The organism is Parafrankia elaeagni (assembly GCF_000374165.1).
GTDB lineage: Bacteria > Actinomycetota > Actinomycetes > Frankiales > Frankiaceae > Parafrankia > Parafrankia elaeagni.
The window spans coordinates 173,015-230,685 of record NZ_KB893671.1 but is presented as its reverse complement, the minus strand read 5'-3'; the positions used below and the strand labels follow the sequence as shown (position 1 = coordinate 230,685).

The window sequence follows — 57,671 nt, the reverse complement described above, 5'->3', positions numbered from 1 at the left end:
CTCCGACATGAAGCCCAGCGTGCGCATGTTGTGCAGCCGGTCAGCGATCTTGATGACGAGCACCCGGTAGTCGCGGGCCAGCGCGACGATCAGCTTGCGCAGGGTCTCGGCCTCGGCGGCCTCGCCGAACCGCATCTTGTCGAGCTTGGTCACCCCGTCGACGAGGTTCGCGACCTCGCCGTTGAACTCCTCCGCCACGGCGGCCAGCGAGTAGCCGGTGTCCTCGACCGTGTCGTGCAACAGCGCCGCGATGAGCGTGGTGGTGTCGACGCCGAGCTCGGCGAGCACCTCGGCGACGGCGAGCGGATGGCTGATGTACGGATCGCCGCTGCGCCGGATCTGGCCGGCGTGCAGGTCGTCCGCCACCGTGTAGGCGCGGATCACCGCCGCGATGTCCGCCTTAGGGTGGAAGTCCCGGTGCGCCTCGACCAGGTCCCGCAGCTCCGGGGGCACCTGCGGGGTGCGCGGCGCTGCCATCCGGCGGGCCAGATGCGCCAGGCGCATGCTCGCCTGGCGGGCGGCGGCCACCGTCCGGGAGTCGGCGTCGCCGTCCGCCCGTGCCAGCGCGGGCGAGAAGCCGCCCGCCGGAAGACCCGCTCCCGCGGCCTCAGCATTCACGGCGTGCCCCCTCGCCCTCGCGGTCAGCTCTGTATGTCCGAGGTGACCCGGAAACAGTCGTACACGCCGTCGGTGGATCTGACGGCGTCGAGAATGTGGCCGAGATGCTTGGCGTCACCCATCTCGAAGGTGAACCGGCTCACCGCGACCTGCTCCCGCGTCGTGGTGACCGACGCGGAGAGGATGTTGACGTGATGGTCCGACAGGACCCGGGTCACGTCGGAGAGCAGCCTGGTCCGGTCCAGCGCCTCGACCTGGATGACGACGAGGAACACGGAACCCGATGACGGCGCCCACTCGACGGTGACCGTCCGGTCGTGCGGGCCGCCGCGCAGGCTGTCGAGGTTGACGCAGTCGGAACGGTGCACCGACACGCCCTTCCCCCTGGTGACGAAGCCCGCGATGTCGTCGCCGGGCATCGGGGTGCAGCAGCGGGCGAGCTTCACCCAGACGTCCGAGGCGCCCGTGACCAGCACACCCGGATCGCCACCGGCACGGCGCAGGGCCCGGATCGGCAGCTCGGTCTCGGCCGCGTCCTCCTCGGCGCTCTCGGCGCCGCCCAGGCTCTGCAACAGCCGGTTCACCACCGCCTGCGCGCTGACGTTGTTCTCCCCGACCGCCGCGTACAGGGCCGTGACGTCCGCGTAGCGCATGTCCTTCGCCAGGGTCAGCAGCGCGTCGCCGGTCATCAGCCGGGCCAGCGGCAGGCCGTGGCGCCGCATCGCCCGGCCGATCGCGTCCCGACCGGCCACGATCGCGTCCTCGCGGCGCTCACGCGCATGCCACTGACGGATCTTGGTCCGGGCCCGCGAGGAGCGGACGAACATCAGCCAGTCCTCGCTGGGACCGGCGGAGTGCGCTCGGGAGGTGAACACCTCCACCACGTCGCCGTTCTCCAGCTCGGTGTCCAGCGCGGCGAGCCGGCCGTTGACCCGGGCACCGACGCACTGGTTGCCGATGTCGGTGTGCACCGCGTAGGCGAAGTCGACCGGGGTCGAGCCCAGCGGCAGCGGGATCACGTCGCCCTTCGGCGTGAAGACGAAGACCTCGTCCGCGGCACCGTCGAAGCGCAGGCTGTCGAGGAACTCCCCCGGGTCGGCCGTCTCCCGCTGCCAGTCGAGGATCTGGCGCAGCCAGTTCCTCAGGTCCGGGGCGGTGCCACCGGCCGGGCCGCCGGACTTCGCGGCAGCGCGGCGCGAGGAGCCGGACGTCCGCGCGCCCGACCCGTCCTCCTTGTACTTCCAGTGCGCCGCGATGCCGTACTCGGCCCGGTTGTGCATCGAGTGCGTCCGGATCTGCAGCTCGACCGGCTTGCCCTCGGGCCCGATGACCGTCGTGTGCAGCGACTGGTACATGTTGTACTTGGGCATCGCGATGTAGTCCTTGAACCGGCCCGGAATCGGCTTCCAGTTCGCGTGGACGGTGCCCAGCGCCGCGTAGCAGTCCCGGACCGAGTCGACCAGGACCCGGATTCCCACCAGGTCGTAGATGTCCTCGAAGGACCGGCCGCGAACCACCATCTTCTGGTAGATCGAGTAGTAGTGCTTCGGCCGGCCCGTCACCACAGCCTTGATCCGCGCGTCGGCGAGCTGCGCCTGCACCTGCGCGGACGTCTCGGTCAGGTAGACGTCCCGGCTGGGCGCGCGGTCGGCGACGAGCCGGACGATCTCGTCGTAGCGCTTGGGGAACAGCGCGGCGAACGCCAGGTCCTCCAGCTCCCACTTCAGCGAGTTCATGCCGAGCCGGTGAGCCAGCGGCGCGTAGATCTCCAGCGTCTCGCGCGCCTTGCGCTCCTGCTTGTGCTCGGGCAGGAACCGCAGCGTCCGCATGTTGTGCAACCGGTCGGCCAGTTTCACCACCAGCGCGCGGGGGTCGCGGGCCATCGCGACGACCATCCGCCGGATGGTCTCCGTCTGTGCGGCCTCGCCGACCTTGACCCGGTTCAGCTTGCTGACCGCGTCGACGATCTGCAGCACCTGCGAACCGAACTCGGCCTCGATCGTCTCGGGCGGGAGGTCCGTCTCCTCCAGCGTGTCGTGCAGCAGGGCCGCGCACAGGGTCGGAATGTCCATGCCGAGGTCGGCGAGAATGCTCGCCACCGCGATCGGATGGGTGATGTACGGGTGCCCGGAGAAGCGGACCTGGCCGGCGTGCGCCGCGTCGGCCACCTCGAACGCCCGCTGGACCTGGCCGATCTCCGCCCGCGGATGGTTCGCCAGCAGCCCGCGGAGCACCGGGTCCAGCGAGGACGGCGGCGTCGCCCGGTGTGTGCCGAGCCGGGCGAACCGCCCGCGCACCCGCCGCGGCAGGGGCGGGGACTCGTGCCCGAGCCGGGGCACCACCGGTGACCCGCTCGCGGGATCGGTGTCGTCCGCCTCGGGCGGAACGGGACCACCGTCAGCCGCGGCAGACCCGCCTGCCGGCCCACCAGCCGCGATGTTGATGGCCGTGGCACCGCCGGCAGCGCCGACACCGCCCGGTCCGGAAGCCGGAAGCCCGGCCGCCGGCTGATCGGCGGCCTCGCCCGCGGTGGACCGCCCACCGACCGCGCCACCCGCCCCGGCGGCGGGCGGCCTGCCCCCGCCTGGGGCAGGCTGCGCCGGCCGCGTCTCCCCGGCGGATGACGCGGCCGTCGGCACAGCTCCGGTGGTCACCGGCGGCGCCTCGGGCACGGGCCGCTCCTGCTCAGCACATGAGCCACGGCACGGATGTGCGAAGGGCTCCTGACGTTGAGGTTAACGCTGTTGCCGCCTGTTGCCTTCCGCAGCCCCGCCGAGTCCACCCCGCGGCCACCTGCCGGTCACCGAAGCCGACCTGGAGCCCGACCCTGGACTCGACCTGGGACCACCGTGCGTGAACGGCATAAGCCATAACCCGGACGAAGGGTCAGAGTTTCATGATCGACGTGACGTCGAGAACACCCGTACGGTCCCGCCCCGACAGGAAGGTCAGCTCCATCAGGACGGCGAGCCCGACCACATCCGCCCCGCAGCCACGCAGCAGGTTGTGGGCGGCGACCGCGGTACCGCCGGTGGCGAGCACGTCGTCGATGATCAGGACCCGCTCTCCGGCGGGCACGGCGTCCTCGTGAATCTCCAGAGTGGCCGTGCCGTACTCCAGCGCGTACGACTCGCTCCGGGTCACCCCGGGCAGCTTGCCCTGCTTGCGCACCGGCACCAGGCCCGCCCCGATCCGGTCGGCCACCGGCGCGGCCAGCAGGAACCCACGTGCCTCGACGCCCGCGATGGTGGTGGCCCCCCGCTGCCGGGCCAGGTCCGCGAGGGCACCGATGATCACCCCGAACGCCGCCGGGGTGGACAGCAGCGGGGTGATGTCCTTGAAGACGACTCCGGGCTTCGGGAAGTCCGGGACGTCACGGACGTGGGCGGCGAGCACATCTGCGGCCGTGCCGAACTCCAGCCCGCTGTCGACGCTCGTCATCGTGGTGACCTCTCCGATCCTCGTTGTCGCCGCCCGTCAGGGCGGCCCTGTCCGCGTCGCTGTGATGCCGGCTTCGATCTGCTTTACGCCGCCGGGCCCGCCCACCCACAGCGGATCCGGGCCTGATTTCCAGCCCGGTGGCACCGCCACCGGGTTCTGGCGAGCCACGCGCGGAACCGGGCCGCGGGGTGGTGCTAGCGCGAGCGCTTCTTACCACCGGGACGTCGCCCTGCGCCGGGTCTGGGCTTCGCGCCACGCTGCCGAGCCGACGAACCGCCGAGCGATCCCGCTCCCCGGCCCGCTCCACCCGCGCTTCCGGCACCGGCCGCCGCGGGGAGCAACCCGCCCCCGCCCCCGACCCCGACCGCGTCGCCGGGGCCCCGCGCCTCCGGCTGGTCCGGATCGTCCGACTGCAGGGCGGCTGCCGCGCCCTCCTCCGGCCGGGCCTGCGCCGAGCGGCCGGTCCGGCCGGCTTCCGAACGGGCCCGGCTCGCCCGTGCCCGGGCCACCCGGGCATCGAGCGCACGCACGTCCGCCTCGTTCCGCTTGAGGTCGACGAGCAGCGGGGTTGCGAAGAAGAGCGAGGAGTACGTGCCGGACGCGATACCGACGAACTGGGCGAGCGCGAGGTCCTTCAGCGTGCCCGCACCCAGCAGGCCGGCGCCGACGAACAGCAGCGAGGCGACGGGGATCAGCGCGATCAGCGAGGTGTTCAGCGAACGGACCAGTGTTTCGTTCAGCGCGTCGTTCGTCGCCTCCGCGTAGGTCCGCCGGGTCGACGTCGCCATTCCGGCGGTGTTCTCCCGAACCCGGTCGAACACGACCACCGTGTCGTAGAGCGAGAAACCGAGGATGGTCAGGACCGCGATGATCGTGGACGGCGTGACCTCGAACCCGACGAGCGAGTAGATGCCCATGGTGACCACCAGGTCATGGACGAGGGCGGCCATCGCCGCCGCGGCCATCTTCCACTCGAACCGGATGGACAGATAGATCATCACGAGTACCAGGAAGACGATCAGGCCCTGGATCGCCTTGTTCGTGATGGTCGATCCCCAGGACGATCCGACCGTGGACACGGCGATGTTCTCGTCCGGGTTCTCGACGTTGAAGGTCTCCGCCAGGGCGTTCTGCACCTGCTCGGTCTGCTGGTCGGACAGCGTCGGTGTCTGCACCCGGAACTGCCCGGACGTCTCCAGCCGCTGGACGACGCTGTCCGCGGGATCGACCCCGTTGTCAGCCAGGACCTGTTCGACCTGCTCGACGGAGCCGCCGTTGGTCGGAAGCTGGAACACCGCCCCGCCGGAGAACTCGATACCGAGCGTGAAGCCCCGGACAATCATGCTCAGCACACAGATCGCGATCAGTACGCCGGACACGGCGTACCAGACGCGCCGGCGGCCGACGAAGTCGACGTGGAACTCGCTGCGGTAGAGACGACCCAGCATCGACATGTCAGTGCTCCCGCCTCTGCCCGGCGGTACGCCGGCCCGATCCCGGCCGCGCCGCCGGCTTCCTCAGCTGGGGCACCGAGCCCGGCGGACCGGAATCCCCCTCGCCCGGAAGGTCGTCGCCCCCGCCGCCCGCCGCGGTGCCGGCCTCCCCGAGGGCAGTCGCCGGCCCCCGTTTCACCAGGCGCGCGGAACGCGCCCCGGTACCGCCGGTCGAAGATCCAGACAGCCCGGAGAACCGACTGGTGCTGAACAGCGGCCGGCGCACCAGCACCGTGACGAGCGGGCGGGTGAAGATGAACATGATCAGGACGTCGACGAGGGTCGACAGGCCGAGCGTGAACGCGAAGCCCCGGACGGAGCCCACCGACAGGATGTAGAGCACCGCGGCGGCGAGGAACGACACGGTGTCGGCGGACAGCATGGTGCGGCGGGACGCCGGCCAGGCCCGGTCGACAGCGGTGCGGATGCTGCGGCCGGCCTTGACCTCGTCCTTGATCCGTTCGAAGTAGACGACGAACGAGTCCGCCGTGACACCGATCGAGACGATGAGGCCGGCGATCCCGGCGAGGGTCAGCGTGAAGCCGATCGCGTCGCCGAGGAGCACGACCGCCGCGTAGTTCAGCGCGGCGCTGGCCGCCAGCGATGTGATCACGACGACGCCGAGCGCCCGGTAGTAGAGGAACGAGTAGATGACCACCAGGCCGAGACCGATGGCGCCGGCCAGCAGGCCGCCCTGCAGCGACTCCCGGCCCAGCGTCGGGGAGATCGACTCCGCCTGCGAGCGCTCGAAGGCCAGCGGCAGCGCGCCGAAGCGCAGCACGTCGGCGAGGTCCTCGGCCTCCGACTGGGAGAAGTCACCCGAGATCTCGGCCGAGCCGGCGATGCGCTCGTTCGTCTGCGGAGCGGACTGGACGACCCCGTCGAGCACGATCGCGACCTGGGTGCCGACCGTCTCTTCGGTGAGCCTGGTGAACTTGCCCTGACCGGCGCCGGTGAACTCGACGTTGACAGCCCACTCGTTGGTCGTGACGCCCGTCGGACCGCCGCCGCCACGCAGGCCGGCCGAGGCGGAGGAGACATCCGTCCCGACCAGGGCGGCGGGCTTCAGCAGGTACTTCGTCGTGCCGTCGCGGTCGCAGGCCGCGATCCAGTCCTCCGGGCGGTCCAGGCTGGCGGTGGAGCTGCGCACCCCGGTGGCCGAGCATGTCAGGTTCGCGAACCGCTCGGCGACGTCGGCGGGCGGGCTGTCCGTGCCCGTGGACGGCGCGGCGGGCGCCGCTGGTGCCGGAGACACCGGCGCCGCGGGAGCCGTCGCGGCGGCGCTCGGGACCGCGCCCGGCGCCAGAGCGGTACCCGGGGTTGGAGCGGTACCCGGTGCCGCGGTGCCGGACGAGCCGGTTGCCGCCGCGAGCTGGATCCGGGGCCCGGCGTCCGACCCGGCTGTGAAGGATGCGGGCTGGGCCGCGAAGCCGGAACCGCTGCCGGGCACACCGAGTGCGGCCGGCTGCTGGCTCGTGGGTGCTCCGGTCGCCGCCGGAGTCGGTGCTCCGGTCGCCGCCGGAGTCGGAGCCTCACCGGTCGGTGCGGTGCCGCCTGGAGCGGTCGTCGCCCCCGGGGCCGGGGCCCCGGACGGGGCGGGGGTGGCGCCCGGCGCCGGTGTCGCCGGCGCGACGGACTGTGCGATGTCCGACCCGGCCACCTCGCGGAAGCGCAGCTCGGCGGTCTGGCCGACAAGGGACACGACGTCGTTGCGCCCGCGGCCCGGGACGGCGATCTCGATGGTGTCGCCCGCACGGCGCACCTCGGCCTCGGCCACCCCGAGGCCGTCGACCCGCTCGCGGATGACGTCCACGGCCTTGTCGAGGGCGGAGTCGTCGACCGAGCCGCCGGTCACCGACCGGGGCGTCAGAATGACGCTCGTTCCGCCCTGGAGGTCGAGGCCGAGTTTCGGCGTCCAGGTGCTGGTGAGGGCCATGAGGCCGTAGAGGACGGCGAGCAGAGCACCAAGTGCCCCGAGCCGAGCGCCGACGGAGATACCTCCGGAGGCTCGTGCCGAGCGACGTGCCAACGCCAAGTCCTTCCTCACACACCGTCACCGATTCCGGCGGCGCCTACCGATTCCGAACGAGTGTCACCGAGGGTACGTTCCAACAGGCCCGCCGTGACACCACCAGCCGTCGACGGGCGCGTGACGGTCGGCGATGGCAGGCACCACGCCCGCACCACAGCATCCGCCGAGCCTCCGAATGACATTGCACCGACCGGTGTCCACCCGACCCGGGGCCCGACTGCCGGCGTTCCGGGAACGGTGGAGAGATGGCCCGACGCCCGCCGGATGCTCGACGCCGGACTTCGATCCGGACCACAGAGAGTTACGAGCACGGCGGGCAACCAGCGCCCGGAGGGCGGTCTAGAGCTCCTTGCGCGGCGGGTTCGAATTCCCGCCCGTGCCCTCGGTGTCACCATCGGGACGCGGATCGTCACCAGTGGACCCGGCAGTACCGGCAGTACCGGCAGTACCGCTGTCACTCGCCGGACCCGTCGAGCCCGCTGTGCCCGTCGTCCCGGTCTCGTCAGTGGCGTCAGACCCGTCCGCCGCCCTGCTCGCGTCGCCGTGGGTGGTTCCGGCCGGCGCGGCATGGTCGCCGTCCGCGGTGTCGCTCTCGGAATCCGGAGTACTGATCACCCGGGCGATGGCGTTGCGGCCGAACCGGCAGACCACATCCGGCGCGATCTCCAGGAGGACATCGGAGCCGTCCTGCTCGACCACGGTCGCGTACAGACCGGCAGTGGTCACGACAAGCGTGCCGGGCACGATCTGGGAGAGCTGCTGCTGCTGCGCCTTCGCGCGGCGGCGCTGCGTCGAGAAGAAGTAAACGATCAACAGCACAATGAGGAGCGGAAAGATCAGTCCACTGATGGAGCTGCCGCCGTCGTTGTCCGCCGCGCTCGTCAAGATCGCGAGTTCCTGCACGTCCTGCCCTCCTGGGTGTCGCGGCTGATCGTACGTATCCGCGTCACGGCCACCGCGGGCAGCCTGCCGGTGTGTTCCCGTGCTGGATGGGTTCGGGGCGCGCCGGCCCGTACGCCAGCGCGTCGACGGGCCGGCTTCACACCGGCGGCGGCTCCTCGGCGAACAGCACGACCTGAGCCTGTGACCTGCCGAGCGCGTCCGACACCGGCTCCATTCCCAGATGGGTGAACGCCGCCGGGGTGGCCACCCGCCCACGGGCGGTGCGCACCAGCAGCCCCGCGCGCAGCAGGAACGGCTCGGACACGTCCTCGACCGTCTCCACCTCCTCGCCGACCGCCACGGCCAGGGTGCCGAGACCGACCGGACCACCGCCGAACCGGCGCACGAGCGCGTCGAGCACCGCGCGGTCGAGCCGGTCCAGGCCGAGCGCATCGACGTCGTAGACGCGCAGCGCGGCCTGGGCGACGTCCCGCGACACGACGCCGTCGGCCCGCACCTCGGCGTAGTCGCGGACCCTGCGCAGGAGACGGTTGGCGATCCGGGGCGTGCCGCGCGAACGGCCCGCCACCTCGACGGCGCCGTCGTCGGTGAGCCGCACGCCGAGCAGCCGCGCCGAGCGCGCCAGCACCAGGGCCAGCTCGTCGGCGTCGTAGAAGTCCATGTGCCCGGTGAAGCCGAAACGGTCCCGCAGCGGGCCGGTGAGAAGGCCCGACCGGGTGGTGGCACCGACCAGCGTGAACGGGGCGAGGTCCAGCGGGATCGCCGTCGCGCCCGGGCCCTTGCCGAGGACGACGTCCACCCGGAAGTCCTCCATCGCCGCGTAGAGGAGCTCCTCTGCCGGCCGCGCGATGCGGTGGATCTCGTCGAGGAAGAGCACCTCCCCGGGCGTCAGCGCGGTCAGGATCGCGACCAGGTCACCCGCCCGCTCGATCGCCGGGCCGCTGGTCATCCGCAGGGGGACGCCGAGCTCCTCCGCCACGATCATGGCCAGGCTCGTCTTGCCGAGCCCCGGCGGACCGGACAGCAGGACGTGGTCCGGCGGCCGGCCGCGGCCCTGCGCACCCTCCAGCATGATCGAGAGCTGTTCGCGCACCTTGCGCTGGCCGACGAACTCGTCCAGCGTCCGCGGGCGCAGGCCCGCTTCGAAGGCGCGTTCCTCCGGCGCGGCCGTGGCCGAGATCAGGCCGTCCTCGCTCACGCCACCTCCCGCGACACCGTGCTCGTCCTCCTGCCGTCGCTCCCGCTGCCGTCGCTCCCGCTGCCGTCGCTCCCGCTGCCGGCCGCCGCGCTCCCGGCGCTGACCGCGCTCATCGCGGCCGCAGGATCGCCAGGCTCGCGCGCAGCAGTGCGGCCGGGTCGTCAACCGCCGCGCCCGCACCAGTGGCGGTTCCGGCGGAGCCGGTCGCCTCGTCGGCGGCAGCCGCCCGCCCACCGCCCGCGGAGTCGCCATCGGACTCACCGGCCACGGCGAGGCCGGCCCGGGCGGCGATGACCGCCTCCTGCGCCTCCCGGGCGGTGTAACCGAGGCTGACCAGCGCATCACGCACCTGCTCACCGCCCGGGCCCCCGAGCCGGGCGTCGGGCGCCGGCGCCTGGCCGCCCCCGGGCGGCACCGTGCCACGCGCCGACGGAACCGGAGACGACGGGGGGCCGAGCCGGTCCCGCAGGTCGAGCACGATGCGCTGGGCGCCCTTGCGGCCGATCCCGGGGACCTTGGTCAGCGTGGCCAGGTCCTCCTCGGCGACGGCCCGGCGCACCGTGTCCGGACTGTGCACGCCCAGCACGGCCTGCGCGAGCCGCGGCCCGACGCCCGCCGCGCCCTGCAGGATCTCGAAGACGTCCCGCTCGTCCGCGTCGGCGAAACCGTAGAGCGTCAGCTCCGTCTCGCGCACGACGAGGGTCGTCGCCAGCCGTGCCCGCTCCCCGACCCGCAGCCGGCCCAGCGTCGACGGCGTGCACCAGACCAGCACACCGATCCCGCCGACCTCGACGACGGCGGACGCCGGCGACAGCGCCTGCACCGTCCCGCTGACCGAGGCGATCATGACTCTGTCATGCCCGGACGCCTCGCGGAGTCCGGACGCTTCGCGGAGTCATGCCCGTGCCCGCCGTGGATCCGCGGAGCGCAGCCGGGCGAGCGCCGGCCCGCGCCACAGGTGGCACAGGGCGAGCGCGAGCGCATCCGCGGCGTCGGCCGGGCGCGGCGCCTCCGGAAGATCAAGAAGCCTTGTCACCATGAACCCCACCTGTGCCTTGTCCGCCCGCCCGCTGCCGGTGACGGCGGCCTTCACCTCGCTGGGCGTGTACAGGCCGATCGGCAGCCCGCGACGGGCCGCCGCCACGATCGCCACGGCACCGGCCTGGGCCGTACCCATCACCGTGCGGACGTTCGCCTGGCTGAACACCTTCTCCACCGCCACGGCATCCGGGCGCAGCCGGTCCAGCCACTCCTCCACGCCCTCGGAGACGGCACGCAACCGCTGCGCCACCTCGTCGGAGGCCGGAGTGCGCACAACACCGACATCAACCAGATCAGCCCGACGACCCGGGCCACCGTCAACCACGCCGATACCGCAGCGGGTCAGGCCCGGGTCCACCCCGAGAACACGCAACGATGCCTCCCGGCCACGGTCACGAACATTCGTTCGATTCTAGTGGCCGGGGCAACACCGACATCCACGACACGCCGACCAGAGGCCCGCGGCCGCGACACGGACTCAGCTCGAGACGAGCTCCATGACGTCGTCGGAGATGTCGGCGTTGAACCAGACGTTCTGGACGTCGTCCAGATCCTCCAGCGCCTCGACGAGCTTGAGCACCTTGCGGGCCGGCTCCGCGTCGAGCGGGACGCTCACCGATGGCAGCCACGACAGGTCGGCGGAGGTGACGGCAAGCCCGGCGTCACCCGCGGCCACCCGGACCGCGTGCAGGTCCGTGGCCTCGGAGACCACCTCGAAGGCCTCACCGACGTCGTTCACCTCCTCGGCACCGGCGTCGAGGACGGCCAGCAGCACGTCGTCCTCACCCAGCTCGGGCGTCTTGTCGATCAGGATGACGCCCTTCCGGTTGAACAGGTACGACACCGAGCCCGGGTCGGCGGGGGTGCCCCCGTTGCGGGTGATCGCCACCCGGACGTCGGACGCGGCCCGGTTGCGGTTGTCGGTGAGGCACTCGACGAGGACCGCGACACCGTTCGGCCCGTACGCCTCGTAGGTGACCTCCTCGTAGTTCACTCCGCCGGCGAGCTCGCCGGAACCCCGCTTGATCGCCCGGTCGATGTTGTCGTTCGGCACCGACTGGGACTTGGCCTTGGCGATGGCGTCGGCCAGCGTCGGGTTGCCGGCCGGGTCACCGCCGCCGGTCTTCGCCGCCACCTCGACGGTCTTGACCAGCTTGGCGAACAGCTTGCCGCGGCGGGCGTCGACGACCGCCTTCTTGTGCTTGGTGGTCGCCCACTTGGAGTGACCGCTCATGACCTGCCCCTCTTGAGCCCGAGCTCGGATCGCACGATCTGGACGAACAGCCGGTGCACCCGGATGTCTCCCGTCAGTTCAGGATGGAACGACGTGGCGAGCAGCGGACCCTGCCGGATCGCGACCGGACGGTCGCCGACCCGGGCCAGCACATCCACTCCGTCACCCGCCTTTTCTACCCAGGGCGCCCGGATGAAGACAGCGTGCACCGCCGGCCCCTCGACGCCAGCCACCGCCAGGTCCGTCTCGAAGGACTCGACCTGGCGGCCGAACGCGTTGCGGCGAACGACCACATCGAGCCCACCGATCAGCGGCTGGTCGGGACGACCGTCGATCACGTCCCGCGCGAGCAGGATCATGCCGGCGCAGGAACCGAACACCGGCAGACCACCCGCGACCGCCGCCCGCAGCGGATCCAGCAGGTCGAACACACGCAGCAGGCGACCGATCGTAGTGGACTCGCCGCCGGGCAGAACCAGGCCGTCCAATGATCCCAGCTCCGCCGCCCGGCGGACCTCGCAGGCCTCGGCGCCGGACCCGGTGAGCGCGCGCGCGTGCTCACGCACATCGCCCTGCAGCGCCAGGACGCCGATCCGAGGAGAGCTCACCAGCCGCGGTCGGCGAAGCGCGCCTGCGGCGGGAGCTCACCGACGTTGATGCCGACCATCGCCTCCCCCAGGCCGCGGGAGACCTTGGCCAGTACCGCCGGGTCGTTGTACATCGTCGTGGCTTCGACGATGGCCCGGGCCCGCCGCGCCGGATCCCCCGACTTGAAGATGCCCGAGCCGACGAAGACGCCGTCCGCGCCGAGCTGCATCATCAGCGCCGCGTCCGCCGGAGTGGCGATGCCGCCGGCGGTGAACAGCACGACCGGCAGCCGGCCCAGCCGTGCGACCTCGGTGACCAGCTCCACCGGTGCGCGCAGCTCCTTGGCCGCCGCGTACAGCTCCTCGGACGGCAGCGCCGACAGCCGCGCGATCTCCGCCCGGATGGTGCGCATGTGCACCACGGCGTTGGAGACCTCGCCGGTGCCCGCCTCACCCTTCGACCGGATCATCGCCGCACCCTCGGAGAGGCGCCGCAACGCCTCACCGAGGTTGGTGGCACCGCAGACGAAGGGCACCGTGAAGGCCCACTTGTCGATGTGGTGGTGCGGATCCGCCGGGGTGAGCACCTCGGACTCGTCGATGTAGTCGACACCGAGCTCCTGGATGATCTGGGCCTCGACGAAATGCCCAATCCTGGCCTTGGCCATGACCGGGATCGAGACCGCCTCGATGATCCCGGCGATCATCTCCGGATCGCTCATCCGCGACACGCCGCCCTGCGCGCGGATGTCGGCGGGCACCCGCTCCAGCGCCATGACGGCGACGGCGCCCGCGTCCTCGGCGATGCGCGCCTGCTCGGCGGTGACGACGTCCATGATCACGCCGCCCTTGAGCATCTCCGCCATGCCGCGCTTCACCCTGCCGGTGCCGGCCTGCCGTTCCGCCCCGCCGCCCGGCGCGACGGGGCCGGATGGCGAAGCGCCCGTGGCAGGGGCGGGAGCGGTCGGGCCGTCGGACATCATGTGGTGTCTCTTTCGGGTAGTACGGACAGGTTCTCCGGACAAGGTCCGCGATGGTGCCGGCCGGCCTTCCGACGGACCACCGAGGATGTCGGCCCGTACCCGGAACCGGACCCGCGCGCGGTGGCGGCGGGACCCTGTGGCCGGGGGTCGACCGGGTGGCCGGGGATCGACCGGTCTGGCGCCGGGCCGCGCGGGGAGCAGGCTCTCCGGCGGTCGTTCCGGGCCGGACGGACCCGGACGGACATGGATGCCGGTCCATGGTACGGCCGGAACGGGCCTGTCCTACCCCATCATCAGCATCACTGCGATCGCTGCCGACAGTGGCAATCCGCACACCCGCAGGGCAGAGCGGGAATACCGGACATCTGTGTGCGTCCTGGAGACCAGGTAACCAGCGGCCGGCGCAGTATCCTGCCGTGCCGCGACCCGGAGCACTCCAGGAGAATGATGACAAGCCCCTACGGCCCACCGCCGCCCGGAGCCCAGCCCGGTCCAGGTCACGCGCCATGGGACGGCGGTGCGCCAGGTCCCACCGAGGCGGGTGCCGGCGGGGCGGCGGGCGGGGCCGGTGGCCCGGGTCGCTTCGGCCCCCCACCCGGCGGAAGCGGCGGGCCCGGCTGGCCCGCACCCCCGCCGGGCGCCAGGCAGCCGGCAGGACCGCCCCCCGGCCCGATGCCGGGCTGGCCGCCGCCGGGGCCTCCACCACCGCCCAGCGGCCCCGGCGGGTGGCCGGGGAACGGTGGCTGGCCCGGGCACGTCGGCAGTCCCGGGCACGTCGGCAGTCCCGGGCACGTCGGCAGTCCCGGGCACGTCGGCAGTCCCGGCCCTCCTGGCTGGCCCGCTCCCTCCACCGGATCGCCACACCCCGGCAGCTGGGCTGGCGGGGGCGGGGGGCCGGCTCCGGGCGGGTGGGCACCCCCCTGCCGCGTCTGTGGCGCCGGCCCGGCGGCTCAGGTCACGATCCGCGGCCACCAGTCCTTCGTCGTCTTCATGCGGTTCCTGGCAGAGCGCGGCCCGTTCTGCCGCACCTGCGGCACGGCACTGCTGCGTGCCATGACCGCGCGGACGCTCTGGCAGGGCTGGTGGGGCATCGGCTCCCTGCTCATCACACCGGTGGTCCTCTGCCTGAACCTCACCTCGCGGTCGAAGATCGCCAAGCTGCCGCCACCCGGTCCGCCCCGGGCCCCGCGGCCGCCGGAGCAGCGCCCGCTGACGCATCGGCCGGAAATACTCGGCCTGCTCGTCCCGCTTGCCGTCGTGGGGGCCCTCATCGCGGCGGTCGCGGTGAGCCAGCCGGGCGCCGGCCAGGCCGGATCCGGAGACTGCGTCCGGCGGGACGGAGACGACATCGTGGTCGTCGAGTGTGCGTCACCGGACGCCCAGTACGTCGTCCTGACCCGGATCGACGGCAGATCCGACGCTCTGTGCGGCCTCTGGGCACAGACCACCGCCAGTTACACGCAGACCGGGCGCGGAACGGACTTCGTCCTGTGCCTCGGCCCGGTGCCGGGCACCCGTGGGGAGGTGCCTGCGGGCCCCGGCCCGGACGGACCGCCCGGCGACGACGGAGGCCAGCCCGTTGGCGGCGTCACCCGCAACGCCAGCGTCACCGCCGGAAGCTGACCGGAAGCGCGCGTGCGGCGGTCAGGCCCCGGGGACCTCGGCGGAGCTCCCGGGCCGGGGCGGGCCGTCCTCGCGCACCGGCGGCGCGTCGTCGATCTCGAAGTAGGCCGGCAGCGGACGCCGCCCCGACAGGTGCATCAGCCGCACCAGGCGCCGCCCGGCCAGCGAGCGGACGTCGCCCACGGCGTCGTTGTGGAACTGGCGGGCCAGCGCCACCCGGGCCGCCGCCGCGTCCACGGCGTGGACGTCACCCGGGGCCGCCCCTCCCACTGCCCGGGCGACAGCCGGCGAGCGCAGCGCCCGGCTCAGCGCGTTCTCGGCATCCTCGGCGGTGGCGTCCAGCGCCCCCTCGGCGAGCAGCGTGGCGTGGCCGGCCCTGGCCCGCTCCGCGGCGATGGCGAGATCATCCAGCCCACAGTTGCGGGCAAGGGCCCGTGCGGCGTCTGCCCGGGCCGTGAGCTGCGCGACCAGCCCGGCCCGCGTCGCGTCGACCCGGTTCGCCAACCGGTCCAGCCGGCCGGCGAGCCAGGTCAGATAGGTCGCTGTCGCCACAACGAGGACGACCACGGCCACGACGACTGTCATCTCGCGCAGCGTAGTCAACCCCGGTGGACGGATCGTCTCCGGGACCTACCACGCGAAGGACACGGTGGCACGGTCAGGTGTCGTCCGCTGCGACCGATACCGGGGAGTCACCGGAGACCATCTCGTACACGCCCACAATGCGCTGCGCGACGACCCGCCAGTCGTACCGCGCCACCACCGCGCGGCCGCGCTCGACCAGCCGCGCCCGCTCCGCCGGGTCGCGGAGCAGCTCGGCCAGCCTCGCCGCCAGCTCCGCCGGCTCACCGACCCCGAACAGCCGCCCGGCGCGGCCGTCGTCCAGCACCCGCCGGAAGGCGTCGATGTCGCTGGCGACCACGGGGGTGCCCGCCGCCATCGCCTCCAGCAGCACGATGCCGAAACTCTCCTGGCCCGTGTTCGGCGCGCAGTACACGCTGCCGGAGGCGAACACCGCCGCCTTGTCCGCCTCGGGGACGAGGCCGATCAGGTCGACCCGCCCGAGCAGGGACGGATCGATCCTCGACCGCACCGCCTCGGTGTCCCCGGGGCCCGCGACCAGCAGTCGCGCGTCCGGCACCTGCTCGACCAGCAGTGGGAAGGCGGCCATCAGCACGTCAAGGCCCTTGCGGGGTTCGTCGATCCGGCCGAGGAACACGACCACGGGGCCGTCCCCTCGCGGGGAGTCCCCGTCCTCGGAGCCGCGGCCCTCGGAGCCGCGGCCCTCGCCGCCGCTGTCACCGACGCCAGCCCTGGCCCGGTAGCGGGGCAGCGGGCGGGCGCCCTCGAACGCGCGTACCGCCACCCCGTTCGGGATCAGGATCGCGCCGGCGCCCAGATGTTCCACCAGCGTGCGGCGGGCGGCCTCGGACACCGCGATCCGCGCGCGCAGCTTCTCCAGCGAGGGCTGCAGCGCACTCTGGGCGGCGGTGAGGAACCGGGAGCGGGGGTTCGCGGTGTGGAAGGTGGCGACCAGCGGGCCGTCAGCGAGCATGCAGGCCAGCAGGCTGACGCTGGGAGCTGTCGGCTCGTGGGCGTGGAGCACGTCGAAGTCGTGCTCGCGCAGCCAGCGCCGGACCCGCGCGGCCGACACCGGGCCCATGAGCAGGCGTGCGACCGAACCGTTGTACGGCACCGGCACTGCGCGCCCGGCGTCCACCGCGTAGGGCGGCAGGGTGGACTCGTCGTCCACCGGAGTGATCACCGAGACGTCGTGCCCGGTGTCCAGCAACGTCTCCGCGAGGTCGCGCACGTGCGCCTGGACCCCGCCGGGGACGTCCCAGGTGTAGGGGCAGGCGAGTCCGATCTTCACGGCCGGCTCTCCTCCGTTGTCCCGGAGTCGCGCGTCCCGGAGTCGCGCCAGATGCGCTGGAGCATGTGCCAGTCGGCCGGATGCGCCGCGATACCCGCGGCGAACTCGTCGGCGAGCGCCTGGGTCATCGTCCGGATGTCGGTGTGCAGCACCTCGGGATGGATCCGCGCGCTCCAGCCGTCGTCGTCGAACCACAGTGTCACCGGCAGCAGGGTCGCGCCGGTGCGCAGCGCGAGGGCGGCCGGGCCGGGCGGCATGGTCGCCGGTGCGCCGAAGAAGGAGACGGCGACACCGTCGGCGGACAGGTCGCGGTCGGCCAACAGGCAGAGCGCCCCACCGGCACGCAGCCGCTCGGCCAGCAGGCCGGACGGAGGCCGTTCTCCACCGGTCAGCGGGATGACCTCCATGCCGAGCGCGGTGCGGAACCGGACGAACCGCTCGAACAGCTGCTCGGGCCGCAGCCGCTCGGCGACGGTGGTGAACGGAATGCCCGTCGCCACCAGCCAGGCACCGGCCTGCTCCCAGTTCCCCATGTGGGGCAGCGCGAGGACGGTGCCGCGGCCGGTCGCGTGCGCGGCTCGCAGCCGGGCCTCGTCCAGGACGCGCATGCGGCCGACGATGCGGCTGACCGGCAGGTCCTGAAGGCGGAACACCTCCAGCCAGTACCGGGCGTAGGAACGCAGCGCGGAGCGGGTCAGCGCGTCGAGATCGGTGCCGGGTGGGACGACCCGGGCCAGGTTGGCACGCAGCCGGACCGCCCCACGGCCCTGGCGGCGCCAGGCGAGGTCCGCGGCGCGCCGGAAGCACCAGGCCGCCAGCCGCTCCGGCAGCAGCCGGACCAGCCGCCACCCCAGCGTGTACGCGACCGGCGTCACCCGGTCAGCAAGCGCCATCGGCGGCCGGTCCCCTCGCTCGCTCAGCGGCCGGGCGCGACCCGTGGCACCGGCGACACCAGCGGCGGCGCGGCCGGCGTGGGCGGCGTGGGCGGCGTGGGCGGCGTGGACGGCGTGGGCGCCACGGGCGGCTGGTCGAGGTGAGCGCCGTCGACACCGGTCGACGCCATGACGGACGAGGCTCCGGACGGGTCGGTACCGGCCGGCGCGGTACCGGCCGGCCCCGCGTCGGCCTCGGTGCTCGGTGCCTCGGCCGGCGGCGCGAAGGTCGGCCGGCCCGACCGGACGAACTGGCGGTGCACGTGCACGACCCGCTGGGCCACGGTGAGCACCGTGGCGCCGACCAGGAACCACAGTGCCGCCGGCAGGAGATAGGGCACTCCGAGGCCGTAGAGGCCGGCCGCCACAAGCAGGATCAGCAGCCGCTCCCCGCGCTCGGCGAAGCCGACGTCGCAGCTGAAGCCCAGCCCCTCCGCGCGGGCCTTGACGTACGAGGTCACCGAGCCGGCGACGAGGCACAGCAGCGCGGCTCCGGTCAGTGGCAGCGAGTCGCCGTCGCCCGCGTACCAGATCACCAGCGACCCGAAGATCGCGCCGTCGCCGACCCGGTCGGAGGTCGAGTCCAGGAACGCGCCCCACTTGGACGAGATCCCGCGAGCCCGGGCGATCACACCGTCCATCAGGTCCGAGAAGACGAACAGGGTGATGACCACGGTGCCGAGGAAGAAGACGCCGCGGGTGAAGAACCCGAGCGCGGCCCCGGCGACGCCGATCGTGCCGATCACCGTGACCAGGTCGGGCGACACCGACGATCGCGCGGCCCACCGGCTCAACGGATCGAGCACCTTCTGGAGCTGGGGTCGCGCCTTGCTTGCGAGCATGTCCGTCCCGTCGTCTGTGGCGTACCGCCCGGGTTGGGCGGTCTCACAGTACCGCCGTCACGATCCGCTCATTTTTCGTCACGATCGAGGCAGGAGTTGTGCCCCCCGTCACATCGGGGGACTCTTCCTGGTACGTGCCAGCGCCTCGGCCGGCACCCACGCCCCTGGGCTACGGGTGCCGGCCGGCGACGGTGCTGGCCGCCAGGCGGACCCGCGCCGGCCGGAACGGAGCCGGAATGCACACGGGCGCCGCCGAGCCCTTGCCTGGGAGGCGGTATGTCAGCAACGTCACGCGATGTGCGCAACGTGGTCCTCGTCGGTCACACCGGTGCCGGCAAGACGACTCTGATGCAGCACCTGCTCCGGACAGCGGACGGTCTCGACCCGTTGCCCACCCCGGAACCCCGGCCGGTGGACCACACGAAGGGCACCAGTCACACGAAAGGCGGCGGCCAGGCGAAGGGCGGCGGCGGCCGGCCGCACGCGGACACCTCGTCCGTCGGCGGGGCCTGGCCCGGGGTCGGTGCCGCCGGAGGCGGCGCGGGCAGCGCCTCCGGCGGAGAAACCGTCGAGCGAAGCGTCTCCCTGGTCCTCGCGTCGCTACAGCACCGTGGCGTGACCGTGAACCTGCTGGACACGCCGGGCTATCCCGACTTCGTCGGTGAACTGCGCGCCGGCCTGCGGGCGGCCGACGCAGCCCTGTTCGTCATCAGCGCGCTGGAAGGGATCGACGGCTCGACCCGGATGCTGTGGGACGAGTGCGCCTCGGTGGGCATGCCTCGGGCCATCGCCGTCACCCGACTGGACCATCCCCGCGCCGACTTCGACGCGATGGTGCTGGCGTGCCAGGAGGCGTTCGGGACCGGCGTCCTGCCCGTCTACCTCCTGGCCGCGGGCGAGGCGCCCGGCGCGGGCCACCGGCTCGTCGGCCTGGTGACCGGCCGTCTGATCGACTACTCGGCCGACGGCCGCCACGAGCACGACCGCCCGGTCGAGCTCACCGGACCGGCCGCGGCGGCGCGCGGCGCGCTGCTGGAGACGGTGATCGCCGAAAGTGAGGACGAGGACCTGCTGGAACGCTACGTCGACGGCGCGGAACTCGACCCCAAGGTTCTCCTGGACGACCTGGAGACGGCCGTCGCGGGCGGATCGTTCTTCCCGGTGCTCCCCCTCATCACGCCGCCGGGGCCCGAGCGGGGTACCCGCCCCACGGCTCCCGGGCTGGGCACCGCGGAGTTGCTCGACCTGTTCGTCCACGGGTTCCCGTCGCCGAGCGAGCACCCGCTGCCCCGTCTCACCCGCCCGGACGGATCCCCCTGCCCACCCGCGGTCGGTGATCCGTCCGGCCCGCTCGTCGCCGAGATCGTGCGCACCACCACCGACCCGTACATCGGCCGGATGTCCCTGGTCCGCGTCTTCTCCGGGACCCTGCGCCCCGACGCGGCCGTCCATGTCAGCGGGCACGGCCGGAGCGCCGCGGGCCATCCCGACCATGATGACGACGAGCGGGTCGGCGCCCTCTCCCAGGCGGTCGGGATCTCGCTGCACTCGGTCGACGAGTGCCCTGCGGGCGGCATCTGTGTGATCACTCGACTGTCGACCGCCGAGACCGGCGACACCCTCTCCGACCCGGCCGATCCCCGGTACCTGCCCGCCTGGACGATGCCCGAGCCGCTGCTCCCGATCGCCGTGCACACCCAGGCCCGGTCGGACGAGAGCAAGCTCTCCGCCGCGCTCGGGCGCCTCGCCGCGGAGGACCCGACGCTGACCGTCGTCCAGGACCCCGACACCGGCCAGGTCGTCCTGTGGTGCATGGGCGAGGCCCACGGCGACGTCGTCCTCGAGCGCCTGCGCGACCGGTTCGGCGTCACCCTGGAGAAGATTCCGCTGCGGCTGCCGATGCGCGAGACACTGCGCGGCCCCGCGGAGGGCCTGGGGCGGCTGGTGAAACAGTCCGGGGGACACGGGCAGTACGCGGTCTGCCGGATCGTGGTGGAACCACTGCCCGCCGGGAGCGGCATCGAGTTCGTCGACGAGGTGGTCGGCGGTGCGGTTCCCCGCGCGTTCATCCCCTCGGTGGAGAAAGGCGTGCGAGCTCAGCTCGAGCGGGGCCTGACCGCCGGATTCCCGGCCACCGATCTGCGCGTGCGCCTGGTCGACGGAAAATCACACAGCGTCGATTCCTCGGACCTGGCCTTCCAGACGGCCGGCGGGCTCGCGGTCCGGGACGCCGCGCGCGCCGCCGGCGTGGTCCTGCTCGAACCGGTCCTGGCGATCGACGTCAGCGTTCCCGACGAGTTCGTCGGAGCCGTGATGAACGACATCTCCACCCGCCGCGGCCGAGTGGTGGGAATGGCCTCCGCGGACGGGGAGGGCAGCGCGGGCGACGGCGCCGGCGGCCGGACGGGCGGTACCGGCGGCCCGGCCGGCGAAGCGCCGCCGCCCGGGTCAGGGCCGGGGCGCACCGCGATCCACGCCGAGGTGCCCGCCGCGGAGATGACCCGTTACGCAGTGGAGCTGCGTTCCGTCAGCCGCGGCACCGGGATCTTCACCCGGCGGCACCACCGCTACGAACCGCTGCCCGACCACCTCGCGGCCCGGGTCACCGAAGAGCCGGTGTGACGCCCGCCGTGCCGGGACCGACCGCCGGACCGCCGGACCGCCGGAGCACGCGGCGGCCGGCTCTCAGTCGGTTCCGGTACGGCGCCAGGCCTGGGCAAGCAGGTCTCTGGTGGGGCCGAGCAGCGCCGGCAGAACCCGCGTGGCCCCGATGACGGGCATGAAGTTGGTGTCACCGCCCCACCGGGGCACCACGTGCTGGTGCACGTGGGCGGCGATACCCGCGCCGGCCACCGTGCCCAGATTCATTCCGGTGTTGAATCCGTGCGCACCGCTGGCGAGCCGCAGCGCGCGCAGCGCATGCTGCACGAAGAGCGCCATCTCAACGGCCTCGTCATAGGTCATCTCGGCATAGTCGGCGACGTGCCGGTAAGGCACGACCATCAGGTGGCCGGCGTTGTAGGGATAGAGATTCAGCACTGTGTAGACCGCATTCCCGCGGGCGACGATGAGGCCTTCCTCGTCGGTCAGCGCCACAATGGCACAAAATGGGCACTCGTCGCCCGGCGAGCGACCCTCACCCTTGATGTAGGCCATGCGGTGCGGGGTGTAGAGGCGTTGGAACGCATCCGGATGGCCGACACCCGCCTGCTCGTCGAGGGGTGTTCCGTCCGGCGCGGCGGTGGCGCTCACCGGCCCGGGTCCGCTGGACGTGCCCGGCCCGGCTGCCGGCGGGCTGATCCGACGTGCGCCACCCTCACCACGCTGTCGCCTCCCGCGCCCGCGAGCCCGTCGTCCTCGGTCGTCGGTTCACCGCCCGACCAGCCGTTCCCTGTCCCGGCACCACGGTACCCACCAGCACGCCACACCAGAGTGGCCCACCGCGGCCGGCAGCCTCGCGCCCGGGGCGGCCCGACGCACGATGGGCAGTCCCCGAGCACGGCCGAAGGTTCTCGATGCGGCCGGGATCACAGCCCGGCCGGATCACGAACGGCCCTCGACCCCCACCAAAGTGCTACCGACCCGCAGATTGGGTGGCGACCGATCCATCGTTGGCGCCACAGCCATATCAGGAACGGATCCGGACAAAAGGACAGCACGCGGCCACGCCGAAGCCCCGACCGGGAACAATCGCGACATTCGTCGCCAGGTGTGAAAAAAGAGCGCACCGTCGGATCGTGGGCCCGACGGGAGAGAGTGCATCCGCGAGTGTGGGCGTACGTGGTTTCGAACCACGGACCTCTGCCGTGTGAAGGCAGCGCTCTACCCCTGAGCTATACGCCCGCGCGATCTATCAGGCCCGTGACCTGCGGACCCGGCACCGGAAGCCTACCGGCACCAGACCCCGGAGCCACCCGAAGCCTCTCAGACCAGCCCCGGCGACCGGACGTGTTGCGTCCTCGCCGAGGTTGGTCTCAGCTTACACGGACGCGACCGGGCAACGGACAGGGGGGCCGCCGGACGGATGCGGGCATGTCTGGCCTCCGACCGAACCTCGGGGACACCGGCGGGTTGGCCGGGACTCGCCGCGGTTGAGACGGGTCCGGACAGGGAAGGCTATGAGTGGCACGGCCTCGGCAGAACGGCCATTGTGCTCGGGGGGAACCCTCAGTCGAACGCGGACGGCGATCATTCGACCACCTTCGGTCGAAGATCGGCGATCCACACCGACCGGGTCTTCTCGGGGACTTCGGCCGGGCTTCCTGGGTAGGGCAACTCGCCCGAATCGCCGTAACGGATGTTGTCTTGACATAACCTTGTTTCAAACGGGACTCAGAGAGGGAACTATCTCGTTACACGGGTGCTCGCCCGCACCACGCACCATGAGAGGCCGCCCGATGACAATTCGTCACGATTCGATCACCGCAGAACTCGCCCTCCGGCTCGTCGTTCCCGGTGGCGCTCCGGTTCCGGTCGCCGCCACGGTCCGTTACGAACCCGCTGACCCCTATGCGGTCAGCATCGGCTTCCGTACCGGAGCCGACGAGGTCGTCGAATGGACGTTCGCCCGGCAGTTGCTGAGCGACGGCGTGCGACGTCCAGCCGGCGACGGCGATGTGCAGGTCTGGCCCGCTGCGCAGTCAGGGGGGCGGATCGTCTGCCTGTCCTTGTCCAGTCCTTCCGGCCATGCGTTGTTCGAAATGCCCCGGGCTGAGGTACTGGCTTTCCTTCGCCGGACCTACACGGCTGTACCCCTCGGCGGGGAGAGCGACGTCATCGACCTGGATGCCGAACTCGCCCTGTTGATCTGGGGCGGCCCCGAGCGGTGACACCACCGGGGTCGGCACCGCTCCGACCCCGGCAGGCCGGTGCGGGCACTTCCGGCACGTGAAAGTTCCTGTCCACCCAAGGCGCCTGGTGGGGAATTCCCCACCAGGCGCCTTGCTGTCAGCCGCCGGTGGACGCGCGTTCGTCACGCGCCTTCGTCACACTCGCGCGTTGCTGCGGGCTGGCGGGGAGACCGTCAACGGCGCGGGGCTGTCAGCGGACTGCCACGACGTGGTCGCCCCTCGCCGCGTGCGGGGCCGTGGGTGGTCGGCGCCGTCGTCGGCGCCGGGCTCGGCGCGATTCGGCCGTCTCGGGTGGACGAGGCCAGCGACAGCAGCCGGCTGGCCTTCAGCTCCGTCTCCTGCCACTCCGCCTGCGGGTCGCTCCCCCAGGTGATTCCGGCACCGGTCCCGAACCAGATCCGTTCGTCGGCCAGCCAGAACGTCCGGATGCCCACCGACAGCCAGCCCCGGCCGGTGTCGGCGTCGACCCAGCCGATGCCGCCGCAGTAGGGGCCGCGGGGTACCGGCTCCAGCCGCCTGATGATCCGCAGCGCGCTCGACTTCGGGGCGCCCGAGACGGAGCCCGGCGGGGACGTCGCGGCGATCAGCTCCGGCCAGCCGACGTCCGACGCGAGCCGGGCCTGCACCGTCGAGACCAGGTGCACCAGACCGGGATGCCGCTCGACCGCGCACAGCGCAGGAACCGTGACGCTCCCGGGCCGGGCCACCCGACCCAGGTCGTTGCGGACGAGGTCGACGATCATCACGTTCTCGGCGACGTCCTTGTCCCGCAGGTCGGCCACCGTCCGGCCGGTGCCCTTGATCGGGCCCGAGCGGACGAGATCGCCGTCCCGGGAGAGGAACAGCTCCGGCGAGGCTCCGGCGATGCGCAGGCCGGCCTCCGGGGCGTCGAACACCACCGAGTAGGGAGCGGGGTTGCCCGCGGCCAGGACGGCGGCCAGACCCGCCAGGTCCGTTCCGCCGGTTCCGGTGGCTGTCGGCGCCGAGAGCAGCCGACACAGGTTCACCTGGTAGACCTCACCTGCGGCGATCTCCGCGCGTACAGCCTGCACTCCGTCGATGTAGGAGGCGGCATCCAGGCTCGTCACCCAGGTGTCGCGCGGCGGGCCCTGCCAGGGAGCCGCCGCCAGGCGGGCGATGTCGGGCGCGCGGCGCACGTCGCGGAAGCGGACACAGCGGGCCGCGCCCTCGAAGTCGAGGACAACGCCCCAGAAGCCACCGCGGTCGAGCACCCGGAGGTCGTCCGACACCTCCACGACGCCGGTGGCCAGCAGACCACCCGCCAGAAGGTAGGACTCCCGGCCCCGGAACCTCCGTGGGGCGGTCACCGCGACCGCCCGCGGCTGTGACGACACATGCGCGCCGCTCCTGACAGTCCTGCCCCCGCCCGTGGTTCCCCCGCTCGTGATGCCCCTGCTCGCGCCCATCATTCCGATCACCGTACCGCCGTCGTCGACCGCGCCTGAGGCCCGAGGTCGCCGCACCGCGCACCCGGAGCGGAGCGGGACTCCCCCGCGCCGCCGTCTACGTGACTACGCCGCCCGCACGGGTACCCCCTGCCGCCCGCGAGCGTGACCCCCGTCCCTCTCCGGCAGCCGGACAGTGCCCCGGTTCCGTCTCCCGCCACGGCGCGCCGAGCACAAACACATCCCTGACACCGCGTGCGACCGGCAGATCAACGAGTCAGCGACACAGGGTCGACATCCGGGCGACATCCCGGCACGTCGGCGCGCAGATTCGACGACCACCCCGATCGTCCGCTAGAGTGCTACCTGCACCGCCAAGCGGAACGCCGATCTGATCGGTGGCCCGAGTACACCTTTCGGGAGCGTGGCAGCGGAGCGTGCGGACGTGGCTCAGTGGTAGAGCATCACCTTGCCAAGGTGAGGGTCGCGGGTTCGAATCCCGTCGTCCGCTCGGAAGCGGTGTGGTCAGCGATGAAGCCATCACGGCCTTTCACGGCGGAGTGGCCGAGTGGTTTAGGCAAGGGCCTGCAAAGCCCTGTACGCGGGTTCGATTCCCGCCTCCGCCTCTGATCCAGTTACGGGCGATTAGCTCAGTGGGAGAGCGCTACCTTGACACGGTAGAGGTCACTGGTTCAATCCCAGTATCGCCCACCATGTTTCCACAGGTCGGATCCGCTTCCTGAATCCGGATCTGAAACGGGGAACAATCGGGGAACAAGGAGCGGCCAGATCTGGCCGCTCCTGTCCTGTTTCTGAGGGGCCCCTCCTCTCCCCGGGCCAAGTGCGACGACGTCGGGCAGCATGTACGTGACGCTCGGGTCCGGCCGAAGGCGTCTGGGTGTTCCCGAGCGCATCCGACCAACCTTCGTGTTCTCGGCTGGAGGACTCGCAGCGATCAGGACATGTCAGATAGAGAGTTCCGCGACGGTCCACGGACAGACATCGGTTTCAGGACGACGGCGTGTACACACTGATGCTCTTCATCTGCGAGTAGTGGGCGAGCGCCTCGATGCCTTTCTCACGCCCGTATCCGCTCGCCTTGTGGCCACCGAACGGCATCTGGACCGACTGCGTGGACCAGGAGTTCACGTACACCTGGCCGGCCTCGATCGCCCTGGCGACGCGGAAGGCTCGCGAGATGTCGGCAGTGAACACACCACCCACCAGTCCGTAGTCGGAGTCGTTGGCGATGGCGACGGCCTCGTCCTCGGTCTCGAACGGGAGGACTGCCAGGACCGGCCCGAAGACCTCCTCGCGGGCGATGCGCATGTCGCTGGTGACACCGGTGTAGACGGTGGGCTCGACAAAGCGCTGCTCGGCCATGCCTGGTTCAAGTGCAACGGTGCCGCCGGTGGCCGCCACGGCGCCGTCGTCGGTGGCGACCCGGAAGTAGTGCTGCACGGTCTCGAACTGCTGGTCGGTGATCATCGGGCCGAGCTCGTGCCCGGGACGCTGGCGACGCGCGGCTTCAACGACCTTGGCGACGAACTCGTCGTGGATGTTGCGCTCGACGAGCAGCCGAGTGCCGGACGAGCAGATCTGGCCGGCCTTCCCGGTGAAGGCGCGGACCGCTTCTGTGGCGGCGAAGTCGAGATCGGCGTCGGCGAACACGATGTTGGCGGACTTGCCGCCGAGCTCGAGGGTGAGGGGCAGGATTCGCTCGGCGGCGATGCGGCCGATCTTCTGGCCAACGAGTACAGAGCCGGTGAAGGCGACCTTGCGGACCAGCGGGTGCTCGACGATCGCCGAGCCCACGGTGGATCCGGGGCCGAGGACGACGTTCAGCACGCCGGGAGGAAGCCCCTCCTCGACGGCGAGGCGCGCGAGCGCGACGGTGGTCCCCGTCGTGGTCTCGGCGGGCTTGACGACCACGACGTTGCCGGCGGCGAGCGCGGGGGCGCAGGCACGGGCGGCCTGGTTCAGCGGCAGGTTCCAGGGCGTGATGACTCCGACGACGCCGAACGGCTCGCGCACGGTGTAGACGTGTAGATCGGGGCGCACGTCGAGAACGGCACCGATCGGTAGGTGGACCAGCGAGGCGTAGAACTCGAAGTACTCAGCCGCCCCGATGATCTCGGCTGCCGCCAGCGGGGCCGGTTTACCGGTTTCGGCGCGCTCGAGAGCGACGAGATCGTCGAGGTCCGCGACGATCCGGCGGGCGATGGACATGAGGACGCGGCCGCGGTCGAACGACGCCAGGTGTCGCCAGTGCTGCGCCGCGGCCGCGGCCTCCCGGACGGCCGCGTCGACGACGGCACGGGCTTCGCCGATCTCGGCGTCCTCGTGGTCCTGGGGGTGGCCACTTTCGAGTGGTTCGATCATCGGCTCCTCCGAGCTTGAGGACGACTAGGGGTGCGGCGGCCGTGATCGACGCTCGCCTGAGTGCATCTGTTCGACGAGCGCCATGGGAAGATCGCCGCTCGAGACGCGACGGGCGCGGAGACTCAGATGTCGAGGACCAGCGTGTCCGATAGTGAGCGGGACACGCACAGCATCATGTAGCGGCCCTCGGCTCTCTCATCCGGCGTCAGGACGGCGTCTCGGTGGTCGGGCACGCCCTCCAACACGACGGTCTCGCACGTGCCACAGTTGCCCACCTCGCACGACGAGCCGACCGGTACGCCGGCCTCGGCCAGCACCTCGAGGATGGTCCGGTCGCTCGGGACGTGATGGGTGGCTCCGCTGCCGGCCAGGCGTACGTCGAAGCCGCGTTCGGCCTCCGCGTCGAGCTCCGTGGGGCTGAAGTGCTCCACGTGCAGCGACCCGGCTGGCCACCCCGAGCTGAGCCGGACGACGGCGTCGAGGAGCGGCGCCGGGCCACAACAGTAGACCCGCGTCCCGGCAACCGGCTCAGCCAGGAGGTCGGTGACGGGGAGCAGTCCGGCTTCGTCCTGCGGATGGATGGTCACGCGGTCGCCGTACGCCGCGAGCTCGTCGAGGAACGCCATCGCAGCGCGGGTACGACCCCCGTACATGAGCGTCCACTCGGCGCCCTGGCGCTCGGCCTCGGCGACCATCGGAAGGATCGGGGTGATGCCGATGCCGCCGGCGATGAAGACGTAGCGCCCGGCCGGCACGAGGGCGAAGGTGTTGCGTGGCAAAGAGACCTGCAGCCGGTCGGTGGTGCTCACGCAGTCGTGGAGGTACGCCGAGCCGCCGCGGCCCCTGGGCTCGCGGAGCACCGCGATGCGGTAATGATCGCGGGCGTGGGGGTTCCCGCACAGCGAGTACTGACGGCGGTGCTCGCCGCACTCGACGTCGATGTGGGCCCCGGGTTCCCAGGGCGGGAGCGGGGTGGCGCCCGTCAGAGTGAGTTGCACGACGTCGTCGGAGACCTGGACCTTGGCGGCCACCCGCAGGGTGAGGCCGGTGTTCTTGGAGGTCACGAGGCCGGCCGGGGGTGCAGTGTGACCGGCAGTGTGGTCAGGGCCGGGAAGATCAGATCGGGGAATCGCTGGCCCGGCTCGCGCTGCTCGACGGAGTCGAAGTTGGCGAGGATCCCGCGCAGGGTCTCCTGCACCTGGATCCGCGCGATCGGCGCTCCGAGGCAGTGGTGCATCCCGCCGCCGAAGGCGAGGTGTCCGGAGGCGTTCCCGCGGTGCAGGTCGAACCGGTCCGGGTCGGCGAACTCGGCGGGGTCGCGGTTGGCGGCCGCGATCATGACGATGGCGCGGGTGCCGGCGGGGAGCACGGTGCCATCGGAGGCTTCGAACTCCTCGACGAGGTAGCGCTCGCGCACGTGCAGCGGGGTCCGGAACCGCAGGAGCTCCTCGACCGCCGCGGGCACCAGGTCGGGAACGGCACGGAGCTCCTCGAGCACCTCGGGCTGCTGGACCAGGAGCTCCACAAGGTTGGAGATGGAGGTGCGGGTGGTCTCGTAGCCGGCGTCGAGGATGGTGTGCATCAGCGACAGGACCTCGACGTGGCTGAGGTCACCGGCGCTCTCGGCGTCGAGCAACAGCTGGGCGAAGGGGCTGTGCTCCGCGCGCGGCCGGCTGTCCAGGAACGCGTCGAAGTAGTCGAAGAAGAACTGGGTGGCGCCGTTGAGCAGCCCTTGCTGCTCCTCGGTGAGCGGGGCCGGGGAGAAGATGAGGAGGAAGGTGTGGACCTGTTCGGTGAGCCGGTGCCAGTCGTCCTCCGGGATGCCGAGGAAGCGGCAGATGACGCCGCGGGGGATGTCGACGCCGAGGTCCTGCACCGCGTCGACGACCCCGTCCTTGGCCTGGACGTTGGCGATCGCCCTCGCGACCGACTCGACGGCGAGCTCGCGGAACTGCTCAACGCGGCGGGGGATGAACATCGGGCCCACGACGTTGCGGAGGCGGGCGTGGTCGGGGTCGTCGACCTGGACCAGGTTGGCGCGCAGCCGCTCGAGTGCGGGGCCGGTGAGCCATGGTGGCGCGACGGAGCCCAGGGGTTGCACGCGTCCCCTGGGTAACCGCAGGACCGCACGAACGTCGGCATGGTTGCTCAGGACCCGGGCCGGCTCGCCCGGGCCGAGGGTCAGGGGCAGGACGGCGCCGGTATCACGCAACTGCCGGTAGGGCTCGGTGCGGTCGCCGGCCAGGAAGCCCTGGTCGAAGAGGTCGATGGGGAAGGCGGCGGCGTCCGTGGTCATTGTTGGCTCGCTCTCGTTCGGGAGGGGTCGGCGATTCACGTGGTTCAGATGGTTGCGGGTGCTGGCGTGCGCAGCTCGCGGCGCAGGATCTTGCCGCTCGCGGACTTGGGGATGGCGTCGACGAACTCGACGATCCGGACCTTCTTGTACGGCGCGACACGATCGGCGACGTACGTGATGACCTGCTCGGCGTCGAGGCTGGCGCCGGCGCTCGGGACGACGAAGGCCTTGGGCCACTCGTCGCCGGTGGTGCCCTGCGCGATGCCGACGACCGCGGCGTCCGCGATGTCGGGGTGGCCGAGCAGCAGCCCCTCGAGCTCGGCCGGGGCGACCTGGTATCCCTTGTACTTGATGAGCTCCTTGAGCCGGTCGACGATCCTGACGACCCCGTCGGCCGAGACCGTGGCGATGTCGCCGGTGTGCAGGTAGCCCAGCTCGTCGATGCTGTCGCGGGTCTCGGCCTCGTTGCCGAGGTAGCCGGCCATCACGTTGGGGCCCGAGCAGCACAGCTCGCCCGGGGTGCTCACACCTTCGGTGGGCGGCTCGATGTCCGCGCCGGTGGCGACGTCGACGAGCCGGATGCTCATGTTGGGAACGGTCCAGCCGACCGAGGAGGCCGGCAGGTGGGCGGAGACGGGTGCGAGGTGGCTGACCGGGCTCATCTCGCTCATCCCGTAGGCCTGCCGTACCTGGCAGTCGAGCCGGTCGGCGACCGCGGAGGCGAGGGCCTCGTCGAGGGGTGCGGCACCCGAGAGGACCACAGCGACCGAGGAGAGGTCGTGGGCATCGACCTCGGGAGACTTGGCGAGGGCCAGGACGACCGGCGGTGCGACGAACAGATGGGTCATCCGGTGCTGCTCGACCAGCCCGAGGACGGCTTCGAGGTCGAAGCGCGGGACGACGACGAGCGTCGCCCGGCGGCGCAGCGCGAGGTGCAGGACCACGGTCATGCCGTAGATGTGCGAGAACGGCAGGACTCCCAGCAGCACCGACTCTCGTCCGACCGCGAGGAGCTCCTCGATCTGGGCGAGGTTGGCGACCAGGTTGCGGTGGGTGAGCATCACGCCCTTGGGCCGGCCGGTGGTGCCCGAGGAGTAGGGAAGCACGGCGAGATGGGTTGCGGGTGCGGTGACCGGCTCTCCGACGTACGCCGGAAGGCTGGACCAGTCGGCGAGTGCGTCCTCCAGCACCACGGCCGCACCCGGGCCCGGACCGGCCAGCTCGACCGCCTCGAGCGCGGTGCTGCTGTACGCCCCGCTGGCCAGCACCACCTGCGCCCCCGAGTCGGTGACCTGGCGCGCGACTTCGTCGGCGGTGGCGAGCACGTTGACCGGGGTCACCGTGACCCCGGCACGCAGCGCCCCGAGAAACGCGACGACGAAGCCGATCGAGTTCGGAGCGACCAGCGCGGCGACCTCGCCCGGACCGACGCGCGCGGCGAGACCGGTCGCGGCACTGTCGACGAGCGCCCGCAGTTCCCGGAATGTGAGGCTGCGCGCACCGTCGACCAGGGCTGTGCGATCGGCGTCCTCGCCGAGGTCACCGAGCAGGTGGTCGATCAGCGACCGGTCGGGGACCACCACGTCGGGGTGCGGGCTCCGCAGTGGAGAACTCATCGCCCGGCGTAGTCGGCGAGGTTGGTCTGGAACCCGACCTGGGAGCCGAGGGTGAGAATCTCGCCGTTCTCGATGTCCTCCTGCCAGACCAGGGAGCCTGTCGAGGTGTGCAGCGGGTGGTCCTGGACCGTGAGCACCTGGGCGCCCTCTGTGCTGATGGTGTGTCCGTGCGCGCCCCAGCCGGGGGCCGAGAGCATCAGGTCGCCGGCCTCCCAGTCGAACCGCTGGCCTTCCACCACCGACCAGCCGCGGCCGGCGAAGTGGTAGTTGATCGCCGAGCTCATGTGCCGGTGGGTCGGGCCGGCGAAAGCGCCGCCGACCGAGAGGATGGTGGCGAAGAACGACGGCGCCGTTCCGTTGAGCCGCCCCGTGGCGGGGTTGTAGAGCACCACGAGCGGCCGTCCGTTGTAGCCGGTCTTCAGCGACTCCACGCCGCCGAGCTCCGCGCGTACCTGGGCCCAGGGGAAGTGGAGCGGGTTGTCGGGCACCTCGTCGATGTCGATGATCGCCTCGTAGGGCAGCAGCTGGCCACCGTCACCGCCCACGGGGATCGGAGGGACGAGGTCCTTGGCCCGCTTGCGGTTCTCCTCGACGATCTCTTCGGCAGCGGCTGCATCGTTGCCGCCGAAGTCCTCGTAGAACGCCGAGATCGACTCCAGCAGCGCGGCGTTGGAGTAGCGGATGTAGCGGAACGGGACGGAGCCGGTATTGCGGAAGGTCTCCAACCGCATGGTGGGCTTGGTCCACACGTCCTGCTGCACCAGGTCGATGGTGCGGTCCCCGATCGTGACGCTGCCGTGGCCGGCCAGGGCCATCCCGAGCCCGTTGGTGTTGTCGCGGGTGGTCACGCTCGACTCGCCTGGGAGCAGGACGCCGAGGGCGACCTGCGTGGCCGGCGCGAGACCGCGGACGCCGGTCGGCGCCTGCGGGTGGACGACCAGCGCCTCGCGTCGGCCGCGCACGTCGGGGCTGCCGTCCTCGAGGGCGGCGAACTGGTTCTCGATCTCGGCCGCGCCGAGCTTCATCGGTGCCCACATCTCACGGGGGGCACGACCGTCCGTGCGCGAGTCGACGAGGGCGACCCGAGTGTCGTTGGCGTGGGTGGTCATGGCCGGGACTCCTGTCTGGGGCGGGTTTACGTGGTGGCCGTCACGTTAGGTTGCGGACGTCACATCAATCCAAGACAAGTAGTCCGATCCGCCCATCACGGATTCGTTATGAGCCGCCTTCGCTGCTGTCGGTGACGGCGTCCGGCACCTCCGAGCGAAGGGCGGCGACGGCCGCCTGCTGCAGGGGCGACCAGAGCTTGTCGTGGCGGCGGAGGAGCACGATCTCCTCGCTCAGATCGAGGTCGGGAAGGTCGAGGCGATGCAGGCGACCGTCGGCGACCTCGACGTCGACGGCGTACGACGGGGCGATGAGCCCCCAGCCGTTGGTCACCGCCGCCCGCTTCATCGCCTCGGCGTGGCCGAGCCGCAGCACGAAGTGCGGCACCGGCTGGTCGGCGGCGCGAAGCTGGCTCTCCAGGTTGCGCTGGTAGACGACGTTGCCGGGCGCACCGACCAGCGGGAGCGCCATCGCCTCGGCGACGCTCAGCGCGGCCCCCCGCTCCACAAGCTCCGGCGAGACGTAGACCCCTAGCGGAACCGTCGCCAGCCGCTCGAGGTCGACCGTTTCTGGCAGCGGCCGTTGGTCCCAGTTGAGGACCGCCAGGTCGCACTCGCCGCTCTCGACCGCATGCACCACCTCGTCCGGCCGCGAGGTCGCGACGGTGATGTCTGCCCGCGGGCGCTCGCGGCCCAGCCGCGCCAGCACGGGCGGCACGACGTACGTCCCGACGGCCAGGCTGGAGAACACCACGACCCGCCCGGTCTCGCCTCCGGCGAGGTCGCCCACCTCTCGTCGCACCGCCGCCGCACCGGCCAGCACTCCGCTCGCCCAGCGGTGGGTCCGTTCACCGGCCTCGGTGAGGACCAGCCGGTTGCCCTGGCGCTGGAACATCGGCGCCCCGACCCACGCCTCAAGCGCCCGCAGCTGCGCGGAGACCGCGGGCTGCGCCACGAGCAGCGCCTCCGCCGCCCGAGTCACGCTGCACTCCTCGACGACGAGACAGAACACTTCGAGCCTGCGCAGCGATAGCTGGGTTTGCATCGCGCCTCCATAAGCGATCGGTGATACGCGCATCGCGACACTGCTACTTGCGTCTATGCGTAGGCCGCGATCAGCGTAAGAGCGGTCACAGCCACCGCCCACGAAGGAGCTCGATGAGCCTCCCGCAGTACGATGACGCGCAGGTTGAGGCCTCCGTCCCCGTGCCCGCCGCCCTCACCGCCCTGCGCGCCGCGTTCATCGCCGCGCACGAGGGTAAGGCGATGGCTGTCCCGAAGACGATGCTGCAGTGGGAGGATCTTCCCGACTCCGGGGTGAGCAGCGCTCACGCCCTCGGGGCCGTCGACCTGGTCGCGCAACGACTGGCCTTCAAGTACTGGGTGAACACCCCCCGCGGCGCCGAAGCCCTGCTGACGCTCTTCGACACCGACCGTGGCGCGGCGTGCGCCGCCATGGCTGCGGGAGCGCTCGGAATGCTGCGCACCTCCGGCACCGCCGCTCTCGTCACCGACGCACTGACCGCACCGGACGCCGACCGGCTGGCGGTGCTCGGCACCGGACGACAGGCGATGCACCAGGTCCGCGCCGTCGCGGAGGTCCGCTCGCTGAACGAGGTCCGGATCTGGAGCCGCGACGCCGACCACCGGCGCGCCTTCGCGGAGCGGGTTCACACCGAACTCGGGCTCAAGGTCGCGGTGTACGACAGCGTGACGGAGACCGTGCGCGACGTACCGATCGTCACCGCGGTGACCCGCGCCCGAGAGCCGTTCCTCGACCTCGACGACCTCGCTGACGGCGTACACCTCAACGCGCTCGGCGCCATCCTGCCCACGCACCGCGAGCTGCTGCCCGGCGTCGTCGAGGCGGCCGGATTGATCGTGGTCGACGACCGCGACAACGCCCGACGCGCCGCGGCCGAGCTTCACGCCGCCGACGTCGACCTCGACGCCGTCACCACCCTGGGCCAGCTGCTCGCCGAGGGCACCGCCCGTCCCGCAGGGTGCCGGCTCACCCTCTTCAAGGCCCTCGGCAGCGGCATCGGCGATCTCGCAGTCGCCGGCGCAGCCCACGCCGAGCTGCTCGCCTCCCCCTCCGCCGAGAACCAGACCCAGGAAGGCTGACCGTGCGCTTTCGCAAGGAACCCTCGCTCATCACCGGCTCGATCGCTCCCCTCATCACCCCCTTCACCAGCGACGGCGCCGTCGACCACGACTCGCTGCGGCGGCTGGTCGACTGGCAGCTGGCCGCCGGCTCCCACGGGATCTCGATCGGCGGCTCGACCGGAGAGCCCTCGGCCCAGACGGTCGCCGAGCGCGCCGCCGCGATCCGCGTCGTCGCCGAGGTCGTCGCGGACCGCGTGCCGTTCCTGGCCGGGACGGGCTCGACCCACCTGAGCGAGACCCTCGAACTGACCGAGGTCGCCCAAGCTGCCGGCGCCGACGCCACCCTCGTGATCTCCCCGTACTACGCGCGACCGACCCAGGACGGGCTCTACGCCTGGTACGAGGCAGTCGCCCGCGAGTTCCCCGACCTCCCGCTCGTCATCTACAACGTCCCCTCGCGCACCGCCGTCGACGTCGCGCCCGAGACCGTCGCGCGGCTGTTCCACGACTTCGACAACATCGTGGGGATCAAGGAGACGACCAAGGACTTCGAGCACTTCTCGCGGGTCCTGCAGCTGTGCGGCGAGGAGCTCCTGGTGTGGTCGGGCATCGAGCTGCTGTGCCTGCCGCTCCTCGCACTGGGCGGGGTCGGCTTCGTCAGTGCCACCGCCAACATCGCCCCACGCGCGGTGGCGTCGATGTACGACGCGTGGCTGGCCGGCGACGCCGAGGAAGCCCGACGACTGCACTACGCACTGCACCCACTGGTCGACCTGCTGTTCGTGGAGACCAACCCGACGACCGCCAAACTGGTCCTCGAGCAGGAGGGACGGATCGCGTCGGCCCACGTCCGGCCGCCCCTGGTTCCCACCACACCCGCCGGCGCCGAGAAGGTCGCGGCGCTGCTCCACGAGGCCAAGGAGATCATGGATGTGGAGCGGGAGCTCCGGTGAGGCTCGCGACAGGATTGATCAGCGGTGAGCGACGTACCCTCGCCCAACGCGACGCCGCAGGTCCGGCGTACGACGTCACTGCGGTCACCGGTGGTGACGTACGGCGTGCGTTCGGACTGAGCACCGAGCAGCTCGAGCTGCCGGGGAGACCCGAGGTTGATCTCGCCGACGCGATCTTGCTCCCGCCGGTCCCGGATCCGGCCAAGATCGTCTGCGTCGGGCTCAACTTCGCCACCCACGCCGCCGAGGTGGTGCGCGACGCCGGCGACCACCCGACGCTGTTCACCCGGTTCGCCTCCACGTTCGTCGGCCACGGTCAGCCGCTGCTCACCCCGGTCGAGTCCGACACCCTCGACTGGGAGGGCGAGGTGGTGGTCGTCATCGGGCGCGGTGGCCGTCGTATCCCTGCCCCCGCCGCGCTCGAGCACGTCGCCGGCTACTCGGCGATGGGCGAGAACAGCGTCCGAGGCTTCCAGCTGCACAGCGCCCAGGCCACCGCCGGAAAGAACTGGGACCGCTCGGGCTCCTGGGGGCCGTGGCTCGTGACCGCCGACGAGGTCTCCGAACCCAGGTCCCTCGAGGTCGTCACGCGGCTCAACGGAGCCGAGAAACAGCGTGGCCGACTCTCCGACCTGGTCTTCGACGTACCGACGGTCATCTCCTACATCAGCACCTTCACCGAGCTCTCCCCCGGCGACGTCATCGCCACCGGCACCCCCTCCGGCATCGGCCACCGCGAGACCCCGCCCCGCTACTTGCGGCCCGGCGACGTGCTCGAGGTCGAGCTCGTCGACCACCTCGTGCTCACCAACCCGGTCGAGGCCGATCCCGACCGGCCATCGACTCAGCTATGACAGAAACCCGTTCAGGCCGGTGGGTCGACAACGATTCGCTCGCAGGCTCGGCACGACGAGACCACACACCGGCCGGGCGGAACCCGAAGGAGTGGGCCGAGCACCGGGTCACCAGCGCCAGCCACGACACCAAGCACTACCGGCACCCCGCCGTCGGCGACCTCACCCTCGACTGCGACATCTGGGCCGGCCCCGAGGGGAGCGGGCAGCAGCTCATCGCCCTCACCAACCGCCACGGCCGATCCACCGGTAGAGACACTCCCCCCACCCATAGCGAAAAGCGCAGAAGGCCGTCCTCGTGGAGGAACGGCCTTTTGTCGTAGTTGGCGCAAAATGAGGACGGGGTTCCGGCCAGGCAGGTCAGCTGCCGGGCGAGGCGGAGGCGCCTGGGCTGCCGTTGTCACCGCTTCCTTCACTGGCAGCGCCTCCGTCACGCGGTCCGCCGTCGACCAGAAAGGCGGCAATTCCCTGAACGAGCCCTGCCGCCGCCCGCTGGCGCCAGGCGGGGTCGCTGATCCGCGCGGCGTCACCGGGATTGCGCATGTTGCCGCATTCGAGAAAGACCTTCGGCACGCGGGAGAGGTTCAGGCCGGCCAGGTCGGCCCGCACCGTGATGCCGTCCTCGCCGAGGTAGTCGGCCGGCGGCTGGCCGGTCGCCGACCCGAATGCCTCCCGGAGCAGGTCAGCGAGCCGCCCCGAGGCGGGCAGGATGCCGCCGTTGCCCCCGTCCGGGCTCGCCGCCGGAGCGATGACGTGGAAGCCGCTGCCCTGTGGCGGCCCGCCGTCGGCATGCACGGACACCACGGCGTCGGCGCCGGCGTCGTTGCCGATGCGGGCCCGTTCGTCGACGCAGGGCCCGACGCTCTGGTCGTCGGTGCGGGTCAGGATCACTGTTGCGCCCCGCGCGCGCAGTTCCTCGGCGGCGCGGACCGCAACGTCGAAGGTGAAGGCGTGCTCCGCGTACCCGTCTGTGGTCTCGGCACCCACGGCGTCGCATTCCTTCCGGAAACCGCCGGCATCGACGAGCCGGTTGATAGCCGTCGGATTGGCGCTGTTCCCGCCGTTGTGACCGGGGTCGATGACCACCGTCCGCCCGGCCAGGGCGTGGAGGTCCGCCGCCGCGGTGGCCCCGGTGGCAGGCCGCCTGGCCACGTCGGGCTCTGCTCCCCCGGGCCAGATCACCAGGCCGGTCACGGCCACGGCAATGGCCAGGAACGCCGCGGTCGCCAGCAGCGCGTAGGGCGACACCCTCCTGGGCGTGCTCCTGGGCATGGCGCCCCCGCTTCTCCTCCGCCCCCCTCCGGGCCAGGCCGGTCCAGGCATCGACGGGCCCGGAAGCGGGTCAGGCACCGGTGACCGGGATGCGGTCAGGCACCGGACTCCGCGCCTCGGTCGCCGGCCGGGATCTCGGCGAACCGGAGACCACCGCACCGCGGGATCCACTCACATGATCCACGCGACCAGCGGACCAGGACGACCAGCGACCAGCGTCACCAGCGAACAACGTGACCTTCGCGCCGAAGAGCCTGGAATGGCCGTACGTAACCATATACGTCCGCCCAGGCCGCCCCGGATCGCCGCACCACTGTCCGTCAGTTCGCGGTCACGAAATCGATCAGCTCCTCGACGGCCCTCAGCAGGCCGGGTTCGAGGTCGGAGTACGAGTCGACCGCCGCGAGCACCCGGCGCCACATCTCGGCCGGCTCGCTGACGCCCAGGGCCGCGCAGACGCCTTCCTTCCAGGCCTGGCCCCGCGGCACCTGCGGCCAGGCACGGATCCCGACCGAGGTCGGCTTCACCGCCTGCCAGATGTCGATGTAGGGATGACCGGTCACGAGAACGTGCTCGCCGGCAGCGGCAGCAGCGATCCGGCTCTCCTTGGACCCGGGAACGAGATGGTCGACGAGAACGCCGAGCCGGCGCCCCGGCTGCGGCCGGAAACCGCGGACGATCTCGGGGAGGTCGTCGACGCCGTTCAGCGGCTCCACGACGACACCCTCTATCCGCAGGTCGTCGCCCCAGACCCGTTCGACGAGTGCTGCATCGTGCAGGCCCTCGACGTAGATGCGGCTGGCACGCGCGACGCGGGCGGGCGCACCTGGCACGGCGAGGGAGCCCGAGGCGGTTCGCCGGGGTGCCGACGGGGCGGCGGCCCGTGGGCGGGTGAGCGTGATCCGCTCGCCGTCCAGCAGGAAGGCGCCCTGGCCGAGGGGAAAGACCCGGCGACGCCCCTTCCGGTCCTCGAGCATCACCCCGCCGGCCTCGACGCCGACGACTGCCCCGCAGTACCCGGAGTCAGCGTCCTCGACGACGAGGTCCGGCTCGATCTCGACCACCCGTGGCTGTCTGGGCACCCGTGCCCTGTCCTGGGCCAGGATGTCGGGTCCGTAGTCGCGGCTGCGCACGCCCGCAACCTACAGTGGGGCAGGGGCGGGCATTCCCGACGACACGCCGCGGCGCGGGCCGCGCGGGCCGGGTGGCCACGCGGGCCCGAAGTGACCACCGTGGATGTCGGGAGGCACCGTGGGAAGCAGCTCGGCGGAGGGCGCGGCGGAACGGACCGGCGCACACGGAGCGAGCCGGCCTGGAGACCTGGCCGCCACGACCACGGCCGCCCATGCCCATGCCCGGTACGGCCCCGGCGTGGCGCTGCTGGTGATCGACATGCAGAACGACTTCGCGGCAGCGGGCGGCAGCCTCCACGTAGACGGCGGAGAGGAGATCGTCGACGGGGTGAACGCCGAGATCGCGGCCGCGACGGAGGCCGGCTCCCCGGTCTACTACACCCAGGACTGGCATCCCCCGTCGACGCCGCACTTCGTGACCGAGGGCGGGCCGTGGCCGCCCCACTGCGTGCGCGACACGCCCGGCGCGGCCTTCCACCCCGGCGTGACGATCGCCGGGGAGGTCATCCGCAAGGGCGTCGACGGCGCGGACGGCTACTCGGGCTTCTCCGTGCGGGACCCGCAGTCGGGTGCGCGGTCCTCGACGGTGCTCGGCGAGCGGCTGGCCGCGGGCTCGGTGGCCAGCGTGGTCGTGGTCGGTCTCGCGGGTGACTACTGCGTGCTCGAGACCGCGCTCGACGCGCGGGCGCAGGGGCTGGACGTCGTCGTCCCCCTGGCGCTCACCCGCTTCGTCGAACGGACCGAGGGCGACCGCGAACGCGCGGTCGCCCGGATGCGTGAGGCAGGCGTGCGGACACCGTCCTGACCTCCCCGGGGTGGGGAGCAGGAGACCGCGGTACCGCCTGGTTCGCACCGCGGTGGTGCTGGGCGCCGGGTTTCAGGCGGCGCAGTCCCGGCAGACCATGCGCCGGGCGTCGTAGAGCTGGCTGCGGTGGTGAACGAGGTAGCAGCTCGTGCAGGTGAACTCGTCCGCCTGCCGCGGCAGGACACGGACGGTCAGCTCCTCTCCGGACAGGTCGGCGCCGGGCAGGCCGAGCTCGGTCTCGAACGGATCGACATCGTCACCGAGGTCGGCCGCCGCGTCCGCCCGCCGGGCCTTGAGGGCCTCCAGGCTCTGCTCGGAGTCCTCGAGTTCCGTGGTACGGGGGGTGTCGTAATCGGTGGCCACTGAGTTCTCCCAGAATGGTTGTGCTCTCGTCGTGCGCAACCCACAACGCACGACCCCGGGGGTATGTGCCCGTCCGACCCACGCGAACACAGTGTGGGCTTGACCACAGACAGCTGAGCGGGCGCTCAGCAAACCGTGCGGAGACGTCAGCCGGTGCGCCGCAGCCAGGTCACGGGCGCGCCGTGAGCCCCTCGCCGCAGCGGTTCCAGGACGTCGTCCCAGGCGGTGCCGAGCAGGCGGTGCAGGCCTCGGGAGAGGGTCTCCCGCGCCTCACCGCGTTCGAGCAGGGCGAGCAGGGCGACCTCGCCGACCACGACGTCCCCGTTGGCGGCGATCGCGGCGCGGTGCAGACCCAGCTCGGGGGTGAACGAGTACCGCTCGGCGTCACAGCCCGGCGAAGGACCCTCGACGGTCTCGAAGGTCACATGCCCCAGCCGGCGCAGGACGGAGGCCAGCCGGCCCGCCGTCCCCGGAACGGCGCGCCATTCCAGACCGGCGTACAGGAAGCCGGGATGGCCCGGCTGCGCCGTCCAGGTCAGGGAGACCGGGGCGGTAAGGGCTCCGGACACGGCGAACTCCAGGTGCGGGCACAGCGCTGGCGGGCACGCGAGAACTGCCAGCTTGCCCGGCACGGCGAAGGACGACGAGCCGGATGACAGCTCACGAGCTGTCGATGACATTGCCACCACGCGGGACCTCCGTCGACGAGGAACGCCTTCCCCTGCGGCTCGTCACATCGGACCCGTCAGATACCAGTCGATCGTGCCATGACCAGCGGGCCAGGACTAGACCTCTCTCCTCCCCTGGTGCCACATGTGGTGTCCCCCACCCCACCGAGGGACTGGTTCTTTCAGGTGGGATTCAGACGGGAGCGGCGGGCCGGCTCCCGTCACCGCCGCCCGGCCGGCCCCCGCCGCCCTCTCGTCCGCCATCGCCGCCGGGCTCACCGCCGGGCTCACCGCCGTCGCCGTCGCGCCTGCCCTGGCGGCCGGTCCGGCCTTCGACGTCGAACAGCCCGCCGGGCCCGGCGAGGCCGCCCAGCGCGGAGGTCAGTTCGCTGGGCACGATCCACAGCTTGCTGGCCTGCCCCTGGGCCAGCCGTGGCAGCATCTGCAGGTACTGGTAGGCGAGGAGCTTCTGGTCCGGGTCACCCTCGTGAATGGCTCCGAACACGGTGCCGATCGCCTTGGCCTCGCCCTCGGCGGCGAGGATCTGGGCCTCCCGGTGGCCTTCGGCCCGCAGGATCGCGGCCTGCTTCTCGCCCTCGGCCCGCAGGATCTCGCTGGCCTTCACGCCCTCCGCCGTCAGGATCGCGGCACGCCGGTCGCGCTCGGCGCGCATCTGCTTCTCCATCGAGTCCTGGATGGAGCGCGGCGGGTCGATCGCCTTGAGCTCGACCCGGTTCACCCGGATGCCCCACCGCCCGGTCGCGTCGTCCAGGACCCCGCGCAGCTGCCCGTTGATCTGGTCCCGGGAGGTGAGGGTCCCCTCCAGGTTCATCCCGCCGATGACGTTGCGCAGGGTGGTGACGGTCAGCTGCTCGATCGCCCGGATGAAGTCGGCGATCTCGTAGGTTGCCGCCCGCGGGTCGGTCACCTGGAAGTAGATGACGGTGTCGATACCCACGACGAGGTTGTCCTCGGTGATGACCGGCTGCGGCGGGAAGCTCACCACCTGCTCACGCAGATCGATGCGTTCCCGGATCCGGTCGACGATCGGGACCACGATCGCCAGGCCCGGGGTCAGCGTGCGGTGGTAGCGGCCGAGGCGTTCGACCACCATCGCCCGCGCCTGCGGGACGATCCGCACGGACCGGATCAAAAAGATCAGGACCACCAGCGCCGCCACCCCCGCGGCGATGACTCCGCCCATCCGCACTCCTTGGTCATGGCCGAGGTCCTGCTCCCCGGCGCGGCGTCCTGCTCCCCGGCGCGGCGTCCTACCCGCTGGGAGGCGGGATCTCCTCCCCGCGGTGCACGATCACATGCGCGCCGTCGACACGCAGCACCCGGACGGCGGTGCCGACCTCCAGCACGTCCGCCTCCGGGAAGGATCTCGCGGACCAGATCTCGCCGGCCAGCCGGACCCTGCCATCCGCCCCGTCGACCCGCTCGACGACGACGGCGGGGGCTCCGACCAGCGCGTCCGTCCCGGTCCGCAGCAGTGGGCCGCGGGTCAGGTGGCGCCGGGCGACCGGGCGCAGGCCGGCGGTCAGCCCGGCCGAGACCCCGGCGAAGGCCACGATCTGCACGATCAGGTCGGCGCCCGCGACCGCGAGCCCCGCGCTGACCAGCGCAGCCACCGCGAACATGATCAGTATCAGGTCCAGGGTGAGCAGTTCCCCGAGCAGGAGCACACCCGCCACGACGACCCAGACGACCTCGTCCGCCATGGCACCTCTCCGCGGTCGGAACTCCAACGATCTATCAGAACTCAATGGCTGCAGCCAACAGCCGCCCGTGCTTCGCGCGCCCCCGGCCCGAGCGAGGGTGCCGAGCCGTAGGCTTCGTGCGTATGTCCCAGGTCTGGCCAGGCAGCCCTTATCCCCTCGGCGCCACCTTTGACGGGTCGGGTACCAATTTCGCGATCTTCTCGGAGGTCGCCGAGCGCGTGGAACTCTGTCTGTTCGACCCCTCGGGAGCCGAGCGCAGGATCGAGATGCGCGAGCGCGACGCCTTCGTCTGGCATGCCTATCTGCCCACCGTGCTGCCCGGACAGCGGTACGGCTACCGCGTCCATGGACCCCATGATCCCGCACAGGGGCACCGGTGCAACCCCAACAAGCTTCTTCTCGACCCGTACGCCAAGGCCGTCGACGGCGAGATCGACTGGGACCAGGCCGTCTTCGGCTACAACTTCGGCGACCCGGAGAGCGTGAACACCGCCGACTCCGCGCCGCACATGATGAAGTCGGTGGTGATCAGCCCGTTCTTCGACTGGAACGGAGACCGCCCCCCGCGCCGCCCCTACAACGAGACGATCATCTACGAGGCGCACGTGCGGGGCCTGACCATGCGCCACGAGGGCCTGCCCGAGGAGTACCGCGGCACCTACGCGGGCGTGGCGCATCCACTGATGATCGATCACTATCACCGGCTGGGCGTGACCGCGATCGAGCTGCTGCCCGTGCACCAGTTCGTCCATGACGAGCACCTGGTGAGCCGCGGCCTGCGCAACTACTGGGGCTACAACTCCATCGCCTTCCTCGCCCCGCACAACGGCTACTCGTCCGCGGGCGGCGACGGGCGGCAGGTGCAGGAGTTCAAGGGCATGGTCCGCAACCTGCACGAGGCCGGCATCGAGGTGATCCTCGACGTGGTCTACAATCACACGGCCGAGGGCAATCACATGGGCCCGATGCTGTCCTTCCGGGGCATCGACAACGCTGCCTACTACCGCCTGGTCGACGATGATCCGCAGTACTACATGGACTACACGGGCACCGGCAACAGCATGCGGGTACGGCACCCGCACGTCCTACAGCTGATCATGGACTCACTGCGGTACTGGGTCACCGAGATGCACGTGGACGGCTTCCGCTTCGACCTGGCCGCGACCCTGGCCCGGGAGTTCTATGACGTCGACCGGCTGTCGTCGTTCTTCGACCTGGTCCAGCAGGACCCCGTCGTCTCCCAGGTGAAGCTGATCGCCGAGCCGTGGGACCTCGGCGAGGGCGGCTACCAGGTGGGTAACTTCCCGCCCCTGTGGACGGAGTGGAACGGGCAGTACCGCGACACCGTCCGCGACTTCTGGCGTGGGCAGGACCACGGCATCGCCGAGTTCGCCTCCCGCCTGACCGGCTCCTCGGACCTGTACGAGAACGACGGGCGCCGGCCGTACGCGTCGATCAACTTCGTCACCGCCCACGACGGCTTCACCCTGCGTGACCTCGTCTCCTACAACGACAAGCACAACGAGGCCAACGGCGAGGAGAACCGGGACGGCTCGGACGACAACCGCTCCTGGAACTGCGGGGTGGAGGGGCCCAGCGACAACCCGGCGATCAACCGGCTGCGCAACGCCCAGGCCCGCAACCTGCTCGCCACCCTGCTGCTCTCGCAGGGTGTGCCCATGCTGGTGGCCGGCGACGAGATGGGCCGCACCCAGGGCGGCAACAACAACGCCTACTGCCAGGACGGCCCGATCTCCTGGCTGGACTGGTCCGACGCCGAGCGCAACGCCGACCTGATCGAGTTCACCGCCCAGGTCGCCCACCTGCGCAGGGCGCACCCGGTGTTCCGGCGACGGCGGTTCTTCCAGGGGGAGTCGATCCGCGGCTCGGCCGGTGGAGAGGACAACGCGGGTGGGTCGCCCGACGGCGCGGAAGCCGTCGAGGTGGCCGCCAAGGACATAGTCTGGCTTCGTCCTGACGGTAACGAGATGTCCGACACCGACTGGGAGTCCGGCACGGCGCGCTCGCTCGGCTGCTACCTCAACGGGCACGGCATCCCGGACCCCAACACGCTCGGCGAGGCGATCGTCGACGACTCCTTCCTGCTGTTCTTCAACGCCCACCACGAACCGATCCGGTTCCTGGCACCACCGGCCAACTTCGGCACCACCTGGGAGATCATCGTGGACACGCGCTCGTCCAGCGCCGAGATCGCGGCGATGCTCGGTGGCACCGATCTCGGCGCCGTCGACGTCGAACGACTGGTCAAGGCCGAGGACCCGCTCGAGGTCGATGCCCGCGCCACCCTCGTGCTGCGCCGTGTCAGCTGACCGGCCCAGCGGCCCCGACCGCCACCCGCCTGCCGACCGCCGCCGGGAGGGCGCCGCGGGCGCGGGCCGGGAGGAGCTGGGCGGCGGCGAGCTCCGGGTCGTCCCGAGCGGGACCTACCGGCTCCAGCTGCACCTGGAGTTCTCGTTCACCGACGCCGCCGTGATCATCCCATACCTGGCGGGGCTCGGGGTCTCCCACCTGTACCTGTCTCCCATCCTGGAGGCGGCGCCCGGGTCGACGCACGGCTACGACGTCGTCGACCACAGCCAGATCAGCCCGGAGCTCGGCGGTCTCGGCGGCCTGCGCCGGCTGGTGGCCGCGGCCCGGCGCGCCGGGCTCGGCATCGTCGCGGACGTCGTGCCCAACCACATGGCCGTGCTGGCCCCCGGCACGACGAACACCGCCTGGTGGTCCGTGCTGCGCGAGGGGCCGGACTCCCCCTACGCCTCCTGGTTCGACATCGACTGGGACTCCCCGGACAACCCGGGCCGGGTGCTGCTGCCCCTGCTCGGCCAGTCGCTCGCGGACAGCCTCGCCGCCGACGAGATCACCGTCGAGCAGGACGAGGACGGCGAGTGGGTGATCGTCTACTACGACCACGTGCTCCCGGTCGCCGCGGGCACCGCCGACCCGGCCGACGTCGCGGCCACCCTGGACGCGCAGTACTACCGGCTGTGCTGGTGGCGCGTCGGCGGGACGGAGCTGAACTACCGCCGTTTCTTCGACATCCCGTCGCTCGCCGGCCTGCGCCAGGAGGACCCGGACGTCTTCGCCGCCACCCACCGGCTGCTGATCGAGCAGGTCCGCTCCGGCAACCTGGAGGGGCTGCGCATCGACCACCCGGACGGCCTGGCCGACCCGGAGGAGTACCTGCGCCAGCTCGCGGAGGCCACCGGGGGCGTGTGGACGATCGTCGAGAAGATCGTCGAACGTGAGGAGGCCCTGCCCGACAGCTGGGCCTGTGACGGCACCACCGGCTACGAGACGCTGAACCGGATCACCCGGCTCTTCCTGGACCCGGTCTCCGCCCGTCCGATGGCCGCCCTCTACACCGAGGTCAGCGGGCGCTCGCCCGACTTCGCGCCGGTCGCCCGCGCGGCGAAGATGGACGTCCTCACCACCGTCCTGCGGCCCGAGGTCGACCGCCTGACCGGGCTGGCGCTCGCCGAGGCCCGGCGCGACCGGGCCGACCTCACCCGGGCGGGCCTGCGCGAGGCGCTGCGCGAGGTCCTCGCCGCCTTCGAGGTGTACCGCGCCTACATCCGCCCGGACGGGACCCCCAGCCTGGAAGCCCGCGGCCACATCGTCCGCGCGTGCGAGCAGGCGCGGCTGGCGCTGCCGGGCCGGGCCAGCGAGATCGACCTGATCGAGGACCTCGCGCTCGCCGGCCCGTCCGAGTTCGTGGTGCGCTTCCAGCAGACCTGCGGCCCGGTGATGGCCAAGGGCATCGAGGACACCGCCTTCTACCGGTACGTGCCGATGGTCGCGCTCAACGAGGTCGGCGGTGCCCCGGGTGACTACCCGGCCTACCCCACGGGCCACCCCCGCAGCGCCGTCAACGAGTTCCACGAAGCGAACATCACCACCCAGCGGGCGTGGCCGCTGACCATGACCACGCTCTCCACACATGACACCAAGCGCTCCGAGGACGTCCGCGCCCGGCTCGCCGTGCTGTCGGAGGACCCGCGCGGCTGGGCCGACATCCTGCGCCGGCTGACCCGGCTCGGTGAACGGCACGCCGACCCGGAGGCCGGCTGGCCCGACCCGGTCACGATGTACCTGCTGGCGCAGACCCTGGTGGGCGCCTGGCCGATCTCGGCCGAGCGGGTCAGTCAGTACATGGTCAAGGCCGTGCGGGAGGCGAAGCTCTTCACGACCTGGGCGGACACCGATCCCGCCTACGAGGCGGCGCTGACCAACTACATCGAGAGCGCGCTGGAGGACGAGGAGTTCGTCGGCGCGCTGGACACCTACGTGGCCACCCTGGTCGAGCTCGGCCGGCAGAACAGCCTGGCACAGAAGCTGCTGCAGCTCACGATGCCCGGCGTCCCCGACGTGTACCAGGGGCAGGAGCTGTGGGATCACTCCCTGGTGGACCCGGACAACCGCCGGCCGGTCAACTTCGGCGAGCGGGCGAAGATGCTCACCGAGCTCGGGGTGGAGCCCGGCTCGGAACTGGCGGCGCCGCGGCGCCCGCCGGTGCTCGACGACTCCGGCGCGGCGAAGCTGCTCGTGGTGGCACGGTCGCTGCGGGTACGGCGGGATCACCCGGAGTGGTTCGGGGAGCAGGGCACCTACCGGCCGCTGTGGGCCTCCGGGTCGGCCGCCGAGCACGTCGTCGCCTTCTGCCGCTCCGAGTCGGTGGTGACGGTGGTGCCGCGGCTCGTCCTGGGCCTGCGGCGTGGCGGCGGCTGGCGCGACACGACCGTGACCCTTCCCGAAGGCCGCTGGGCGGACGTCCTGACCGGCCGCCGGCACGACGGGGGGACGGCCTACGTCCTGCGGCTGCTGCGCGACTTCCCGGTCAGCCTGCTGATCCGCACCGTTGCATGAGAGCGCCGGATGGTTGGCGGTCATGCCGCCCCACCGTGCAGTGAGGCACTCCCGGTCTGACCGGCCGTGGCCGTGCCGGGTTCCCGCTTCCCAGCCACCTGCCCGCTTGCGCGGGTCTTATGGTCGGCTCCACGGGCGTTTACCGTCTCCGACGTACTGGCGGCGACGAGGTGACGCAGGTTGACCGCGGCGTTCAGGTCGCGGTCGGTCACCAGCCCGCAGGACTGGCAGGTGAAGGTACGGTCGGCCAGGGTCAGGCTTGGGTTTCGCCAGCCACAGCCGGAACAGGTCTTCGAGCTCGGGTACCAGCGGTCCCCGACGACCAGCGTCGACCCGTACCAGCCGGTCTTGTACGCGAGCTGGCGGCGGACCTCGGCCATCCCGGTGTCCGACACCGAACAGGCGAGCCGCCGGTTGCGGACCATCCCGGCGACGTGCAGGTCCTCGACCACGATCACGCTGTGGGTCTTCGCGAGCCGGGTCGTGAGCGTGTGCAGGCCGTCGCGGCGCTGGTGGGCGACCCGGGCGTGGATCCGAGCGAGGCGCGCGGCGCGCCGACGCCGGCGGGCGCTGCCGGGCCTGGACCGGGCGTGGGCCCGCGACGTGGTCCGCAGCCGGCGCAGCGACCCGGCGAGATGCTTCGGGTTCACCACCATCTCACCGGTGGACAGCACCGCGAGATGCTTCACCCCCAGGTCAACACCGACCGGGCCGGCGTCGCGCTGCCGACGTGACGGGCCTGGGGGAGCCTGCCGGTCGACCTCGACGGTGAACGACACGTACCAGCGGTGGGCGGTACGGGCCACGGTCGCGCCCAGCAGCCGGGCCCTGCCCTCCGCCAGCCGGGACGTGAGCGCACCCATCGGTTCGCAGACCTTCACCCGGCCGATCCGGGGCAGCTTCACCCTCCGGTCGCAGGCAGGGCCGTACGCACCGGTGGTGTACCGGAAGCTGTCACGGGCCCTGCCGCGCTTCTTGAACCGGGGGAACCCGACCCGGCGGCCCTTCCGCTTCCCCTCCCGGGAGTCGGAGACGTTCTTCAACCCGCGGGCAAGCTGATCCAACCCTGCGGAGAACGCCTCCTTCGAGCACTCCACCCACCACGGGGCAACCTGGTGTTTCGCCACGTTCCACGCCAGGCGCAGCGCCGGCAACGTCCACGGCACCGGGGTGAGCAGGTCACCGGTCAGACCGTAGGACCGCTCCGCGTCACGCTACGCGAATGCGGCCCTCACCCGGGCCAGACCCCAGTTGAACGCGAACCGGGCAGCCCCCGCATGCCTACGCAGACCCGCGAGCTGGACGGTGTTCGGATCGAGCGCGAACCGGTACGCCTGCAACATTGTCACCCGGCCACACCCCGACCGTGACAGCACACACGTTCGAACACGTGGATCACGTTAAGCCCCGAACCAGCCCAGCGCGGTCACCCGTCGAGACAAGACCACAACGAGCACCCACCGTCCTCCCGGCACCGGCAGCCCCCGCCGAGAAACCACCACCGGGCGGTCGAGCAACCACCCCCGCTCAAGGCAACCCGGACCCTGAGGTTCACCCGTACAACCACCCGGCACCCCTCAACGCCATCCAACGCCCAACCGGCAATAGTTCTCAACCCCCTGATCCGCCCCCTGATCCGCACCCCCTGAGAGTGCCGCCGCGACGCCGCGACCCCGCCCGGGCGCCGGCCGTGTACAGGCCGGCGCGCACTCCGGCACCAACCCCGGGCCGAAGAACGGTTCCCCGACGAGCTGCTACCGGTAGACAGGACACATGACTTCCTTCCGGGTGTGGGCCCCCGCCGCGAAGACTGTCAGCCTGGTCATCGCGGACGGCGAGACCGCCGACGGCTCCGGGCACGACACCGTGCACGAGATGACCGCCGCCGTCGGCGGCTGGTGGTCTGTCGAGGTGCCGTCCGCCCGGCACGGAGCCGACTACGCCTACCGCATCGACGGCGGTGATCTGGAGCTGCCCGACCCGCGCTCCGCCTGGCAGCCGTACGGGGTGCACGGCCGCTCCCGGTTCGTCGACCATGCCCGCTTCCCGTGGACGGACGCCCACTGGCGCGGGGTGCCGCTGTCCGGCAGCGTGCTCTACGAGCTGCACGTCGGCACGTTCACGCCACAGGGAACCTTCGACGCGGCCATCGAGCGCCTCGACCATCTGGTGGACCTGGGGGTCGACCTGGTCGAGCTGCTGCCGGTGAACGCCTTCCCGGGACGGCACGGCTGGGGCTACGACGGGGTCGGCCTGTTCGCCGTGCACGAGCCGTACGGGGGGCCGGACGGGCTGAAGCGTTTCGTGGACGCCGCCCATCACCGCGGCCTCGGCGTGATCATGGACGTGGTCTACAACCACCTCGGCCCGGACGGAAACTACCTCGGCCGCTTCGGGCCCTACTTCACCGACCGGTACAGCACCCCGTGGGGCCCGGCGGTGAACCTGGACACCCCCGGCTCGGACGAGGTGCGCGCGTTCGTCATCGACAGCGCCCTCGCCTGGCTGCGGGACTACCACTGCGACGGCCTGCGGCTCGACGCCGTGCACGCCTTCGTCGACAACCGGGCCCGGCACCTGCTGGAGGAGATCTCCGACGCGGTGCACCGGCTGGGCACCCAGCAACGCCGCCCGCTGTTCGCGGTGGCCGAGTCCGACATGAACGACCCGCGGATGATCACTGCCCCGGAAGCCGGCGGGCACGGGCTGGACGGGCAGTGGGCCGACGACATCCACCACGCGCTGTGGGCCGCGCTGTCCGGGGAACGGCAGGGCTACTACGGCGATTTCGGCTCGTTCGAAACCCTCAGCAAGGCCCTGACGTCGGCGTTCGTGCATGACGGCGGCTACTCGACGTTCCGCGGCCGCTCCCACGGGCGTCCCGTGCCGCCGCGGACACCCGCCTACCGGTTCGTCACGTTCCTGCAGAACCACGACCAGGTCGGCAACCGGGCGACCGGGGACCGGGCCCAGGCGACGCTGAGCGCCGGCCAGCTGCGGATCGGGGCCGCGCTGCTGCTGACGGCGCCGTTCACGCCGATGCTGTTCATGGGCGAGGAATGGGGCGCCACCACGCCCTGGCAGTACTTCACCGACCACACCGACCCAGGGCTGGCCGAGGCCGTGCGCAACGGGCGGCGCGGGGAGTTCGCCGCGCACGGCTGGGGACCCGACGACGTTCCCGACCCGCAGGACCCGGCGACGTTCGAGCGCTCCCGGCTGGACTGGAGCGAGCGGGACCTGCCCGACCACGCCTCGCTGTTCGACTGGCACCGTCGTCTGATCAGCCTGCGCCGCCGGCTGCCCCAGCTCAGCGACCCGGCGCTCTCCTCGGTCACCTGCTCGTACGACGACCAGGCACGCTGGTTCGTGCTGCGCCGGCTCTCCGGAGGCGGTGACGTCGCCGTTGTGTGCAATCTCGCCGCCGACCGGCAGTCGGTTCCGGTGGAGGGGGTGCCGTTCGACGCCCCGGCGGCCTCCAGCCCCGGGTTCACGTACATGCCGGGCCGGGTCGAGCTGGAGGGCGAGTCCGTCGTCGTGGTCCGGCTGCTGCCAGCGCGCTGACCGACTGTGCCCGGACCGACTGTGCCCGGACCGACCGTGCCCGCCGGTGCGGTCAGCGGCCGGTGCGGCGGCGGTCCGCCGCCCGGGTCAGGCCGCGGTAGAGCAGGCCGAGCCCGGCGAGGCTGACGAGCAGAACACCGATCAGAAGCACCACGTACGTGTTCACGGTCCCATCCTGGCAGGCGCCCGGGCGTCCGCGGCGGTCGCCGTCCGCGGCAGGTGCACGGCGCGGCAGGCCGAGCCGAGCGCCGTTGCGGGGCGACCGCGCCGGCACGGAGGTCGGCGGTCGGCGGCCGGCGGCCGGCGGCCGATAGAGTCGTGGAGATGCGCGTTCTTCTGTCCACGGACGTTTCTGTTCCTACTGACTCGTCCAGGAACGCGCACGCGGATCACGCCAGTGCGACCGGCTCCACCGAAGTCGATCTTGACATCGCCTACGGGCTGCCCGAGCTGACGGCGGGGACTCCGCACATCCGGTCCAACTTCGTGGCCTCCGTCGACGGAGCCATCGAGATCGACGGCCGGTCGGGTGGCCTGGGTGGCCCGGCAGATCTCCGCGTGTTCCGCGCCCTGCGCTGGCTGGCCGATGTGGTGCTCGTCGGCGCCGGCACGGTCCGGACCGAGGACTACGGCCCGGTGCCCGTCCCGGCAGCGCGCCAGGAGATCCGCGTCGCGGCCGGGCTCGCACCGATCCCGCCGGTCGCGGTCGTCAGCGGCCGGCTCGACCTCGACCCGGACGCTCGTCTGTTCGGCGGTGCGGTCCGCCCTCTGGTGCTGACCTGCGAGGCAGCGCCGATCGAACTGCGCCGCGCGCTGGAGCCCGTCGCGGACGTCGTGTCCTGCGGCGAGCTGACCGTCGAGCCGGCCGCCGTGCTCGCCGCGCTCGCCGAGCGCGGGCTGCTGCGCGTCCTGACCGAGGGCGGTCCGACCCTGCACTCCCAGCTTGCCCGGGCCGGGCTCCTCGACGAGGTGTGTGTGACGCTCGCACCGGTCCTGGCCGGACCGGCGCGCCTCGGGATGATGGCCGGAGCGTCCTGGACGGCGCCGCAGCACCTGCGGCTCCTGCACGTTCTCGAAGAGAACGGCTCCCTGTTCCTCCGCTTCGGCCGCTGATCGAACGCCCGGGTCTGGCTGCCGGTCCGCACGACATCGCGTTGTCCACAGCCCGATGCGCGCGGGGCTGACCGCAGGTAGCCGCGACTAGCGTCGGTTCCGACCTCAGGGGCCGGGTGTCCGCCCGCACCGGCGACGCCCGCCTCCGAACCTGACGGGACGGAACCTTCCATGCCCACACCTCGAACGTCACCGGCCCGAACCCCGCTCCTGCGAGCTCTCCCGTGACGCAGGTGACGCCGTTCCCCGAGTCCGCACCGAACCGCTTCCGGCAGGCAGCCGAGGCCGCGCTCACCGCGGTGGTGGCCGAACGCCACGAGCTGGCCGAGGCCTTCGGCGCGCTGTTCGCCGAAGGCGACGCGGGTGGCTGGGCAGGCCGCGCGGCGGACGACTGGTGGCGGGGGGCCGCCGGTCAGCGGGCAGCCGCCCTCGGTGCCCTCGACTCCTGGGTGGATGCCTGCCGGCACCTGCTCCTCGGCGAGCCCGTGCGGGTCGCCCACGATGATCCACGGGCCCGCCATCCCGGCCCGGCGCCCGCGCCGCTGGCCAGCCAGCGGTAGTCGACGCGAGGCGCACCGTGCCCGGGCCACCTGAACGTGTCGTCGTCGATCCGGCAGCGCTGCAAAGAATGGTCACCGCGATGACGGAGCTCCACCGGAAGCTGCGTACGCAGGAACGCGTCCTTGCCGCCCACACCGACGCCATCCCACTCGCCGTCCCACCCGCCGCGGCCGCGCCGGCGCGGCTGCGGGCCGCCGGCGCCTGGGCCGAACGTGAGGTGACAGCCCTTCACCGCCGTCTGGCTCTCGCGCAGGCGGCCGACCCCGAGGCACCGGGCGCGCCGGCGACGTCGGTCCGGTGGGCAACATCCGACAGGCACGAGGTCCCCGGCCGGAGCACGGCGACGGCGGCGACGGCCGCAGCCGCGGGGCGGGCGCTGGCCGAGCGGCTGACCCGCCCCGGCCCCGACCACCGGGATCGCGACCGGCTCACCGACACCGTCGCCGTTCTGGGCCGCCGAGCCGACGATCCCGGCTTCGTCACCGGCTTCTACGACCGTCTCGGGCCCACCGGCCTCGCCATGCTGCTGCACCACCTGTTCGACCCGGCCGGCCCGGCGCGGGCCCGACCGGCGCAGGCCGCGGAGGTCCTGGGGCGCGGCCTCGCCACCTACAGCCGGGTGCGTGTGCTGAACGACGCGTGGCTGGGCAGGTTCAGCCGGCAGGGGCGGGCCGGCGAGGTCGAGACCTCGCTGCTCGGGCCTCTGCTCGGGCACGGGCGGTTCTCGCGGCAGCTGCTGGAGCGCCTCGGTGATCTGATGTTCGGCACCGCCCACGGTTCGCTGCGCGACGTCGGTCTGCTCACCGGGCCGCGCGGCGGCATGCGCTCGGGTCCCTGGTCCGCCCGCGCCGCCCACCGGGAGTACGCAGCCACGCTGCTCCGGGCGATCGCGGCGGACCCGCGGCTCGCGCCGTCCTTCGCGAGCCGGCACCTCCCTCACCTGCTGCACGCGTCCCGGCTGGTCGCCGAGCTGCCCCCAGGGCTGCGGCCGCCCGGTGACGCCTGGTCCACGGCGCTGGAACCCGCCCGCGCGGCGCTGCTCGCCGCGGCGGGTGGGGCGGCGGCACAGCGGGCGAGCCCGGCCGCCGCACGACAGTTCGTGGTCCGGCTCGTCGAGATGGGAACCGCCGGCCCGCCCGGCAGGATCTCCCCGCACCTGCGGGCGGCCTACGGGCAGGTCCTGCACGTCTGGCGGGACGATCTCCACGCGGCGATCACCTCACCGCTGCCGGCCGACAGGTCACGGCCCGACGCCCCCGGCCTCGGCCTGGCCACCAGCCAGTGGGCGGCGCTGCTGCGGGAGAGCCTGCGGGGCGGGGCCAGCGCTCCGCTGCTCGCCGCCGACGCGGTCACCGCCGCCGCCCGCATCGAGGAGCAGGCCTGGCTGGGCACCGGTAACTACAACCGGCCCGAGGCGGGGCACTACCCGGCCAGCCCGCGTACGCTCGCCTATCACCAGGCGAACGAGATCGTCGCCTTCTTCGGCACCGCGCTCGTCGACGCCGCCGAGGCGGAGCTGCGGGACCACGCGGCGGCCCTCGAACAGCACCAGCGGCGCACCGCGGTCCTGCTGGACATCCTCGCCGAGACCGCCAAGTCGATCGACGTGACCAGCCTCGTGCGGACACTGGTCAACCTCGGCACGGGGCTGACCGTCGAGATCGTCGAGGATCGCGTCCGCCGCGCCACGGCGAACCTGCCGACGGAGCGTTCCCGTGCCGTCCTCGCCGCCCTGCGGGTCGGCCTGCACGTCCTCCCGGGCTGGCAGGACCAGTACCGGGCCTCGGTGACACAGCTGTGGCGCCACCGGGGCAGCAGCCCGCTCCGCCCGGTCCGCGTCGACACGGGCGGCGGCACCACCCGGGTGTACACCGGCGACCCCCGTGCCGACGGCTACATCACCGGCCCGGCGGACGACTTCCTCGGTCCCGGGAACGAACCGATCGCCGTCGAGGCCATGACGCCCCGGCAGCGGTCGGCCTACGGAGCCTGGCTGGCGAGCCCAGCCATCGTGGCGAACAACGACCGGCTGCCGTCCGTGCTGGGCGCCCCGCCGGCGGACGTGGTGCCCGGCTGGGGGCCGGCCTGGGCCCGCGCGCAGAGCCCGGGCGACCGGGGCCTCGGATGACCTGCTCGGGCCGCAGTGGCACGAACGACGGGTCCCGGCCACGGGCCCACCGACTCTCCCCCGCGTCCCAGGGAGTCCGGGTCGCCGGTGTGGCGTCCGGTACGGCGGCAGCTGCGCTGTCGGTCCCCGCCGCCGAACCGCAGGCCCGCGTGCCCGGCCTGGCCCAGGGGTGCGAGGCGATCGGCGTGACGAGATCTGCGAGCTCCTGGACCAGCTCCCGGCGGCGCGCCGTCGGGAACGCGGAGGTCACCCCGACGGACAGCAGGGCAGGCACACCGGCCTCCACCGGCTCGCCGTACAGCCCGAGCAGGAGCGACCCCACCGCGTCCGGGTCGTTCTTGTGCGGCCGGTAGCCGGCGATCACGCAGTCCGCGGTGCGCTCGTGCTTGATCTTCATCATCGTGCGCCGGTCCGGCTCGTAGTGCCCGTCGGGTGGTTTGGCGACGAGTCCGTCGAGCCCGGTGCCCTCGAAGCGGTGGAACCACTCCTCGGCCACAGCCGGGTCGCTGGTCGACGGAGTCAGATAGAGCCCGCTCGGGACGCGCCGAGGCGCTGCGGCCTCCGGGCTCCCGAGCACGCACCGCTGCGACAGACCGGCCAGCAGAACCGTGACCAGCTCCGGGAAGTACCGGGTCATCGGCCGGGCGCTGCGGGAAGTGATCTCCAGCTCCGGGCCGTCACGGAAAACCAGGGCACGGAACCCGTCCCACTTCGGCTCATACAGCATGCCGGGTGGGATCCTGGAAGTGGCCCGGGCGAGCATCGGCTTCACCGTCGGCGGCACGGGCAGGTCCATCGGCCGATACTGCCCCATCGGGTCGGCACACCGCGAGCGTGTCGGCGTGCCCCGGCCCCACCGGAACCAGGCTGGACCGGCGCTGGACCGGGGCTAGGCCGGCGCGGCGCCGTCCGTTCCCGCCGAGCGGGCACGGGTGACGGCCAGCACCCGTTCCGTGTAGACCGGATCGCACACGATCAGGTCGGGGAGGTACGGATCCGGCTGGTTGTAGCGCAGCGGCGATCCGTCGAGCCGGCTCGTGTGCAGGCCGGCCGCCCGTGCGACGGCGACCGGGGCGGCCGAGTCCCACTCGTACTGGCCGCCCTCGTGCAGGTAGATGTCGGCCTCGCCACGGATGACCGCCGCCACCTTCGCCCCGGCGGAACCCATCGGGACGATCGTCGCGGAAAGCGCCTCGGCGGCCTCGGAGACGATCCGCGGCGAGCGCGTCCGACTCGCGACCAGGCGCGGTGCGGCGGTGCCCGCGCGGCGCTCCCGCGGAGGTTCAGCGCTGGAGAGCGCCAGGTCCAGGGCGGGCAGCGCCACCACCCCGACCGTCAGCTCGCCGCGTTCCCACAGCGCCACGTGCACCGCCCAGTCGCTACGGCCCGGCTCGGAGAACTCCCGCGTACCGTCGAGCGGGTCGACGATCCACACCCGGTCGGCGCCGAGCCGCACCGGGTCGTCCGCCGCCTCCTCCGAGAGGACCACGTCGTCCGGCCGATGCCGGCCGAGGGCCCGGGCGAGCAGCTGGTGGGAGCGGGCGTCCCCGGTCTCGCGCAGGGTCGCCGTCTCGGCGAACCCCAGTTCGGCCCGGATGCGCAGCAGGAGCTTGCCCGCGTCCGTGGCCAGGCGGCGGGCCAGCGCGGCATCGCTGAGCTCGTCCGTGGCGATATCGACCGGAACCGTGGAGAACGCGGCCGGCCGGCGGATGTCGTCGGTGCTCATCGAGTGCGAGTCTTCCACCCGCTACCGTCGCGGGTGTGAGCGCCACCTCCGACAACGATGTCGGCACGTCCGTCCGGGATCCGCGCGATCTGCGCGGGTCGTCCGACCAGCGCCGCGGGCGCACCGCGCACTCGGAGGGGAACGGGCACCGGACCGGGCCACCCGACCGGCCAGACGCGGTCGTCGGGCCCGAGCGCGCCCGGCGGCTGCGGGAGGCGTCCGTCGGCTGGCCCTCGGTCACCCTCGACGCCCGGCAGCTCTCCGACCTCGAGCTGATGGTGCTCGGGGTCTTCGGCCCCGCGCCGAGCTATGCCGGGCAGGCGCCCGCCGGTGCCGACCAGATCCCGGCGCCCGAGAGCCCGCCGGTGCCGACGCTGACCGTCCCCGCCGCGGTGGCGGCCGACCTGACCGTCGGCTCCGACGTGGCGCTGCGTGACCGCGAAGGGGTGATGATCGCCGCCCTGCGGCTGCTCGCGCTCGAGCCGGCACCTCCCACGGTCCGCCTCGTCGGCACTGTGGAAGGGCTGGAGCTGCCCAGCCATCCGGACTACCCGGCGCTGCGCCGCACCCCGGCGCAGCTGCGCGCGGACTTCGCCGACCGAGGCTGGACGGCGTCCGGCACCGGCGCGCCGTGGGCGGTGTGGGCGGACGGGCTGCTGCACACCGCCGACGTCGGCCGTATCCGGGCCCTGACCCGCCGGGGGAAACACTGCGTGATCCTGGCGCCGGTCGGCGGCGCGGATCCGGCGGACGCCTCGCACCACCTGCGCATCCGCTGCCTGATCGCCGCGCTGAACGCGATCGACACAGCCCCGCGCCCGGCCGAGGCCACACTCGCCCACGAGCCGTTCGCCTCCGAGGCGGTTTCGAAGAGCGGTACCCGGGGCCGGTCGGGGGCCGCGCAGCACAGCCGGCATGCCGGCCCGGAGGCGACGGCGCCCGCCGGCGACGGGCAGGCCCGGGGGCCGGGTCACGGCCCCGGCGAGGGCCCCGGTGGTCACCACAGCATGCTGGTGCTGGTGCCGGTCGTCCCAGCCGGCCAGCTCGCCGCCCCCCGGGAACCGGCGATGAGCGCCACCTCCCCGGGCGGGCTCACCGACGAGCCTGACGCCGGCGCGCCCGTCCTCGACGCGATGGCCGAGCTCACCGCACTGCGGGCCCACCTCGCCGAGGTCTACGGCTGCGCCGGCAGCCTGACCGGGCCCGCCATCGGCGCTCCGGACGCGGGGGAACTGGCCGCCCTGCTGGACGCCGGCGCCCCGCTGCCGGCGGAGCTGACTCCGCCGGGCGTGGCCGCCGAGCTGGTACGGGCGCTGCCCCCGCGCTCCCGCCGCGGGCTGACGATCCTGTTCACCGGTCTC

The 57,671-nt window shown here is 72.2% G+C and carries 46 protein-coding genes, 4 tRNA genes and 2 pseudogenes (2 of these 52 running past the window's edge); 18 read left to right on the top strand and 34 right to left on the bottom strand.

What is annotated here, in order from left to right:
* The 12 genes from B207_RS0102735 to pdxS form a co-directional block, all read right to left on the bottom strand.
* Nucleotides 1-618, bottom strand: the 5' portion of a protein-coding gene (locus tag B207_RS0102735; RefSeq protein WP_018634975.1) for a RelA/SpoT family protein. 1,935 nt of this gene lie to the left of the window's left edge; the window shows 618 of its 2,553 coding nt (coding positions 1-618); the start codon lies at nucleotides 616-618; its stop codon lies off the left edge, out of view.
* A gap of 23 nt (nucleotides 619-641) precedes the next feature.
* Nucleotides 642-3,290, bottom strand: a complete 2,649-nt coding sequence (locus B207_RS0102730; protein WP_018634974.1) for a RelA/SpoT family protein — start codon at nucleotides 3,288-3,290, stop codon at nucleotides 642-644.
* A gap of 214 nt (nucleotides 3,291-3,504) precedes the next feature.
* Nucleotides 3,505-4,059 (bottom strand): adenine phosphoribosyltransferase, encoded by a 555-nt coding sequence (locus B207_RS0102725; RefSeq protein ID WP_018634973.1) that lies wholly within the window; start codon nucleotides 4,057-4,059, stop codon nucleotides 3,505-3,507.
* A gap of 194 nt (nucleotides 4,060-4,253) precedes the next feature.
* Nucleotides 4,254-5,513 (bottom strand): protein translocase subunit SecF, encoded by a 1,260-nt coding sequence (secF, locus tag B207_RS0102720; RefSeq protein WP_018634972.1) that lies wholly within the window; start codon nucleotides 5,511-5,513, stop codon nucleotides 4,254-4,256.
* A 1-nt stretch (nucleotide 5,514) separates the two neighbouring features.
* A complete protein-coding gene (gene secD, locus B207_RS0102715) occupies nucleotides 5,515-7,581 on the bottom strand; it encodes a protein translocase subunit SecD (RefSeq protein WP_018634971.1) in 2,067 nt (688 codons plus the stop codon).
* Nucleotides 7,582-7,923: 342 nt separating this feature from the next.
* The gene (gene yajC, locus B207_RS0102710) at nucleotides 7,924-8,487 is read right to left on the bottom strand and encodes a preprotein translocase subunit YajC (protein ID WP_018634970.1); all 564 of its coding nucleotides are present in this window, start codon (nucleotides 8,485-8,487) and stop codon (nucleotides 7,924-7,926) included.
* A 136-nt stretch (nucleotides 8,488-8,623) separates the two neighbouring features.
* The gene (ruvB, locus tag B207_RS0102705) at nucleotides 8,624-9,685 is read right to left on the bottom strand and encodes a Holliday junction branch migration DNA helicase RuvB (RefSeq protein WP_018634969.1); all 1,062 of its coding nucleotides are present in this window, start codon (nucleotides 9,683-9,685) and stop codon (nucleotides 8,624-8,626) included.
* Between the two features lie 109 nt (nucleotides 9,686-9,794).
* Nucleotides 9,795-10,532, bottom strand: coding sequence for a Holliday junction branch migration protein RuvA (gene ruvA, locus B207_RS0102695; RefSeq protein WP_018634967.1), 738 nt, complete (start codon nucleotides 10,530-10,532; stop codon nucleotides 9,795-9,797).
* 48 nt (nucleotides 10,533-10,580) lie between these two features.
* Nucleotides 10,581-11,099 carry a crossover junction endodeoxyribonuclease RuvC gene (ruvC, locus tag B207_RS0102690; protein WP_026310593.1) on the bottom strand — a complete coding sequence of 173 codons (519 nt, stop codon included), beginning with the start codon at nucleotides 11,097-11,099 and terminating at the stop codon, nucleotides 10,581-10,583.
* Between the two features lie 105 nt (nucleotides 11,100-11,204).
* Nucleotides 11,205-11,960 carry a YebC/PmpR family DNA-binding transcriptional regulator gene (locus tag B207_RS0102685; protein ID WP_018634965.1) on the bottom strand — a complete coding sequence of 252 codons (756 nt, stop codon included), beginning with the start codon at nucleotides 11,958-11,960 and terminating at the stop codon, nucleotides 11,205-11,207.
* The gene (pdxT, locus tag B207_RS0102680) at nucleotides 11,957-12,568 is read right to left on the bottom strand and encodes a pyridoxal 5'-phosphate synthase glutaminase subunit PdxT (protein WP_018634964.1); all 612 of its coding nucleotides are present in this window, start codon (nucleotides 12,566-12,568) and stop codon (nucleotides 11,957-11,959) included. Before pdxT ends, B207_RS0102685 begins: the two co-directional genes overlap by 4 nt.
* On the bottom strand, nucleotides 12,565-13,527 hold the full coding sequence (gene pdxS / locus B207_RS0102675; protein WP_026310592.1) for a pyridoxal 5'-phosphate synthase lyase subunit PdxS: 963 nt from the start codon (nucleotides 13,525-13,527) through the stop codon (nucleotides 12,565-12,567). The genes pdxT and pdxS overlap by 4 nt, the downstream gene beginning before the upstream one ends.
* Nucleotides 13,528-14,520: 993 nt before the next feature.
* On the opposite strand from pdxS, the gene B207_RS39435 reads away from it, so the two are divergent.
* Nucleotides 14,521-15,153: an LppU/SCO3897 family protein gene (locus tag B207_RS39435; RefSeq protein ID WP_051102346.1), complete on the top strand. Its 633-nt coding sequence runs from the start codon at nucleotides 14,521-14,523 to the stop codon at nucleotides 15,151-15,153.
* Nucleotides 15,154-15,174: 21 nt separating this feature from the next.
* Here the strand turns inward: B207_RS39435 and B207_RS0102665 are convergent, their stop codons facing one another.
* The 4 genes from B207_RS0102665 to pgsA all read right to left on the bottom strand — a co-directional run bounded on the left by B207_RS0102665 (nucleotide 15,175) and on the right by pgsA (nucleotide 18,800).
* Nucleotides 15,175-15,738 carry a hypothetical protein gene (locus B207_RS0102665; RefSeq protein ID WP_018634962.1) on the bottom strand — a complete coding sequence of 188 codons (564 nt, stop codon included), beginning with the start codon at nucleotides 15,736-15,738 and terminating at the stop codon, nucleotides 15,175-15,177.
* A gap of 73 nt (nucleotides 15,739-15,811) precedes the next feature.
* Entirely contained in the window at nucleotides 15,812-17,026 is a 1,215-nt protein-coding gene (locus tag B207_RS0102660) for a glycosyltransferase family 4 protein (RefSeq protein WP_018634961.1), read from the bottom strand.
* Entirely contained in the window at nucleotides 17,023-17,919 is an 897-nt protein-coding gene (locus tag B207_RS32250) for a phosphatidylinositol mannoside acyltransferase (RefSeq protein WP_018634960.1), read from the bottom strand. The genes B207_RS0102660 and B207_RS32250 overlap by 4 nt, the downstream gene beginning before the upstream one ends.
* 23 nt (nucleotides 17,920-17,942) lie before the next feature.
* Complete coding sequence (gene pgsA / locus B207_RS0102650; protein ID WP_018634959.1) at nucleotides 17,943-18,800, bottom strand: phosphatidylinositol phosphate synthase; 858 nt, start codon at nucleotides 18,798-18,800, stop codon at nucleotides 17,943-17,945.
* A 276-nt stretch (nucleotides 18,801-19,076) separates the two neighbouring features.
* Between pgsA and B207_RS0102645 the strand changes: the two genes are divergently transcribed.
* Nucleotides 19,077-21,422, top strand: a complete 2,346-nt coding sequence (locus B207_RS0102645) for an elongation factor G-like protein EF-G2 (protein ID WP_035739722.1) — start codon at nucleotides 19,077-19,079, stop codon at nucleotides 21,420-21,422.
* A 63-nt stretch (nucleotides 21,423-21,485) separates the two neighbouring features.
* On the opposite strand, the gene B207_RS0102640 is transcribed toward B207_RS0102645, so the two are convergent.
* Nucleotides 21,486-22,052, bottom strand: coding sequence for an HIT family protein (locus B207_RS0102640; RefSeq protein ID WP_018634957.1), 567 nt, complete (start codon nucleotides 22,050-22,052; stop codon nucleotides 21,486-21,488).
* A gap of 519 nt (nucleotides 22,053-22,571) precedes the next feature.
* Nucleotides 22,572-22,643 (bottom strand) — tRNA-Val (locus B207_RS0102635).
* A gap of 554 nt (nucleotides 22,644-23,197) precedes the next feature.
* Between B207_RS0102635 and B207_RS0102630 the strand changes: the two genes are divergently transcribed.
* Entirely contained in the window at nucleotides 23,198-23,629 is a 432-nt protein-coding gene (locus tag B207_RS0102630) for an SsgA family sporulation/cell division regulator (protein WP_018634956.1), read from the top strand.
* Between the two features lie 194 nt (nucleotides 23,630-23,823).
* Here the strand turns inward: B207_RS0102630 and B207_RS32245 are convergent, their stop codons facing one another.
* Complete coding sequence (locus B207_RS32245) at nucleotides 23,824-25,005, bottom strand: chorismate-binding protein (RefSeq protein WP_018634955.1); 1,182 nt, start codon at nucleotides 25,003-25,005, stop codon at nucleotides 23,824-23,826.
* 490 nt (nucleotides 25,006-25,495) lie between these two features.
* Between B207_RS32245 and B207_RS0102620 the strand changes: the two genes are divergently transcribed.
* From B207_RS0102620 to B207_RS0102610, 3 genes are all read left to right on the top strand, one after another.
* Nucleotides 25,496-25,567: transfer RNA gene (locus B207_RS0102620), tRNA-Gly, on the top strand.
* A gap of 43 nt (nucleotides 25,568-25,610) precedes the next feature.
* Nucleotides 25,611-25,682: transfer RNA gene (locus tag B207_RS0102615), tRNA-Cys, on the top strand.
* 13 nt (nucleotides 25,683-25,695) lie between these two features.
* Nucleotides 25,696-25,770, top strand: a tRNA-Val gene (locus tag B207_RS0102610).
* 294 nt (nucleotides 25,771-26,064) lie between these two features.
* Here the strand turns inward: B207_RS0102610 and B207_RS32240 are convergent.
* The 6 genes from B207_RS32240 to B207_RS0102580 form a co-directional block, all read right to left on the bottom strand.
* Nucleotides 26,065-27,438 carry an aldehyde dehydrogenase family protein gene (locus B207_RS32240; RefSeq protein WP_018634954.1) on the bottom strand — a complete coding sequence of 458 codons (1,374 nt, stop codon included), beginning with the start codon at nucleotides 27,436-27,438 and terminating at the stop codon, nucleotides 26,065-26,067.
* Between the two features lie 122 nt (nucleotides 27,439-27,560).
* Nucleotides 27,561-28,502 (bottom strand): PDR/VanB family oxidoreductase, encoded by a 942-nt coding sequence (locus B207_RS0102600; RefSeq protein WP_018634953.1) that lies wholly within the window; start codon nucleotides 28,500-28,502, stop codon nucleotides 27,561-27,563.
* Complete coding sequence (locus B207_RS32235) at nucleotides 28,499-29,734, bottom strand: cytochrome P450 (RefSeq protein ID WP_018634952.1); 1,236 nt, start codon at nucleotides 29,732-29,734, stop codon at nucleotides 28,499-28,501. Before B207_RS32235 ends, B207_RS0102600 begins: the two co-directional genes overlap by 4 nt.
* 44 nt (nucleotides 29,735-29,778) lie before the next feature.
* Entirely contained in the window at nucleotides 29,779-31,350 is a 1,572-nt protein-coding gene (locus tag B207_RS0102590; protein WP_035739720.1) for an AMP-binding protein, read from the bottom strand.
* On the bottom strand, nucleotides 31,347-32,459 hold the full coding sequence (locus B207_RS0102585) for a cupin domain-containing protein (RefSeq protein ID WP_018634950.1): 1,113 nt from the start codon (nucleotides 32,457-32,459) through the stop codon (nucleotides 31,347-31,349). Before B207_RS0102585 ends, B207_RS0102590 begins: the two co-directional genes overlap by 4 nt.
* A gap of 106 nt (nucleotides 32,460-32,565) precedes the next feature.
* Nucleotides 32,566-33,501: a LysR family transcriptional regulator gene (locus B207_RS0102580; protein ID WP_026310590.1), complete on the bottom strand. Its 936-nt coding sequence runs from the start codon at nucleotides 33,499-33,501 to the stop codon at nucleotides 32,566-32,568.
* 113 nt (nucleotides 33,502-33,614) lie between these two features.
* On the opposite strand from B207_RS0102580, the gene B207_RS32230 reads away from it, so the two are divergent.
* Genes B207_RS32230 through B207_RS42715 form a run of 4 tightly spaced genes read left to right on the top strand, consistent with a single transcriptional unit; the run spans nucleotide 33,615 to nucleotide 36,692 of the window.
* Complete coding sequence (locus tag B207_RS32230; RefSeq protein ID WP_018634948.1) at nucleotides 33,615-34,580, top strand: ornithine cyclodeaminase family protein; 966 nt, start codon at nucleotides 33,615-33,617, stop codon at nucleotides 34,578-34,580.
* Between the two features lie 2 nt (nucleotides 34,581-34,582).
* On the top strand, nucleotides 34,583-35,515 hold the full coding sequence (gene dapA / locus B207_RS0102570; protein ID WP_018634947.1) for a 4-hydroxy-tetrahydrodipicolinate synthase: 933 nt from the start codon (nucleotides 34,583-34,585) through the stop codon (nucleotides 35,513-35,515).
* A complete protein-coding gene (locus B207_RS0102565; protein WP_154675107.1) occupies nucleotides 35,512-36,369 on the top strand; it encodes a fumarylacetoacetate hydrolase family protein in 858 nt (285 codons plus the stop codon). Before dapA ends, B207_RS0102565 begins: the two co-directional genes overlap by 4 nt.
* A complete protein-coding gene (locus tag B207_RS42715; protein WP_084691969.1) occupies nucleotides 36,366-36,692 on the top strand; it encodes an MmyB family transcriptional regulator in 327 nt (108 codons plus the stop codon). Before B207_RS0102565 ends, B207_RS42715 begins: the two co-directional genes overlap by 4 nt.
* Before the next feature lie 37 nt (nucleotides 36,693-36,729).
* Here the strand turns inward: B207_RS42715 and B207_RS32225 are convergent, their stop codons facing one another.
* Both B207_RS32225 and B207_RS0102550 read right to left on the bottom strand, forming a co-directional pair.
* Nucleotides 36,730-37,641: an N-acetylmuramoyl-L-alanine amidase gene (locus tag B207_RS32225; protein WP_051102344.1), complete on the bottom strand. Its 912-nt coding sequence runs from the start codon at nucleotides 37,639-37,641 to the stop codon at nucleotides 36,730-36,732.
* Nucleotides 37,642-37,961: 320 nt separating this feature from the next.
* Nucleotides 37,962-38,774 (bottom strand): DUF3097 domain-containing protein, encoded by an 813-nt coding sequence (locus B207_RS0102550; RefSeq protein ID WP_026310589.1) that lies wholly within the window; start codon nucleotides 38,772-38,774, stop codon nucleotides 37,962-37,964.
* Between the two features lie 253 nt (nucleotides 38,775-39,027).
* Between B207_RS0102550 and B207_RS0102545 the strand changes: the two genes are divergently transcribed.
* On the top strand, nucleotides 39,028-39,579 hold the full coding sequence (locus B207_RS0102545) for an isochorismatase family protein (protein ID WP_268258185.1): 552 nt from the start codon (nucleotides 39,028-39,030) through the stop codon (nucleotides 39,577-39,579).
* A gap of 72 nt (nucleotides 39,580-39,651) precedes the next feature.
* Here B207_RS0102545 and B207_RS0102540 read toward each other — a convergent pair whose 3' ends face one another.
* From B207_RS0102540 to B207_RS0102525, 4 genes are all read right to left on the bottom strand, one after another.
* A complete protein-coding gene (locus tag B207_RS0102540; RefSeq protein WP_018634941.1) occupies nucleotides 39,652-39,942 on the bottom strand; it encodes a DUF4193 domain-containing protein in 291 nt (96 codons plus the stop codon).
* Between the two features lie 146 nt (nucleotides 39,943-40,088).
* On the bottom strand, nucleotides 40,089-40,622 hold the full coding sequence (locus tag B207_RS0102535) for a DUF3145 domain-containing protein (RefSeq protein ID WP_018634940.1): 534 nt from the start codon (nucleotides 40,620-40,622) through the stop codon (nucleotides 40,089-40,091).
* Between the two features lie 181 nt (nucleotides 40,623-40,803).
* Complete coding sequence (locus B207_RS0102530; RefSeq protein ID WP_018634939.1) at nucleotides 40,804-41,814, bottom strand: SPFH domain-containing protein; 1,011 nt, start codon at nucleotides 41,812-41,814, stop codon at nucleotides 40,804-40,806.
* Nucleotides 41,815-41,881: 67 nt separating this feature from the next.
* Nucleotides 41,882-42,334: an NfeD family protein gene (locus tag B207_RS0102525; protein WP_018634938.1), complete on the bottom strand. Its 453-nt coding sequence runs from the start codon at nucleotides 42,332-42,334 to the stop codon at nucleotides 41,882-41,884.
* A 122-nt stretch (nucleotides 42,335-42,456) separates the two neighbouring features.
* On the opposite strand from B207_RS0102525, the gene glgX reads away from it, so the two are divergent.
* Together glgX and treY are read left to right on the top strand one after the other, a co-directional pair.
* Entirely contained in the window at nucleotides 42,457-44,664 is a 2,208-nt protein-coding gene (gene glgX / locus B207_RS0102520; protein WP_018634937.1) for a glycogen debranching protein GlgX, read from the top strand.
* On the top strand, nucleotides 44,654-47,218 hold the full coding sequence (gene treY, locus B207_RS0102515) for a malto-oligosyltrehalose synthase (protein ID WP_230204798.1): 2,565 nt from the start codon (nucleotides 44,654-44,656) through the stop codon (nucleotides 47,216-47,218). The genes glgX and treY overlap by 11 nt, the downstream gene beginning before the upstream one ends.
* A 20-nt stretch (nucleotides 47,219-47,238) precedes the next feature.
* Here treY and tnpB read toward each other — a convergent pair.
* A pseudogene (tnpB, locus tag B207_RS32220) lies at nucleotides 47,239-48,567 on the bottom strand (IS607 family element RNA-guided endonuclease TnpB).
* Between the two features lie 424 nt (nucleotides 48,568-48,991).
* Between tnpB and treZ the strand changes: the two are divergent.
* From treZ to B207_RS0102485, 4 genes are all read left to right on the top strand, one after another.
* Nucleotides 48,992-50,782, top strand: coding sequence for a malto-oligosyltrehalose trehalohydrolase (gene treZ / locus B207_RS0102505; protein WP_018634933.1), 1,791 nt, complete (start codon nucleotides 48,992-48,994; stop codon nucleotides 50,780-50,782).
* A 324-nt stretch (nucleotides 50,783-51,106) separates the two neighbouring features.
* Nucleotides 51,107-51,895, top strand: a complete 789-nt coding sequence (locus tag B207_RS0102495; protein ID WP_035739795.1) for a pyrimidine reductase family protein — start codon at nucleotides 51,107-51,109, stop codon at nucleotides 51,893-51,895.
* A 224-nt stretch (nucleotides 51,896-52,119) separates the two neighbouring features.
* Nucleotides 52,120-52,455, top strand: coding sequence for a hypothetical protein (locus B207_RS0102490; protein WP_018634930.1), 336 nt, complete (start codon nucleotides 52,120-52,122; stop codon nucleotides 52,453-52,455).
* A gap of 80 nt (nucleotides 52,456-52,535) precedes the next feature.
* A complete protein-coding gene (locus B207_RS0102485) occupies nucleotides 52,536-54,584 on the top strand; it encodes a hypothetical protein (protein ID WP_154675106.1) in 2,049 nt (682 codons plus the stop codon).
* A 163-nt stretch (nucleotides 54,585-54,747) separates the two neighbouring features.
* Here B207_RS0102485 and B207_RS42710 read toward each other — a convergent pair.
* Nucleotides 54,748-55,380 (bottom strand): annotated as a pseudogene (locus tag B207_RS42710) (ATP-dependent DNA ligase); the annotation flags it as partial.
* A gap of 93 nt (nucleotides 55,381-55,473) precedes the next feature.
* Complete coding sequence (locus tag B207_RS0102470) at nucleotides 55,474-56,310, bottom strand: 3'(2'),5'-bisphosphate nucleotidase CysQ (protein WP_018634926.1); 837 nt, start codon at nucleotides 56,308-56,310, stop codon at nucleotides 55,474-55,476.
* Nucleotides 56,311-56,345: 35 nt separating this feature from the next.
* On the opposite strand from B207_RS0102470, the gene cysC reads away from it, so the two are divergent.
* On the top strand, nucleotides 56,346-57,671 hold the 5' portion of the coding sequence (cysC, locus tag B207_RS0102465; protein ID WP_018634925.1) for an adenylyl-sulfate kinase. Its footprint extends 516 nt past the window's final position; 1,326 of the gene's 1,842 nt are visible here — the first part of the coding sequence; the start codon lies at nucleotides 56,346-56,348; its stop codon lies beyond the right edge, outside the window.

Coding starts and splice junctions, on each gene's coding strand:
- B207_RS0102585 (WP_018634950.1), bottom strand. CDS start 32,459: ATGACCACCCACGCCAACGACACTCGGGTCGCCCTCGTCGACTCGCGC.
- B207_RS42715 (WP_084691969.1), top strand. CDS start 36,366: ATGACAGAAACCCGTTCAGGCCGGTGGGTCGACAACGATTCGCTCGCA.
- B207_RS32225 (WP_051102344.1), bottom strand. CDS start 37,641: ATGCCCAGGAGCACGCCCAGGAGGGTGTCGCCCTACGCGCTGCTGGCG.
- B207_RS0102685 (WP_018634965.1), bottom strand. CDS start 11,960: ATGAGCGGTCACTCCAAGTGGGCGACCACCAAGCACAAGAAGGCGGTC.
- B207_RS0102535 (WP_018634940.1), bottom strand. CDS start 40,622: ATGTCATCGACAGCTCGTGAGCTGTCATCCGGCTCGTCGTCCTTCGCC.
- B207_RS0102725 (WP_018634973.1), bottom strand. CDS start 4,059: ATGACGAGCGTCGACAGCGGGCTGGAGTTCGGCACGGCCGCAGATGTG.
- B207_RS0102590 (WP_035739720.1), bottom strand. CDS start 31,350: ATGAGTTCTCCACTGCGGAGCCCGCACCCCGACGTGGTGGTCCCCGAC.
- B207_RS0102665 (WP_018634962.1), bottom strand. CDS start 15,738: ATGACAGTCGTCGTGGCCGTGGTCGTCCTCGTTGTGGCGACAGCGACC.
- B207_RS0102630 (WP_018634956.1), top strand. CDS start 23,198: ATGACAATTCGTCACGATTCGATCACCGCAGAACTCGCCCTCCGGCTC.
- B207_RS32250 (WP_018634960.1), bottom strand. CDS start 17,919: ATGGCGCTTGCTGACCGGGTGACGCCGGTCGCGTACACGCTGGGGTGG.
- B207_RS0102645 (WP_035739722.1), top strand. CDS start 19,077: ATGTCAGCAACGTCACGCGATGTGCGCAACGTGGTCCTCGTCGGTCAC.
- B207_RS0102525 (WP_018634938.1), bottom strand. CDS start 42,334: ATGGCGGACGAGGTCGTCTGGGTCGTCGTGGCGGGTGTGCTCCTGCTC.
- secF (WP_018634972.1), bottom strand. CDS start 5,513: ATGTCGATGCTGGGTCGTCTCTACCGCAGCGAGTTCCACGTCGACTTC.
- B207_RS32235 (WP_018634952.1), bottom strand. CDS start 29,734: ATGACCACGGACGCCGCCGCCTTCCCCATCGACCTCTTCGACCAGGGC.
- ruvA (WP_018634967.1), bottom strand. CDS start 10,532: ATGATCGCCTCGGTCAGCGGGACGGTGCAGGCGCTGTCGCCGGCGTCC.
- B207_RS0102580 (WP_026310590.1), bottom strand. CDS start 33,501: ATGCAAACCCAGCTATCGCTGCGCAGGCTCGAAGTGTTCTGTCTCGTC.
- B207_RS32240 (WP_018634954.1), bottom strand. CDS start 27,438: ATGATCGAACCACTCGAAAGTGGCCACCCCCAGGACCACGAGGACGCC.
- B207_RS0102530 (WP_018634939.1), bottom strand. CDS start 41,814: ATGGGCGGAGTCATCGCCGCGGGGGTGGCGGCGCTGGTGGTCCTGATC.
- glgX (WP_018634937.1), top strand. CDS start 42,457: ATGTCCCAGGTCTGGCCAGGCAGCCCTTATCCCCTCGGCGCCACCTTT.
- pgsA (WP_018634959.1), bottom strand. CDS start 18,800: ATGCTCGCAAGCAAGGCGCGACCCCAGCTCCAGAAGGTGCTCGATCCG.
- B207_RS32230 (WP_018634948.1), top strand. CDS start 33,615: ATGAGCCTCCCGCAGTACGATGACGCGCAGGTTGAGGCCTCCGTCCCC.
- treZ (WP_018634933.1), top strand. CDS start 48,992: ATGACTTCCTTCCGGGTGTGGGCCCCCGCCGCGAAGACTGTCAGCCTG.
- pdxS (WP_026310592.1), bottom strand. CDS start 13,527: ATGTCCGACGGCCCGACCGCTCCCGCCCCTGCCACGGGCGCTTCGCCA.
- B207_RS0102470 (WP_018634926.1), bottom strand. CDS start 56,310: ATGAGCACCGACGACATCCGCCGGCCGGCCGCGTTCTCCACGGTTCCG.
- B207_RS0102495 (WP_035739795.1), top strand. CDS start 51,107: ATGCGCGTTCTTCTGTCCACGGACGTTTCTGTTCCTACTGACTCGTCC.
- B207_RS0102485 (WP_154675106.1), top strand. CDS start 52,536: ATGACGGAGCTCCACCGGAAGCTGCGTACGCAGGAACGCGTCCTTGCC.
- B207_RS39435 (WP_051102346.1), top strand. CDS start 14,521: ATGCGGTTCCTGGCAGAGCGCGGCCCGTTCTGCCGCACCTGCGGCACG.